This is a genomic window from Bradyrhizobium sp. CCBAU 51745 (assembly GCF_028128715.1).
Lineage (GTDB): Bacteria > Pseudomonadota > Alphaproteobacteria > Rhizobiales > Xanthobacteraceae > Bradyrhizobium > Bradyrhizobium manausense.
In genome coordinates this window covers 1-57,671 of sequence record NZ_LBJP01000089.1, presented here as the reverse complement: position 1 = coordinate 57,671, position 57,671 = coordinate 1, and the positions used below count along the sequence as shown (strand labels likewise).

Genomic DNA, 57,671 nt, shown 5'->3' with positions numbered 1-57,671 from the left:
TTATCGCGCCTCGTCAATCAGCGACGGTTTTGGGGGCGCGTGCGAGGTTGGCGTCCCGGACGGCGTTTTCAGTCGTGCGGGGGCGTTTGCGATGTGCTCGAGTGCTCTGCGGGTGATAAGGACGCGCCATTGTGGTGTTACAACACCGCACGCAGACACTCGACCATCGCTATCTCAGCCCGGTTGAGTTCGATCGCAGGGCGGGATTAGCATAACCGCGTGTCCATCAAACCGGCAGCAGCTCAAAACGACGACGTGGTCGCCACGCCTAAGTCACGCTCTTGAACACGACCCAGAGATCGTAGTCTCTCACTTCCGCCGGCGATCTCAGGGAGGCAACGTCCGCTCACGTTTTCACTCTCCAAGCGCTGGCGGCCTTATCGAGCGAGCGCACACCACGGGGCATTTCTGGACGAGATCGAGCGGCACCGGTGGACAGGTCCGCCAACTGTTCTTCATGAGAGCCAAATCAATCGCTGCAGTAGCGGGCAATGAGAGGCGGCTCGATTGTGACACACAAAGCCGGGCTTTGTTGCGGCCACTGACGATCAAGCAAGTGTTGGTCCGTGGTGTTCTGACTTGCGCCAAAACCGCTATCGGAGCGGCTGCACATTCGGTGCTGTCGTTCCCGCGGTGTCCGGCGCTACCGCGCCTCCACCATCCTCTGCGTTATTCTTGTTGCGGGGCGCGAAGGTACCGTAGCTGGCCAGAGGAATGGCGGCGCGATCGCCATTACTGGTGATGACGGACCGATTTTCCAGCAAGTCGAGCGGATCGTTTGCCATAACTGCCAGATTGCTTTTGGTCGAGCAACCCAGCGTCGGTTCGAACGCATTGTCATTTGCTGCAGGTCCCACAATCAAAAGCGACGGACAGTACGGAAGACGAGCTTCAAAGGTGATCGCCTCGATCCTCGCGCCGGAGGGGGACGGCAAATCGAGGGGAGCAGCGAACAGGCGGATGTTATAAGGAGCAACGCCCATGGCGCGAGCCTCGTGCGCCACTTCGGCAATGAGCCTATGCGAGCCGATGACATCCACATGCAGCGCGTCCCGCCGGCCGCCGCTGACGTTGGCGATAAAGCTACGCAGCTGACGCTTCTCTGAGCCACGGAGGCTCGGCAGGAATAAGGTTTGCTTCCTCTGCTCGACCTGGATTGCCTGTTCAGCCGGCCCGCGATGGATCGAGGCACTATTTGCGCAGCCGCATAATGTCGCACCAATAACAATCAAGGGACACAAATCTCGTAAGGTCATTTGGCGATTCTCATTCGATGATAAAGCCGGCGCTGCCGGTCAATCCTGGTGCACTCGTGCGAGGCGCATCGCGATCTCGCGTCGGCCTAGCCAGCGTGTTCGTCAAAATCCGCCCGGCGTCGGAGGACGGTGAGATGCGGTCGGTTGGCGCACTCATCTCGTTCGGGTTCGATGCGGGCCGCACGATGTAGGGCGTGACAATAATGACCAGCTCGGTTTCACGTTTTTGAAACGACGAAGAGCGAAAAAGCGCACCCAGGATCGGTACATCCCCGAGCCAGGGAAACTCGCCGATATCCGTGTTGAAGTTGCGCCTGATGAGCCCCCCGATTGCAAAGCTCTGGCCGCTGGCGAGCTCGACCACGGTGCTGGCCCGGCGAGTTGAGAGGGCCGGGACCGCCATACCATTGATCTTGACTTCCCCTTCGCTCGACAGTTCGCTGACTTCAGGCTTCACACGCACATTGATCTGATTGTTGCTGAGCACGGTCGGCACGAATTCCAAGCTCACACCGAACTGCCGGAATTGAACTGAAACCTGCCGATTATCCTGCATGACCGGAATCGGAAATTCACCACCCGCCAGGAAACTTGCGGCTTCGCCGGACATCGCCGTCAGATTTGGCTCAGCCAGGATTGAGGCGAGGTGCTCACTCGCAAGAGCGTCGAGAGCAGCGCTGAGGTTGATATTGCCGGCGCTAAATCCGACCCCGATCGTGCCGCCGCCGCCGGCCGCCGCGGACCGGTCCTTTTTGCCCGTGTTAAGAAAGGCGCCGTTTGGACCGGAGGCGTTGAAGTTGATATTGAGATCCTTGACAGCGCTGCGGGAGACTTCCGCCACGCGCACGCTGAGGTTCACCTGCAGTGAGCCGGCGACCTGGATCTTATTGACAACCGGCGCCCCGGCGCCAAGAAATTGTTCAGTGACCTTTCTCGCTGTGTCCACAACGTCGGCATTGGGCGCCGTACCGCTAAGAATAGCACCGCGCGGGGTATAGCTGACCTGAATCGGATAATCCCCGATCTCGGCCTTGAGCGCGGCCCGCAGATCCTCGATAGGTTGGGTGACGACAACACGTAGCTCTGCTAGCGCTTCTCCGTTTTCGTTCAGGGCGAACAGGCTCGTTCGCCCGGACTTTTTGCCGAATACGAAAATTGTACTGCTCGAGGGCGCCTGATAATCGGCAATCGCCGGGTCGGCAACAAAAATGGTCGCCGCCGGCGCGCTCAGATGAACTGTCTTTCCCTGCGACGAGGTAAGGTTGAGCGTGCCCGTGGTGCTGCCAGGTGCCGCACGTGGCATCTCTCCTTTGCCGTCCCGCTTTGTCTCAGCTGAGGCGGCAAGCGGAAACAGCAAAGCAAGCCCGCATAGGAGGTAGCAGAGACCTGGCAGAGCGGCAGAGCGGCGCGGGTTGATGATCGCAGGCGGCTGAATGGCGCCGGCGGCATAGTTGAGGACTTTCAAGCGATTGTTGCCTTCAAGTGAGACTGCTAGGCAGCCGATGCTGTGCCAACGAGTTCAAGAGTGTAACCGACGCCGCGCGCGGTCTTGATCCTGAGCGTCGCACCGGCCTGGTTCAAATGTGCGCGTAAGCGATAAATCCCGACTTCCAGCGCATTGGTCGAAACCTCGTCGTCAAACGCGTACAAGCTATCCTCCAGCGATGTGCGCGGCACAGTGCGGCCGGCGCGATTGAGCAGATGTTCGAGGATGCACACCTCACGCCGGGCAATCCTCAGAATCCGACCACCGACCGAGACTTGTCTGGCGATCGGATCGAAATGCAGATTCCCGAATGTCACGACCGGCGCCGTCATTTGCGTTGACCGTCGCAAAATGGCCCGCATGCGAGCGATGAGTTCGTCGATCGACACAGGCTTGGGCAGGAAATCATCCGCTCCGGCATTGAAGGTCGCAATTCGCCGGCCGAGATCATTAAGACTGCTCATCATCATGGCCGGCATTGATCGTCCATCGCGTCGCAACTGCTTCAACCAGTCCAAGCTATCTCCATCCGGAAGCACGGATTCGAGCAGTACGATGTGGTAGGTCGCGCAATTCAGCGCGGCTGACGCCTCATCCAGTGTGGGCGTCACGTCGACCGCAAACCCGCAATTCACAAGTGTTGCCTTCACAGCGCGGCCAAAGTCTGCATGATGATCAACCAGAAGAATGCGCATTCATCGCCTCTCGTGCGTCCTCGGCAAGCCTTGAGCTTGTTACGTTTGACCATGAGATCCGGCGGAACCCAGATGCTGCCGGTTTGGCGCGAATTGGAGAAGTCGTAAACGATGCACAGGAGCTTGGTGGCGCGCGGCTGACGCGTGCGCGTCCATCGCCAACGGATCAGTGACGGCTTGCGGCGAGTCGCCGCGGCTCAACATATCCGTTACACTGGCAAGAGCTCTGCAGTGCCTCACGGGGTTGACAGTCTTGGCGGTGCGCTGATGTATCCGTGAGCCGCGCATAGCCGCTTCTGCCAGCCCTAGGCGAATGCCTGCAGGAGCAATCGCGCCAAACCGCCGGAGCGACTGGAGCATGCGGGCGTGAGCAGCTTTGGTTGCTTCCGAAAAAGCTTGCGAAAGCGACATTGAAAACTCCCAGTTCGTTGGATCCGCGGTCAGTTTTGCAAGGCTGTCGTCAGGTCGCGACATTGCAAGTTTTCCGCGTTAAGGCACTTCGCGCGCTATGTGTCGGCCAATGGGTCGCACAAAGCCGAGATGCGACGAAACGATCAACGTGTCCTTCGGGACAAACATCTTTTCGCTGCCCGCGCTAGCGAAGCAAGTTATCAACCGTTCCGAAGCGCGGGTCTCTTCCGACACGTTCTCCGCTCCACCCGAGCGAGTATCGCCAATGAAGCAAAAATTGGGTGCGGCGTTGCGGTCGCGCGTTGTCTGAGGCGGTGACGCAGGCTCCATTTCATCAGGCCGGGTGACCGGTACAAGAATTCAGCCTCGCATCGGCATAGGCGTGCCGGTCGCCCGCGTTGTTCTGGCGCGCTGGATCCTGGTCTGGATGCGAAGAGGGCGCTTTGTCCTGCGCTCTCAGAGTGGGTGAACGATGCAAGCTCTGAACAGGAGCAGTTGAGTCGTGTGACAAACCGGATCGGCGGAGCATTGAAGTTTTGAGACGTTCGCAAGTTTTGCTACCTGTCAGGAAGAGTTCACGCGATCGGATCGTGCCGCGAGACTGTCGTAAATCCTACAATCTGACGCGAGGTGAGATTCAAGGCATTTGAAGGCTCTTTGTAGCGGTGCCTTCAAATCGAAATCGTTGTGAGGCAGCGGCGACACAGTGCGGCCATACGGTCGAGCCGCACGCGTCGGTCCGTCTCGCTTTCGCGCAAAGTCGTAAGCATTTGTCCGTCCAATCAAGCGTAAAGCAGATGCGCTTCGAAGCGCCCGAAGAGGTGGCGTTCCCAGCACGCGTCGGTAAGCCACGACGCCCGGATCAGGGCGATCCGATCCGCCTTAGACGTGTCAATTTAGCGGGAAGATCATGGCAAGGGGCGAGCATACACGTGACACACCGGAGGTAATGTTCGAGATGCAGATTGCCCATCGCTCGAGCCAAGATGGTCGGCAAGGGATCGCGGAGAGAATCGATTGCCAGACGTCATCTTGAATGCGGCCTCCATTTATTGCGATTGACTATGAGGCTGTTCGGCGTGCTCCGCAAAATCTATTGTTTTTATGGAACGCATCCAGGCGACGGATCGGCCGTCTTGCAACGGCGCGGCTTCGCTGATGCGATCGCCGCCGAAATGCCTATTGGTTGACCGCGTGGTCCATTTCAGCACAAGTAAATTAAAAGGGGGACGCTGCGCGTTCAGCGGCTTACCTCCACCACAGCCGTCAGCCGCCGCGACTGGCCAACATTCATGTCGTTCGAATGCGCAATGGCTCCAAGGTGCAGCATGCTCCAGCGAGGGGCCACGGGAGATAGGATGGTCGGCGCTCTTTCGACTTAAAGACGCGTCTTGCGTCGGAGCCCTCAATTGCTCTAACGCGCGATCGGCAAGTTGATAGGGCGGTCGGCGGCACCCACTATGCCTAAGCTGTTGTGCATAAGTCGGCGTTGGTGCGCCGTTTCCACTACTTCATTGAGGATGTTTTGGTGCTGGGACGCCCACGAACCCGCCGAATGGGGCCATCTAGAGACCATTACTGATTGCTCTCGCGCTTGTAGGGATTAACTTCGCTGCCGGTGCGGTAGCTTTCCAAGTTTCCGCCCAGGAACAGGCGCTCGGTTTCTTGGGTCGGCGTTCTGCCGAGTGAGCACATCAAATCGACGTCCGCATCGATATTGTCGTAATCCTCAGCATTCATTCTAAGCGCAATGCTGCTCATCACGTCGTCGGGCGTCCAGACAGCGAGCTTCGGCACGGTGTAGGTGTGCAGCTCGTTCGCATTGTTGGCGATCGCTCTCGCCCAATGATCGCGGGAGACGGTGAGTTTCGCCGGATCTTCGACCAACGATACGAAGGGTGATGTGGTTGTCCTGCCGCGCATATGCCAGCCAGCTTGGCGTGCCCGGTCAATAGGATAGCGCTCCGGATGATCTCCAACGGAAGAATGATCCCGAGCCGTGTTGCGAACATGCAATATGGCGCTCGTGTTGTGTTCCGTATGCGGCTTGCAATCACTGTCCTGATGCTGAAAGCGCCGCAGCGTGACATAAGACGACCTCACCACGTCGTCGAATACCCGATCTCGGTCAACGGCAGGTGCGCTCGCCGGTGACCAGCGCGCCGCTTGCTGCCCGGCAAGGGCGATCTCGTTCCGTAGCACTTCAAGATTGGCACCAGTCAGTGTTGCGGCAAGCTGAGCGCGGGCGCTGACAAAGGATGACGCTGGATAGCTACTGGTTTGCGAGGCCGCCTCGCTCGGCGCAGATGAGGAAGTGCCAGCGGCGGAATGTGCCACTGTGCGGACTGAAGTCGATGTTGGATAGACCGAATCTAAGTCGCCTGGATGCAAGTCATTTAGCTGCTGCTCGAAGCTTACTTGATGCTCCGAATTGCGTGTCGGTGCGCTGGTCTGGCCGCCATGCTCATCCTGTTGCCGCTCGACGCGGACGGGCTGCTGTAACGCGTTGCGAATCTCAAAGGGAGTGTCTGCCACGCTTCGTGGATCAACATTCATCTCTCTCTCTCTCTCTCTCTCTCTCTACCTTCGAAGTTCCGGATGCCGGTGTAGATTGTTGCAGGTGCAGCTTTCGAGAAGCTGACAGACCAGGAAGGGCCCATTTCGCTTCTACTTTTTGAGGGAGTCGATGGAGTTAGTCAGCGAGGCGAACAGTCATTTGGACGGAAGCCGCGCAAAGCGTCGAATCAAATCGGTGCGGCCTTGTGCCTTCCGACATTGGTGCTCGATTGGGCCGAGATCGGGTGACCGAGTTTGTTCGGACTGGCGCGTCAGACACGCCCAATAACTTCATTGCGGACGCGTCATCTAAGGCAGACAGCTTGCACAGCAAAATGGACAAGCTGGTGCTTGAGGCGAGGAAAAGGTTCTTTCGTAGATCGTCTGCTTAAGCAGAAGTGTGAGTTGTAGTCTCTCGCTCGAGAAGCCTGGGCCGGACCAGCGCAACGGTTGCTGTTTCCAAGCGGACGACTGCAACAAGTCGTTCTCGTCGACGCGCGGGAAGTCGAGCCACTCCCGCAAATCTGACCTACGAGGTTGTGATGTCGGATTAGCCATCGCAACTACTTGCGCCTTGTCGCGACAGGCTGCCTTGTACAGGCGCGAGCGCGCTTGCTGTCTGGAATCAGCCAAACGCATCTCAATTACGACGTCTTGGAAACCGCAATCGGCGGTACTCATCGAGGGAGAAGATCATATGAAGCTTAATGGCCGAGAACTAACGATCCTGTTGTCCTTGCTTTCGGCGGCGAGCGTGAGCGCGCCGGCGAGAGCCGACGAGCCCTCGCCGAAATACACCGAGGTGCTCAGTGCCCTCCAGGCGGGGAAGAACGTGAAGCTCATACTGGACATGAGCCGCTGTACCAATGCGGAGGGTGGCAAGCCTGCGTCGGGGACGTACGCCGGTCTGGTGATCAATGCCTTCAGGGTGACCGGCCAGAATGGCATCAGCTTCGCCAATGCTCATCAAACGGTCGACAGCTCCGGACATGCCGTGACCGAGTACATCCGCCATAGCCTTAGCCGCGAAGGCAAGCTGACGGTGCGAGCCTCGAAACTTGTCGTCGGGACCACCGAACTCGTGAACCAAGTCGAATTCATCTGCGAAATACCGGATGGCGCAAAGTTCGTCTGGTAACGAAGATCACAGAGCGTGGGTGGCGCTTCGAAGGCTCGATCCTTTAAATGATGTCGACACCTTCGCAGGGCGTGATCGTTAGCACCGTCAGAGTGTTTCTGGCCGTCCTTTCGTCGGGGAAGGATCAAGCTGCCTGAACTTGCTGCTCAGGTCTCATGAGGCGGCCGATCTCCATTTGATCTCAGGCGTTGGAAGATCGGCGGCTCAGGCAATCGTCGTATGGGGTGGAGCTACGGCCTGTCGGTTGAACGCTCCAGGCGATCCCGCTACGTCCGCACGCTGCCTGCGGTCCTTGTGAGAGCATCATCTGATCCGGCCGCAGGCCCGCGTTGATGACTCTCAGCTCCTCCACGGCGGCCAGCCGGACCGGAGTGTTTTAGCGCGAACGCTGCTTTCGACTGCTCCGAGCATCGGAAAGGGGCAAATCACGCTTTCCGAGCCTGAGCCATCAGCCTGTTGCTCCTGACTTTCTGTATGGATTTGGCGCGCTAGCAATCCGATAGTCATCCAGATTCCCGCCCAGAAACAATACCTCACGCTCCTCAGTGGGGGTATCACACACCCATGCCCGATTGGGGTCATCATCCTCAGTCCCGTCCTCGAGAATACTGACAATCTCCTCGGCCGTCCAAGTTGTGACCTTCGGCACAGCGTAGGTGTGCAACTCGTTCGCGTTTTCCGCTATGACTTTGGCGCCAAACTCGTTGTCATCGTCCGGCGAAAGGAGCAGTTGTGAGGCCTGCTCGGACAGTGAGACAAAAGGCGAAGAACTGGTATCACCTCTCATGTGCTCTGCCGCTGCGCGACCCAGATCAAGTCGTTGCCCTCCCCAGATATTCCAGGGGGCCTCGTCATAACGCAATGCCGCCATGGAACGCAAATGGTCCATCGCGCTTTGACGGTCCAACGCATTTGGCTTGCAGTGGCTGGCGTGGTTTTGGAAGCGCTGCAGCTCCACGTATGACGATGCCACCACGTCGTCATAAACGCGGCTATTATCGACGCGATAGGCTGACGATCCAATCGCTGTTGACCATTGTGCTGATCTTTGCGCCGCGAGTTCGATTTCTTCTCGTAGTTCCGCAATGTTCGCGCAGGTCAGCGTTGCGGCAAGCTGAGCGCGCGCTCTCACAAAGGATGCAGGCGTGCACCGTTCATTCTCCGGGATATCTTGCGCTCTCTTATTGCCATCCGTTACCGTCCGGTTCGATCCGGCCCCCGGTGAAGCTGATGCCGCGAGGGTTGGCTGAGACTCTCCAAGCCGATGCTCAAAGTCTGCTTGCGCTGCCTCCTCCTGTTGCGGCTCGAGGTAGTGCAGCCCAGCCTCGGATGGGTTGACGCTGTCAAATGGATCCACTCCGTTCTCCTTTTTTTGGCCTTCAATATCATCGTACAAAGTTGAGCAGATCAGGATGATGACCAAGACGCGGGCAGCGTCTCTAACCAGGTCGGTCTTGTTCTCGAACGGATCGTGAGGCGTACGGGTGGGACTGACCGGCAATCCAGGTCATTTTAGCTTCCAGATTTTGAGCCATCGTGGTGGCCTCCTGTCCGGATAGAGTTGTTGCTACGCTAGAAGGCTTAGCTGTCGAACAGCTGACCAGACTCACTGCTTGAAGAAAACGCGTGGCCACTGCGACTGTGCCGGCGAACTTGTTGTTCATTGCTGAGCGGGGTTTGGTGGATGGGCCACCTCGCTGTCCGTTTTACGGCGGCACCGTATGAAAGGTCCTGGAGAAGCAGCCCGGCGGAAGCTCAGCTACCGGTGAGCTTGGCTGCATGGGAGTAGCCTGCCAGGGCCGGCTGCATCAGTTGGCAATGAATGTCTTTGAAATGCTATTCAAGATGCTGCTGCGATCCTAACAGCTGGGTCAGGCAGCGGCCATTGCGCTCTGACCGGGCACGGGGTGGCGTGACGGGGGTCAGTCGTAAGCAAAGCCAGGGGCCAGCGACTTCGATCGAGGCAGCACGGGCTCTCATAGATGGGCCAGCCGGCGCGCGGACCAGGCCTAGCCGAGCGCGCGCTTCGCTAACCATGAGGCGGGCGATCGGCACGTGCCGAATTGTACGTCATAGATTGCGTGCAGGCGAAGACTGCGACTTTTGCCCTCCTGCAAACGAACTTAGAGCTTTTGCCTTCGCGATGCCCTAGCGATCATAATGCGAGTCCTGACGGCGAGACCGTGTTTGTCAGATTCAGAACATTCTGCGTCAATTTCGATATTATGCCGCCTATTTGGCTCGACAATTCCGACTAATGCGGCTGGCACGGTTGTTGCTGCCGATGACGTAAGACCAGGTCGAGTGCAGCCCTAGATGCAGGATCATCTTTCCGCCCGCAAGCCGCGGCTCCATTCCGAAAAGAAAGCAAGACCTAGAATCTGCACATTCGGGTGGATCGAGACTGATGTGGAGTTCCCAAGAGCTGACGGTTTAAATCGCACTTTCGGCCATAAGGGCGCTGTCAAACGACCGTGCGTTATCAGGGTTGGCGGGTTTGATGGACAATTGCATCGCGTGGCTGTGGAGCGCATGACAAAGAATTCGGCCGACGGGGTCAAGCATCGACCGCGGGAGACACCGACATAATAGGAGTCTCGTTGACCCGTCGCGTCACCAATTCGCAGGCGAGTTCGCCAAAAAGCGCACAGGCTGCGTCCAGGCCAAGCACAAAGAAAGTCAATAGCAGGCCCCTCGTAATCCTGGCAGTACGGAACTCTCGACATGTCGCAAGGGATCGGCGCTGATAGCGGGTGCACTGTGAACGAAGGTGCAGAGCACTGCTCAGATCCGAAAAACAAGCTTTCATCAGATGGCGAGTTCGTTCGGTACTGGAGCCGAGCTGCCGACCGGCTGCTGGCCGTTGCTGCCGTTGGGAGGCGAACCGAGGAGGCGATCAGAAGGACCGGGATTGGTTTGCAGCTATCCTCCGAGAACTTTAGTGGTCACGACCTGTCAGATTTCCCTTTGCGGCGCTGTACCCTCAATCGTGCGCAGCTCTACGGAACAAAGTTGGATCGAGCAGATCTTTCTGAGGCGAACCTTATCTGTCCCGGGCTCGAGCGCGCGAGTTTCCTCGGGGCCAAGCTCGATTTCGCCTATATGCATGCGATAGCAGCGCAAGTCTGCAACTTCGATGATGCCAGTCTGCGCAATGTAATTGATGCAACCGGCAGCCTGTTTCACGGTTGCAGCATGAAAAGAACACGCTTTGACAACGCAATGCTCAGCGGGCTCCTCGTTTATCAGTGCGACGCGAGTGATGCTGTATTTGATGGCGCGGAATTACAGGGTTCAACCATCAATGAATGCTTCCTTCCTTCCGCTTCCTTCCGCCTTGCCAAGCTAAACCAAGTCACCATCACGAAGGCGCATCTGGCGAATTGCTCGTTTCTCCAGTCAAAGGGGGACTGTTTGTCGATCGTGCGTTCCACCTCCATCGATGGTCTTGTCTTGGAAGGCGCTCATCTTCCTTACCTGAGACTTTCAAAGGTGAGCGGGCGGATTCGGGCGAGAACGCTGAGCGCCCCATTTGCTGATCTTCACCTGTCAAATCTTGCCAGGGCTGAGCTGGAGCAGGCAGACTTGACCGAGGCGCGGCTTCTGTCCGTAGGCCTTTCCGACGCGAACCTCGCCGGTGCTGTGTTGAACGGTGCATCTATTCATTCCTGTCAGCTGGACGGAGCGGACCTTTCTCGGGCATCAGGCGAAAGCATTTCGATAAGAGAGAGCACAATGCGAGCCGCCAAATTCACCGGTTTTCGTGGCCGTTGCGCCTTTGTGCGCGACTGCGATCTCGAACATGCGGACTTATCGCAGGCTTATCTCTACAGGTCGATGATCACCGGTGATCCGCCGCAATCAATGGCATTAAATCGGGCGAATCTCGAGGGATCAAATCTCGTTCAGGCATATCTCGCCGCGGACATGACCGACAGCAACCTGGAGGCAACGCGGGCCGCATACGTTCGTATGAACCAATCGTCCCTGCGCGATGCGAACCTGAGTGGGATATCGCCGTTCCAGGCCAGCTTCGTAAAGGTCGACTTTTCGGGCGCTAAGATAACCACTTTCGAGCCACCGTTTTTTGTCGACCGTTGTCGGGGACTGCCCGCAGCTCTGGAGGGGGATGAGCCGCGCGAGCCATCAACCTATCTGGCTGAATTCTCATCGTTGATCAAACGTGGCCGAGAAGGCTCAACCTGACTGCTTCGAAAACCGCAAAGTAGAAGGGACTACAGTGCCCGTGGGCTTAGAACAGGTTTCGTGCGGTGGTCGACGTTGAAGCTCTTTGGAGCTCGTTGGCACGCGCGGCCCCGCGAGAGGCCGGGTGGCGCACGTTTGGGCGATCCGAGCGCTCCATTCTTGTTGGCGTTCAAAAAACTGGAGTAGGAAAATGCATCTGGCTGGTCTTTCCGCAGGCAAGGCGTTCATCCGGGAGGTCGCAAGAACAGGTCAGACTATTGGGACGGTGCATACGCTCGGCGCCCTGCATCCTGGGCATGCAGAACTGATCAGAAGAGCGGCATTGGAGAATGATGTCGCGATTGTCACAGTGTACCCGAACAAGATCCAGCTTAGACCAGGTGGGAGCTACGATTTCAATTTGGACGATGATATTGGGCTTGCCCTACGTTCAGGAGCAACTGCCGTGATTTCCTCGAACGACAACGAAATGTTCCCGACTGGCTATCGAACGTTTGTATCGCAAGGTGACTGTCATTTGCGTCTAGGGGGGGCTGAGGCGTATTTGAAGGAAGCCGTTACTGGGGCAATCCGCTGGATCTGCTATGCGCGGCCAACTCGCAGCTACTTCGGCCTGAAAGATATCGGTCAAGCGATCCTCGTGAAGCGCGCTGTGGCAGACCTCCTTCTCGATTGCGAGATAAGGTTTGTGCCGACCGTTAGATACAAGAACGGAGTTCCGGTTTCATCGCGCTTGAGGCGATTTAGCCGCTCGGAGCTTGATGAGCTGTCGCGTCTCTCCACGTCGCTCAACTATTCAAGAGAAGAGATCGCCCGAGGAGCGTCTAGCGTCAAGGATCTGGTCGCGTCGGCCGCATCTCGGGTCAAATTCCGACGGTTTAAACTCGAGTTTGTTCGGATTGTCGGCGCTGATAACTTTGAAGATTTAGAGCAGGTCAAGCTCCCTTTCATAATTGTTGGAGCGGCAATGGCTAATGGTCTCAGGGTCTTCGATAGTATCTACGTTCCAGATCAGGAGACACTCCTAAATGGTGCTCCGGATCTCTGGATCGATCTGCCTGAGCAGTCGCAGCCAAACCATGATGAATAGCATGATCTTCACGAAACTGGTGCGTTGGTGTGGCGTCGGAACGACATGCAAAAGGAAAGCTGAGCTGATCAGTTGGCTGCCCTGATATTTCCTGCCCGTCACAGGACGTGAAGTCTGACCCGCATGCATTAAAGACTACCACCGGCGCGCTAGGACACTAGGCTGAAGCGGCCGTTACCAAGCACATTTGCTCTACTCGATATTTCTGCGGAGATGACATGTTTTGTCTATCTCCGCAAGCGCGACTTCCTCGTCGCGAGCAGAGTTCTCCGATGCCTGCACTCTACTCTCCAATAGAGGCGCAAGAGCAGAACGAGGGGCCTCAAAGTCAGCCACGAGGTAAAGTCGGCTGTTCAGCGCCAAGGGTATTACATTCACAGCCGCCGCGCCTCGTTGTTTGAGTAGTTACTCATCCTTCTTTGGAGAAGATATCAACGAGTTCGCCGACCTTGCGCCACGTCGCTTGAAGCAGCGGAGTTGAAGGCGCTCCGGCGATAGTGCGGCCAGCGTGGCGGCTAAGAAGGCGCGCCTAGCCGCGCGCCGGCGACAAATTCGGCTGACGTGAGTGGTGCCATCGCCCGGGCTGCGGATGCAAAGGACTTCCGGCGTCGGGATGCGTGGCCCGACGATTCGCGGGATGTTCGGTGGCGATCGCGGCAACGACCTCATTGACGATCAGCATTCCTACGACCGCGCAACAACTGCAGGAGCGCATGCCAGTCTCTACCGTTGCTGGCCAGCGGAGAGCCCTCAATCGAGACCACAGCGCCGGCTGGGCCCTTCGCAAATCGCGGCTGGCCGCTTCACGAACTCGAGACGCGCGGTGCCGCTACCAGAGCGACCGAGATCATCGTCGATCACTACCATCTCGCTCCAGCCCAGCTGGCGCGCACGGTCGGCCAAGCGGTCCGTCCTCGCCGCGCCGACTCTTGTGTGGTCGGCCATCGACTGACGAATGTAGACAGCGGCCTGGCGAGTAAAGTGCTCAGGCGTGATCTTCCTCACTGCTGTGCTCACCGCTCACGCCGGGTGAGAACGGAGTGTCGTTCAAAGGGCCATCGGCTGGGTCGCTATTTCGATCTAAACTTGAAAGAAGAAGACCTCCGCTCATCCCAAGTCGAGTACGGGGCGTTGAGCAACGTAGGTCTCTCGGTCGATCGGCCTCCGACGGCATTTGCAGCATTGCGAGCAAGTCAGACGTCGCGACATCCCAGTAAGCCGAAAGTCAGATGTCAATCATGTTGCAATCCATAGGCCTCGGTCAACTACCAGCGCTAGTAATTGAATTAGCGACAGGAAGGCGGCAAATATCTGCCGGAAGCAGCACCCCGCAGATGCCATCGCAAGGAGTTCGGCATGCAAGCTCGATGATAATCCGCTCTGCCGGCGGCCGTGATCGTTGCGATGACTGCGTGGCCTGCAACGCTTGCATGCTCAGGTCCGCTTCAACCGTCACTGATCCTTCCTCATGGAAGCGAACGAACGGATCGCCCATCTCGATGGCATTTCAAACTTCATGAGCGGCGATCCTCCGCCGAGAAGGTGGGGCGATTTGCTGCAGCAGATTGTGTAGCGCCGGCGTGCGATCTAGATCACTTTCCAAAGTCGATAATCATCTCAGGAGGAAACCATATGCTGGCGCAAAGGATGTCTTACCTCTCAGGTTCTGGCACCGCCGCGGCCCGTGAGGCGGCCGCAGAAGCCGCCGGGGCGGGCCGCCACATCATCGATTTGGCCGCCGGCGAAGTCATGATCGAGCCGCCATCATCCGTGCGTGAAGGCGCGATTGCGGCGATCAATGCTGGAACGAGCCGCTATACGGATTCCATTGGGTTGAAACCGCTTCGGGAGACCATCGCCGAAAAGCTGTCGGCGCAAACAGGCATCGGCTGGAAGACGGATAACATCGCTATCACTGCGGGTGCAAAGCAAGGTCTGCTCGACGCTGCCTTGGCCGTGCTCGATCCGGGTGATGAAGTCATTATCATTCGCCCCTGCTGGCCGACATTCCCGTCCCAAGTTCTTCTTGCCGGCGCAACGCCCGTCTTCGTTGATGCTCGTCCTCCGACATATACTCCCGATATCAGCACGATCTGGGCTACTGTCACACCGCGTACGAAGGCCATCATCATCAATTCGCCGAACAATCCGACCGGCGCGGTGTATGATCGGCCGACCCTTCAAGCTGTTGGCGATCTTGCAATCAGCAAACAGCTCTGGATCATTTCTGACGAATGCTACTCCAGCTTCGTATTCACTGGTGTGCGCCATGAGTCCATCATCACGGCGCATCCCAGCGTACGTTCGCGGACGATTCTGGTCAACGCGTTCTCCAAGGAACTGGCAATTACTGGATGGCGCTTAGGCTATTTCGCGGCGCCGCCGGAGATAGTTTCCGCGGCCAAGAAACTGCAGAGCCTCACGACCTCCAACGCCAACGTGATCGCTCAGCACGCGATCTTGCATCACCTTCAAGCCGGTGACGGCAGCTTTGAACGGGGTATGCATGAGCGTCTGTCTGAGGCTCGCCTCACCGGTCTTCGTATCCTGTCTGGGCTGCACGATGTGACCCCGCCGCCGGCCGATGGTACATTCTTCTTCTATCTCGATTTGAGTAGGCTTATCTCGGCACTGCCGGCCGATGGTCCCATTCGATCAAGCGAAGATATTGCGCGATTGCTTCTGGATGAAACCGATGTGGGCTCCGTTGCTGGCGGCACCTTTGGTGATGTGAACGGCCTGCGTCTGTCCTTCGGCGCTCCACGAGACCTGCTGGAGTCAGGACTGAAGCGCGTTGTCAAGACCCTGAACAGCCTGAAGACTACGCAAGCAGCGGCTTGAATGTCTCCGGAAGGAGAACTCGAAATGCCCAATGATAAACGGGCCCTATTCGTGGCCGCCGGAACGTACTCGAGGCAGTGCCTCCGCTCTCCAAGACCCCTGGTCGAGGTGAACGGAATCCGATGCTGGAGCGGCGAAAGTCGGCATCGTACGGCCGACGGTGAGAGGAGGCCTTGCGCTCCTCGGCGGGACCCGACGCTGCGGCTTTTAGAGGCGGATTACGGCGATACTCTCCGCCTCGAGACGGATAAGAAAGATGATCTGAGTCTGGTGGACGAGCTTTCCGACTCCCGATGGGCCGCGCATTTGCCGCCGCAACGTCCATATCGCTAGCAGCAGAGAGCAAGACGATGATCGGATATCTGCGTGACTATGCAAATGCCATAACCGCTCTTGCCTGTCTGTTTGCCGTCATCGCCTTGTTCCTAGCCCTGAACGGCAACATAGAGCTGGGCGTTGCGGCGATGCTCTGGACCTGGTTTCTGGATCATTGGGACGGGCACGTCGCTCGCAAAACCATCCATCTTCGCCGTCCAGGTGTTGCAAAATTTGGACGAAGCTTCGATGGCTTTGTTGACCTCATTCACGGCGTGGTGTTCCCGGCTGTAATCATCATACTTATCAGTCAAGGCACTATCCTGTCGCTCCTGGCGAGTATACTTCTCACCTTAGCCGGTGCCATAAGGCTCAGTCATTTCGAAAATGTGGGCCTTACAGCCGATGCGCGGTTTGCTGGCATCCCCGTTTCGTATGATACGCCACTCCTTGCGATCCTGCTGCTTACAAGGCCGCAATTCCCCGAGGACGTCTTTCCGGCCGTCGTAGCCATCGCCTTTATCATCCTGGCACTGCTTCATGTGACGACCTCGATCCGAGTTCCGGCTATTCGGGGGGCCGCAGTACCGATCGCCACTGCCTTCGCAATCGCGGGATCCATTGCTTTGGTGATGATCTCAAAATTCGTCCCTCAAGAATAGCATCAGTGGAGCCCAATAGAATTATGACTAGGGCGAGCGACAAGAATGACGTGAGCGAGATTATGCAGCCGCAGTCGCCACCCAAAGCGATGCCGATTGATTTTGGCCGTAATTTTCCGCCTCCCAGCCCCGTGGTCCAACGCGCGTTAACGGAGACGTTCGCAGACCTTAGAGGTATCAACATCGCCGACGCCATTCGCTTTCCGCGCTTCATGGGAACCGCGACCGATCGCGAGGTGGGAGCAATGTGGGTTAGTCAACGCCTAGGTCAAAAGCCGGACCTGGAGCGTATCGTACTCGCGAACGGCTCACAGAGCATCCTGGCGATGTTGATGGCCCGGTTCGTTGGAACCGGCGGATTCCTTCTAACCGAAGAGCTGACCTATCCGGCGATCAAACCACTGTCGGCCTTGTTCGGAATTGAGCTCCGCGGCGTGACAATAGATAGTGAGGGGATTGATCCAACGAGTCTCGATAGAGCATGTGTCGAGTTGGGCGACAATGCTCGGGCGCTCTACTGCATGCCTACACTGCATAACCCGACGTCTGCAACGATGTCTGAGACAAGACGCAAGGACATTGCGATAGTCGCTCGCCGACATGATCTTTGGCTCTTTGAAGACGATATATACGGCGTGCTGCCGGAAGAGGCGCCTCCCCCACTGGCTCTCTACGCGCCCGAGCGCAGCTGGTACATTCTAGGGCTTAGCAAATCTCTAGCTGCGCAGCTTCGGGTAGCGTATGTCATGGCTCCCAATTCCGATATCGCGAAGGATGTTTTTTGGCCTGGAGTGCGGACCACGAACTGGATGGTCGCACCGCTGGTGGCTGAGATCGCGTCGCGTTGGCTCGCAAATGGCGTCGGGTCGGAAGTACTGCGGTCGGTCCGAGCAGAAACTTTGAGGCGCCGCGCCCTCGCTGCTTCGATTCTGCCCGACGTGCAGATATCTCAAAATGGGTTCAACTATCATCTCTGGATCGATGTGCCGGGAGCATGGCAGCTCAACGCCTTTGTCAATGCATCCCTTGATGCTGGAGCGATTGTGGGACGAGGCGATTCATTCGCGGTTGGCAGCACCCGCGGGGATCGCAAATTTCGCATCGGCTTGGGCGTACCGCCGGATCAACACGAGCTCGTTCGTGGGTTGAAGGCAATTGAATCTCTGATAGCTGCTCGCAGCGGATCGGGAGTTAAGCCATGAGCGACCAATCAGCGTCCGCCGCCGCAATAGCCCAGTTCCCGATCGGTGACACCGATCTGCATGTTCGCTTCATTTCCGAAGAAGCGGGCCGTGAGCTTCGGGATGTTGCATTGGCACCGGCACCTCCGAAGCCAGTGCCGGCATATCCTAACGCTAAAGCCGTATTCCACATAGGCGCCTACTGTGGATCGGCCCTAGCATCCGTGGCCACTTTTGTTCTCCAAGACATAGAGACCAATCAAGATCGTCAGTCATCAGGACGCAGCTGGAGAATTCAAGGGATGGCAACTGCCCAAGACTTCCGGCGCCTTGGCTTTGCCAGCGCCGTACTAAATCATGGTCTACGCGAAATCCGTAGGCGTGGGGCGCTTCTGGTATGGTGCACTGGACGAACAACGGCCAGCTCGTTCTACCGCCACCATAGGTTCGAGCAGATCGGCGCCGAGCGGCATGTGCCGGGCATTCCATCACATTACCTCTTCAAGAGAGCTATAGGACAGGCGCATCATTCTTAGGGCATAACGCCCTAGCTTTTGCCGTCTGCTCGCCTCTGGTCGCTTTCGAACGTAGCTCAAGACCGTAACGATCTGCGCTCAAAGCGGCCGGTGTGGAATCATGGATCCCCGGAGATGTCTCATGTCGATACAGAGTTCCGGAAAATCCGTTGGATGGGAGCATTATCAGACCATTGGTGAGCATTACGACAAGGAACGACCAGGATATCCCATCGGCCCCGTTCATGAGATCGCCAAGCGGGCGTCGTCTTTGCACCATTCCTCGCGGCTGGTCGTCGACGTGGGCTGCGGGACAGGCATCTTCACGCGGATGTTGGCCGACGCTCTTGACGGATCGTTTGAAGTCTGCGGGCTGGAGCCAAGTACGATGATGATCCGACGGGCAATTGAATCAACAAACACGGTCCGGCGAATTCGGTTCATCCAATCTCCGGCGGAGCAACTTCCGTTCAGCGATCTAACGGTTGGAGTGATAACAGCCGCTGGCGCCGCGCAGCTCTTCAACCGGATGCGTTTCTATCCAGAAGCGCATCGTGTCCTGGTCGATAACGGTCTCCTCGCAATAGCGCAGAACAAGCGCTGTCATGAGACAGGCTTCTTCCAGGCCTTCGAGCTATTCCTTGAGAATTTCGTTCCCGGCTATCGGACTGGCACCTACGCGGATGCTAGGGGCGCACATTCGGCGGCCAACTTTGAGGCCGAGCTTGCCTCAGACGATCGATTTTCGAATGTCATGGTCCACAGCTGGGAGTGGCCAAGAACGTTTACTACGGAAACTTTTGAGGCATTCGCCATGTCGACCATCCAAGTCAAAATCGCGCTGACAGCGCACGGCAAGGACATCATCATGAAAGAGTTACGGTCAGTCTTGTCGGACCACTGTGATGCTGTTGGCGCCATCAACGTGACCTACAGGACCGAGCTCACAACCGCAGTGCGCACCGGTCGTAATTCACTCTAAGTGAGTTCGGGAACGCCATGCAACCGTCAAGAATCTGGTCGGAAGTCGATTTTGACAAAGAAGGCAAGACGATCGGTTATCTTCGCGTGCCGTTCTCAACCAATGCCTCAGCATACGGATGGATCCCAGTGCCGGTTGCAAGCGTCAAGAATGGATCGGGGCCCCGAGTGCTGTTGATTGCAGGTAGCCATGGCGATGAGTGGGAAGGTCAAATCGTGCTCATAAAGCTGATCCAGTCGCTACAGGCTGAGCACATTCAGGGCCATTTAATTATTCTACCTGCGGCGAATGCGCCTGCGGTTGAGGCTGGTCAAAGAGTCTCTCCCCTGGACGACGGAAACTTGAATCGAAGCTTTCCAGGCGATCCGAATGGGACCCCGACCATGATGATGGCCCATTTCATTGAAACGGTCCTGTTGCCCGGGTGCGATCTCGTTTGTGATTTGCATTCGGGAGGGAGCTCGCTGGAATACCTCCCTTCTAGCGTAATGATCACTCCGAACTCCGCCTCACAGTTCCGCCAAAGTGTAGATCTCCTCCGTGTGTTTGGCTTACCTGTTGGGTTCGCAACCGATGCATCGACCGGTGGAGACCGTAGCTTGACCGGCGCTTGCGATCGCGTGGGGAGCGTTGCTTGTCTTTCGGCCGAATTGGGCGGTGGGGGAACCGTTTCACGCAATTTGCTACGCGTTGCAGAGGATGGTCTTGCGCGCGTTTTGCATCATATCGGTGCCCTGGCCGCTCCTCCGAAGGCACCCGGTCCTGGTTCCATTCAACTCCTCTATCGCGTTCGATCAAACGACTTCGTCTACTCGCCTGCAAACGGCCTGTTCGAGCCGCTTGTGAGCCTTGGAGACACCGTCAATGATGGTCAGGAGGCGGGACGCATCCACTTTACTCAAGAACCTTGGCGGAGGTCGGTTACGGTTAAATTCGGGACGGGGGGCGTCGTTTTGTGCCGGCGTTTTCTGGCGCGAGCAGCCCTTGGTGATTGTCTGTTTAATGTCGGGAGGGCATGGACGCCCGACTAGCATGATCGGGACTGCCGGACAGGAAATGTCATGACGTTCAACCCTCAACCTCTGTCCTTGAGCGATCAGCTTCGGTCTAACGAGAAGCATCGCCGCGGTTGGATTTACGACGCGTTGGGTGTTCAGCCAATTGTCAATTGCGCTGGGACGAGGTCGAGCTTTGGTGGCAGCAATCCGAGGCCAATCGTGGAGTTGGCAATGAGAGCTGCGGGCGAAGCATTCGTCGACGTGGATGAACTCGCCGAAGGAGTTGGCAAATACATTGCGCGGCTCACCGGAGCGGAGTGGGGCGTCGTGACGGCCGGCAGCGTGGCGGCACTAGCACTGGCAACCGCTGCATGCATCGCTGGCAACGAACCGATAGCAATGACGCGGTTGCCAAGATCGTGCGGTTTGAAGAAACGCGTCCTGATACCGCGAACACATCGCTTTGTCTATGACTCTGTCATAGGCACTGTCGGGGCTGAACTTATTCCGTTCGATGATCTCGAAGTCCTCGCTACGTTAGCTGAATCGGCTTGCATGCTCTGCTTCCTTGGGGCGGCCGAGACGGCTGACAGTGAGATGTCCTTGGAGGCGATGCGGGAACGCGTTGGTCATTTGCCGATTGTGGTGGATGGAGCTGGACTGTCTCCCGGCAAGCCTGACCCATGGCTATCCCGGGGCGCAACATTGTCGATCTACTCAGGCGGTAAATATCTGCGCGGCCCACAGTCGACCGCCTTGCTGATCGGATCTGAACAACTGGCGCGGGCGGCGTGGGCGAATGGGCCGCCGCACCTTTCGTTTGGTCGTGCGATGAAGGTCGGTAAAGAAGAGATGGTAGGCGCCGTCGTTGCGTTGGAGGCTTGGCTTACTCCGTCTTTACGTGCGAAAGATGAACAAAAATGGCTTCAGCTATTGGGGACGATAGCGTCAAACCTTTCCCCCGATCTGGTCCGTGTTTCAATCCAGCCCTCAAGCTGGTCGGCGCTCACGCCGCGGCTGAAGGTTTGTTGGGCTGACCAGCGGATTCGCGCGGACGAAATCGTTGCCCGAATGCTTCATGACTTCCGGATTCAACTTCCAGACTTCTACTCGAGCGAGAACATTATCCTAATTGATCCATTCAACATCCTCGATGACGAGCAGGCCCGCCTGGTTGCTGGATCCCTCGAGATATTACTTCGAACGTTGCAATCAGAAGTCGAAAGCGATTCTGAGGCGGCTGCGCCGAAACCCAGGGAGGTGTTCGCGGGACTTTGGGAGAGTACTGTGAAGTTCGCTGGTCGGGTTGAAGAACATGTCATGACGCTAACGCACCAGGGGGATAACATTGCGGGCTTCTACCGAGGGGAGGTGTTTGACGGCACTATAGCTGGATCCGCCATGGGCAATGAGCTTCGCATCGTTGCAAAGCACAAAGCCGACCGAATGGAGATTTATTATTGCTTTGAGGGTCTGCTCCACGAAGGCTGTATTGAAGGAGTGGCTTGGTTAGGAGCCGCGACGCGGGAGTTACGAAGTCCGTCTCTTTGTAAGCAGTTTGGCAGAGCGGCATGGCTTGCAAAACGTAGTGCGCGGCGGTGAGCGAGGTTGCAATCGAACCAATGCGACAGCAGGTAAGGACTTAGGCTAAAGAGATCCTGTGCTTGAATACATGGAATTCACGGGGCTAGTCGAAAGCGGGTGTCCGACGCATGTCGAGAGGGTGTCATAAAGGATGTGTGAGCAGGTTTCTGTGAGTTTACCCTACCAAGGAGACTCACATGACGACGATAACACCTGAACTACTTGATCAACTGCTTGCTAACTATGAGAAGCCGGAGGACCTGACCGGAGACAACGGGTTGTTCAAGCAGCTGAAGAAGGCCTTGATCGAGCGCGCGCTCGGCGCCGAGCTGAGCGAACATCTTGGCTACGAGAAGGGCGACCCGGCCGGTCGTGGGACCGGCAACAGCCGCAATGGCACGAGCAGCAAGACGATCCTGACCGAGGACGGGGAGATCGAGATTGCCGTACCGCGCGACCGCACCGGCAGTTTCGAGCCGCAGCTCATCGCCAAGGGCCAGACGCGGTTCGACGGCTTCGACGACAAGATACTGAGCCTGTATGCCCGCGGCATGACGGTGCGCGAGATCCAGGGCCACCTGGCCGAGCTCTACGGGGCCGAGGTCTCGCCTGATCTCATCAGCCGGGTCACCGACGCCGTGCTCGACGAGGTGCGGGAATGGCAGAGCCGGCCGCTGGAAGCCGTCTATCCCGTGGTTTTCTTCGACGCACTGCGCGTCAAAATCCGCGACGAGGGCCTGGTGAAGAACAAGGCCGTCTACGTGGCGCTTGCGCTCAATGCAGACGGCGAGAAGGACGTGCTCGGGCTGTGGATCGAGCAGACCGAAGGGGCCAAGTTCTGGCTCAAGGTCGTCAACGATCTCAAGGCGCGCGGCGTCAACGACATTCTGATTGCCGTGGTCGACGGGCTCAAGGGCTTTCCGGAGGCCATCACGTCGGCATTTCCGCAGACCGTCGTGCAGACCTGTATCGTGCACCTGATCAGGAACAGCCTGGCCTTCGTGTCCTGGAAGGACCGCAAGGCGATCCTGCCCGCGATCAAGGCGATCTACCGGGCCGAGAACGCCGATGCCGCGATCGTCCGCCTCGAGGAGTTCGAGGCAGAGTGGGGCAAGCGCTACCCGGCGATCGGAGCGGCCTGGCGGCGGGCTTGGGACTATGTCGTGCCGTTCTTCGCCTTCGCGCCAGGCATTCGCAAGATGATCTACACCACCAACGCGGTGGAGGCGTTGCATCGCTCGTTGCGCAAGATCATCAAGACCCGCGGCAGCTTCCCCAATGACGATGCGGCGTTAAAGCTGCTCTATCTCGCGATCAGGAACGCCGGCCTGCGCTGGCGGCGACCGGTCGAATGGACCGCCGCGATGGGCCAGTTCGCTATCCAGTTCGGCGAACGCTTTCCGGGGACGACGCGATGACGAACGGCATCACGGCAGTGGCGATTATGGCTCGGCCCGCCCCTTCGCCGTCAAGTCCTGCGCCTGCGGCGCACCGCTGCGCGGCTTCGGGACTTGACCGCTCGGTGCGGCCAAGCAAACTTGTCAACCATGCCGTCGACGCCTCATTCTTGATGCCAAAATACCAGCTTCACCCTTCACAGAAATCACTTACACAAAATTCCTGACATTCCCCATGTCGACGACTTTACCGCAAGGCTCGACAGGCCCACAACTTTGATTCTATTTCACTGCGTAAGGCGGCTTCCCACGAACTAGCGATCCTCAACGGCCGCTGCGCCGACGTGCGGATCGCAGTGCGCCAGGAAAAGGGCAACCGCTTCTCGATGACGTGCACACTTGGTTGTTAACCGAGCGCAGAACCCTCTCGCCTTCCTCCGAGGTCCTGAAGCCGATCAACTACATGCTCGGGGCGCTGGGATGACTTCGCCCACTTCCTCGACGATGGCAGGATCTGCTTGCCTTCTGTCCGTAGCTAGGCAACTTCTGAAAGTGCAGCGTTCTTACAAAGCCGCACCAGCCATCGACAGAACGCCCGCGCGATTTCCGGGTTATCGGTGCGATCAACTGCATACGCTCGGTACTGCATTCCGCTCGGAGTTCGGGATCCTGGGATCACGTTCAAAGCTCCCGAACGTACCAGGTCACTGACAATGATTTCGGGGGCGACCAGCAGGCACTTTCCTGTCATCACCGCAGGTAACGCGAGGTAATTGTGATCATACCGCGCCCCTGATTTTATATCGTTCGAACTCAGGTTCATTGCCCGCAACCAAGTGGGAAGGATGTCGGGCCGAGAGGTAATGTTGAGGATTGGCGTGCTACGAATGACCGCGAGGCTCCTTCCATCAACTTGATTTGGAGAGCCTACGCAAACAAGTTGTTCGCTGTAAATCTCCCAATCGTCTGCCGGCTCGATAACGGGCAGATCCCGCGTGATCAAAATGTCATAATCGTCGGATGACCTCGGTGGGGACAGTGAACTGATGATGTCCACGATCACCCCACCCATCTCGGCGGAAAACGCCTGCAGGTTTGGTATCAGAAAGGAATAGGCAAACGTTGAGAGCGACGTGCGCACTACAATTCGGTTGGTGTCCGTCCGAGCACGGCGCCGCATCCTCTTTGCGGTGAAACAGACGCTATCGAGCGGTTCGGCGACGGCGTTTGCAAACAATCTTCCGAATTCTGTGATCTGGCTTCGCCGGCCGCGTCGTTGCATGAGCTCCGCACCGAGATAGTTCTGAAGCACTGACAAGTAGCGACTGACCGAGCTTTGTGTCGTGCCCAACGTGTTAGCCGCCCGCGTCACACTCCCTTCGCGTGCAATCATCACAAACACACGAATCGCATTCAGCGGCACCTCATCATCTTCGGTCGCCATCTGTTGCTGCTCCAGCGAATTGCGGGACGGTCAGACTGTCTTCACGCGAGTGATAAACATTGTGTTTCTTGCATCAAATTATTCGATATCAACAGTCGGGATCATGCTTATTAGCCCGCCTTCATGCAGAAAATCCCCATTCGGTCAGATATTAGTGGAAGCTGCACTCGAAATGCACACGGCCTTCGCCTAGTGTGCCGATAGAGCGAGGCGGGAGGTCGGGGTCGGAACGAGCTTGTCAAGATATTCAGAACTTCGAAGCAAGCGACATCCCTTGACATTTGACCGGAACTCGTTAGCGGAGAAACCGTGTCTCTGCTACTTTCACCTCGTCCATCTTCTGCAGCCTGAAAATCTCTTCAACGGGCAGAATGTCTTTGTGAACATTCTGCACGCCACCATCAGCGATGATCCGGCGGAAAATTTCTTGCATAGCCGTAGTCGCGGCCCGGATCCCGTAATTGCCGTAGATCATCATGCGAACGTTCCCAAGCGCCTTGACCCGGGCGGCGTCGAGCTCCGGGTAGGCATTTGGCACAATCACCAGTGGCACCGCCCCGGTCCACGCCCGCGAGAAGCCCTCTATCTCCGAAGGATCCTTCTTTTTGGAGTGAATTAGGATCATGTCCGCGCCGGCCTCCCGATAGGCGTTCGCCCGATGCAACGCTTCGGACTGGCCCAAGCCGGCTATGAGTGCCTCGGTGCGCGCGATGACTAGAAAGGCCGGGTCACCTCTAGTGGCGATTGCAGCCTCAATCTTGCCCTGGAACTCTTCGACCCTTAGTAGCTCCTGGCGGCCGCCGGCGGCTAGGCTGGTGACCTTCGGAAATGTCTTATCCTCGATGACCACGGCGCTAGCGCCCGCTCGCTCATATTCGCGGATCGCATAGACCACGTTAATCGCGTTACCATAGCCTGTATCGATATCAGCAACGATCGGGAGGCTCGTTCTGGCTGCCATCGCTCGCAGCACATCGAGGTGCTGCGTCATCGTAATGAGGCTCATGTCAGCCAAGCCATAGAGCGCTGACAGCTCGAATCCCGACGCCCACAGCCCATCGAATCCTGCCTCTTCGGCTAGGATTGCGGAAAGGGGACTGTGAGCAGCCATGACATGAACGAGACCTGTCTCGGCTATACGGGCACGGAGGCGTTCGGCAGGCGACATCGGGAGGAGCCTTTCAGGACAGGGCGGCGCAAGCGGCGATAATGCGATCGCAGGCCCGGGTAAGATCCTCAGTCGAGGAAGCATACGAAATGCGAATGTAGGGCGACGCCATGAAACCGCTGCCGGGCACCACTGCAACAGAAAAGGTGTCGAGCAGATACATGGCAAAGTCCGCGTCTGTCTCGATCACCCTTCCACCCGGCGTACGCTTTCCAACCACACCGGCGCAGGAGGGGAAGACATAGAATGCACCATCGGGCACGCGGCAGGAAAGTCCCTCGGCCTGCTTGAGTTTTTGGAGAACAAGGTCACGACGCTTCAAAAATGCAGACGCGAACTCTTGCACATGTTGCCGGCCGCCCGATAGAGCTGCCACAGCTGCATGTTGCGAAATCGAACTCGTATGGGAGGACGTCTGCCCCTGAATGATATTCATGGCTTTGATCAGTGCCACAGGGCCGGCGCCATAGCCGACGCGCCATCCGGTCATCGCATCGGCTTTTGAAACACCGTTGACGGTCAGGGTGCGCTCGTAAAGATCGGGTGCGACAGCGGCCATGGTGGCGAATTCGCAGCCATAGGTCAGCTTCTCGTAGATATCATCGGAAAGGACATGGACGTGCGGGTAGCGACGCAGCACTGCCGCCAAGCCAAGCAATTCGTCTCGACTGTAGACTGCTCCCGTGGGATTGGAGGGGGAGTTCAACATCAGCCATTTGGTGCGCGAGGTGATGGCAGCCTCTAAGGCGTCCGGACGGAGTTTGAAGCCTTGCAATTCGCCGCAAGCTACGAGGAGCGGCGTTCCACCGGCGAGTTTGACCATATCGGGATAGGAGACCCAGCAAGGGGTCGGTATTACGACCTCGTCGCTTGGATCGAGGCTGGCAAACAATGCGTTGAAAACGACCTGCTTGGCGCCACACCCGACCGTGATCTGGTCTATGCTGTAGTCAAGCCCGTGGTCGCTGCTCAAGCTGTCGCGGATCGCCTTGCGGAGCTCTTTGATACCTGCAACGGGCGTGTATTTGGTGCGACCACGGCGGATAGCCTGAACGCCAGCCTCGCAAACAGCGCTCGGCGTCTCGAAGTCCGGCTCGCCTGCGCTGAGCGTTATCACGTCCGCCCCTGCCTCACGCAGCTCGGCGGCCCGTGCCGTCATTGCCTTGGTTTCCGATGGGCGGATGACTTTGAGACGTTCTGCAAGGAGGGGCACGGTGAAGGACCTTTTAGACCAGGAGGGACGTTCGGCCTTCCAACTATAGGCTGTTGGGCAATCAACCAATTTGACCAATCGCGTTTTTGATTTGATCCATCGAAAATTGAGATCAGTTCGCCCTCTCTCCATGGACTGCAGCTGCAGCTGCCACATGTCGCCAAACTAGAACGTCGCTCAGCGGGAGAAACGGCGTCCGCGATGCGCCGCGGCGCGGTAAAGATCGACCGATTGCGCGGACACAATTGAATTTGGGCAAATTGACGCTTTTCGTTCATAGCGATCGTTTCTTTGCAACATCCGATCGAAATCTTGAATGATTGTCATGCGAGCGTAGCAATACCGGGTTCTAAGACCAGCCAGACAAACAGCTCCGACGAACGACGGTGGTGGTCCGCACGCTTGTTCGTGACAGTGTAAGGGACGGCTATGGCATCCGTATCGATCAGCGGTATCCACAAAAGCTTTGGCGCGACACCAGTGCTTCGAGGAGTCTCCCTGTCGATCGCCGACGGCGAGTTCCTGACGCTTTTGGGTCCCTCGGGTTGTGGAAAATCGACGCTGCTGCGCATTTTGGCGGGGCTGGAGATACAGGACTCAGGTTCGCTCTCGATTGGCCCAGAGGCTGTCGATGGTCTCCGGCCCAAGCGGCGCGATGTTGCGATGGTGTTCCAGTCCTATGCGCTCTATCCGCATATGACGGTCGCCGCCAACATGGCGCTCCCACTTCGGATGCGCATGTTCTCGGCGGGCCAGAGGCTTCCCTTTTTCGGCCGGCTTATGCCTGGTTCGGCGAAGATCGAGGCCGAAATCGAAGCAGAAGTTACCCGCACGGCAAAGTCGCTCGGCATTGGCCATCTGCTCTCTCGCAAGCCCGGCCAACTCTCCGGCGGCCAACGCCAGCGCGTAGCCGTCGGACGAGCCATGGTGCGCCATCCAGCTGTGTTTCTGATGGATGAGCCGCTGTCCAACCTCGATGCCAAGCTACGGGTGCAGATGCGAGCCGAGATCAAGGAATTGCACCAGAGGCTCGGGGGCACGTTCGTCTACGTGACCCATGACCAGGCGGAAGCCATGACGCTGTCGGATCGAGTGGCGGTGATGCTCGAAGGCGAGCTGCTGCAGGTTGCTCCGCCCCAAGACATCTATGCTGATCCCGATGACCGCCGGATCGCCGAATTCATCGGTTCGCCCAAGATCAACATGCTCGATGGCATCGTGCGCGAGCGAGACCTCATCGACGTGGCAGGGTCTACGCTTGCCACCGAGGTCGATGCACTCCCAGGCACGCCGCTGACCCTTGGAATCAGGCCGGAAAGCTTGCACCTTAGCGATCATGCGGGCCATGGCACGCTCACAGGCTCCGTGCGGATGATCGAGCATATGGGCTCTGATCTGTTCGTCCACCTTGCTCTGGCCGGACTCGATGCTCCGTTCGTTGCAAGATTGCTTGCCGAACGGGCGCCTCACGTTCTGCCGGGGCAGACCCTCCATGTCGGCGTTCGTCCCGATCGTGTGCTGCTCTTTGCGCGCAATGGGCGACGGCTGCGTCGGCAAGCCGAAGCCGGGACTCTGGCATCCGTTACACCCATTCGGGAAAACGTTCGATGAGCGGGGCAGGCGCGATCAGAGGGAGGCCGGAGGCGACGACATCGGCCGGCATCCAACCTGCTCTGCAAACGCTGTCCGCATCGCTGTCGAAGCGTCGTGCCCTTGCTGAAACGACAGCAGGATGGACGCTTGCAGCGCCGGCGGCGCTGCTCTTGCTCGGACTGTTCTTCCTGCCTGTCTTCGGCGTCTTCTTTATAGCGCTCACGGACTGGCAGTTCGGCGCGCGTTCGTTCTCCTTCGTGGGCTTGGCCAATTTTGAGGATGTCTTCGCTGATGCGGGATTTAGAACATCGCTTCTCAATACCCTGATCTACGTTCTGATTGTGGTGCCGGGGACAGTGGTCCTTGGCCTCGCGGTTGCCCTTCTGATTGAAAGCGGAAAGACCTGCCGCGCTTTCTATCGCGCCATTCACTTTTTGCCCTTTATGGCGACGCTCACCGCGATGGCGATCGCGTGGGAGGCGCTACTGCACCCCACAATCGGCCTCGTCAACCAGTCGCTTGCCGCGCTTGGCTTACCGACGGCGAATTGGCTACGCGACGAGACTACGGCACTGCCGGTCCTAGCGATGATCGGCATATGGCAAAACCTTGGCTACGCCATGGTTCTGTTTCTTGCAGGCTTAAAAAGCATTCCGCAGGATTTGTACGATGCGGCGGCCGTCGACGGCGCCGATATGTGGCTGGACCGGCTAAGAACTGTGACCCTGCCGATGCTGGGGCCGGTCTCGATGTTCGTCCTGATCGTGGTGGCGCTGAGGGCATTTGAGACCTTCGATACCGTGAAAGTCCTGACCCAAGGCGGCCCCGGTCACGCCTCGGAGGTGCTGCTTTACACCCTCTATCGTGAGAGCTTCGAATATTTGCGCACCGGTTACGGAGCCGCGGTCGCCGTCGTGTTTCTTGTGATCGTCGTGACGCTAACCTTGGTCCAGACCCGCGTTCTGGATAGAAAGGTGCACTATCAATGAGCCTCGCCAGATCAACGCTGTCGCCGCCAACCGGCGTTTTTCGCCATGCCGTCTTGCTGATGAGCGGAGCGCTTATCCTTGTCCCCTTTGTGTGGATGCTTTCGCTTTCCATCAAGCCGCCCGGCGAGATCTTTCGCGCTTCCTTTTCGCTCTGGCCGGCTCATTTCTATGGTGTCGAAAATTACACAAAGGCGCTCACAGAGGCGCCCCTTCCCCGCTACATGGGCAACGGCCTGCTTGTTTGCGCCCTCATCCTGCTCCTGCAGATCTTGGTTTGCGCGCCGTGCGCCTACGCGCTTGCCAAGCTGAGATTTCCCGGACGCGACTTGCTTTTTGGCATGGTTCTGGTTGGTCTGTTGCTACCACATCAGGTCTTGTCATTGCCGCTGTTTGTTCTGGCAAGCCAGCTCGGCATTCTCAATACCTATGCCGCGCTTGTTTTTCCGTATGTGGTGTCGCCATTCGGCATTTTCCTGTTTCGACAGTTCTTCAAGACGATTCCGGACGATGTCGTTCATGCCGCCCGTCTTGACGGGCTTTCTGAACTTGCCATCGTCTGGAGGATCATGGTTCCCATGGCGCTCCCCGCGCTCATTGCATTCGCCATCTTTTCGGTTGTCGGGCACTGGAACGATCTTTTCTGGCCGCTGATTGCGGTGCGAGACGAGTCTCTTATGCCGCCCCCGCTCGGCATAATGGCCTTCAAGAGCGAGGAGGCCGGCAACGACTACGGGCCGCTGATGGCAGCGGCAACCCTTGTCATTCTCCCCCTGGTCATCGCTTTCCTGGCTGCACAAAAGTGGTTTGTGGAAGGAATGACCGGCGGAGCCGTAAAGTAGGCGCGGAGACCGGAAATGCCTTCCACACGCCGATTGTTCCTGTCGGGCTGAGTTCGTTGATCCTGCCACTGACGCGGCGCCGGCAAGCATCCAAAACAAGCCGCCAAATCACAGCCCGCGCCAAGCTCTCGGGCGGAGAACACTGACGCCTGCATCGAAACCATGACCCACCAGATGCGCCTGCTCGAGACTTGCTAGGCATCCAATCCAAGGGCTCAACTATGATCCTCACCGATAAATCGAACGCGCTTCTCAACATGAGCGGCAATCTACCGCCAAAAGTCCCCCACGCTTTTGACGCCGTTTACAAAGCTGCCGTCCAAAACGTTCTGGAAGCATTCGCACCGAACGAACTCATAGGTGCGCACCAGTTCCGCGGTAGTGAGCGCGACCGCAGCCTTGGCGCGCGTTTTCTTGGTCGGCGACTACCGCAGGTCCCCCCGGCTGACCGGGTCGTGGTTGCGAACGGCACGCAAAGTATTCTCATGATGCTCCTGGCCGGCCTTGTCGGCCGCAACGGTCGGCTCGCGCTTGAGTCCCTCAGCTATCCGACGCTGCTGCCCTTTGCTCGACAGCTCGGCTTTCAGCTTTCACCGGTAGCGATGGACGAGGAGGGCGTTCTGCCGGACCACTTCGAGGCGGTCTGTCGCTCGGAACGACCGGCAGCCTACTATGCCATGCCGACACTGCAGAATCCGACCACAGCAGTGATGAGCATAGAGAGGCGCCAAGCGATCGCCGAGATCTGCCGCCAATATGGCGTGACAATCATCGAAGATGACATCTACAGCCTGCTTCCAAAAAACGTTCCACCTCCATTGTCGACTTTCGCACCGGAGATCTCCTGGTACATCCTTGGGACTGCCAAATCGTTGGCGGCCGCGCTGAAGGTCGCCTATGTTCTCGCGCCGACTGCACGGGCCGCAGAAGAACGGTTTTGGCCCGGCGTGCGTGCCACCTACTGGATGTGCGCACCGATGAACGGAAGCGTTGTCTCCTCACTGATCGAGATGGGCGCCGTCGATGTCGTCATCGATGCGGTTCGAGAAGAGACGCGCGCTCGCCATACCTTGGTCGCCGACCGGCTTGGCAGCGCGAACATGCGTAGCCGGCCGGACTGCTTGCACGTCTGGCTCTCGTTGCCTGCGAACCGACCTGCAATAGAGTTTGTCGCAGGCGTGCGTGCACTCGGGGTGGAGGTCAGCGTGAGCAGTACTTACGCTATGGACAATGCGCCCCCCAACGCAGTTCGGTTCGGAATGGGTACCCCGCCGGACCGCGCTGCTTTCGAGCGCGGACTCGCTGCGATTGCAGATGTTTACCTTTAGTTGAGGGGAGCAGAGCATGGGCCCGCAAACTCAACAGTCGTCCAAGATATGGACAACAATCGACATCGACGCGCCAGGTAAACAGGCTGGCTTTCTCATGCTACCATTGGCTGTGCATGATCGCTCAGGCGATGATGCGGGCTACAATTGCGAGCCGATTCCAATTGTGACGATCCGCAACGGAGAAGGTCCGAGTGTGCTGCTCATGGCTGGCAATCACGGAAATGAGTACGAGGGCCAGATCATTCTCATGAAGTTGATCCGCGCACTGCGCTGCGAAGACGTACGCGGTCGGCTGATTGTACTTCCAGGTGCGAACGCGCCCGCCGTCCGAACCGACCGCCGCAATTCACCGCTCGATGATGGGAATCTGAATCGGCACTTCCCGGGAGGTCCGTCGGGCGGGCCGACCTCAATGATCGCGCATTATATCGAAAGTGAACTCCTGCCTCGCGTCGAATATGTCGTCGATCTCCATTCAGGCAGTCTCACCTTCGAATATTTGCCTTGCGCCGTGGTGGCCCGCCCAACAGGCTCAGATGATCTCAACGAAGCGCTAACACGTCTACGTGTCTTCGGCATGCCAATCGGCATGATCATTGAGCATTCGACAGGCGGCGATGGCGCGTTGATCGGCGCTTGCCGGCGGCAAGGGGTCAAACATCTTTCAACCGAGCTGGGGGGCGGGGGCAGCGTGGCCCCTCGCGCAATCGAGATGGCCGAGCATGGTTTGGCTCGGCTGCTTCACCATGTCGGCGCTACGAGCCGGCCTCTCACCCACTGGCCGCCGCCGGAGTGCCGCCTGCTGAAGCGTGTTTCTAGCAGGGACTATGTCTATGCCGACGCCGCAGAGCGGGGGCTCTTTGAGCCGCTCGTTGGGCTCAACGACACCGTGTGCGAAGGACAGGTCGTGGGGAATATTCACTTTACGAGTACCCCCTGGCGGGATGCCGAACCAGTTATCGCCAAAGCTGATGGCGTGGTGCTCACCCGGCGAATCCCGGCTCGAACCGGGCGCGGTGATTGCGTTTTTGCACTAGGGCGTGATTGGGTGCCGTCGTCTGGAAAGTGATGCCCACATTCCATAGTCGCCTTCAAGGCAACCAAATTTGAGGGACGTCCAACGTCCCAGCGAGAAAGAGAATCTCATGTCTGCGCAGAGCACCGAAGACGGGCGGTCCGTCTCAATCGACTTGATAGATCCCGATATGGCGATCGCCATGGCCAAGGTGGCAGAAATGGTCGCAGCTGATGGCGGAGCGCCTACCACATTCCAAGGGGATCGCGACCAGCAAACAAGGTTTGCTCCGTTCTGGAATGAGGGTTCTCCTGACGTCGAGACGATCCTGCCATTGACGATCCTCGGCCCACAAGGACCGCTTCGCGCCCGCCTGTACAGGAACGGTTGGAAACGTGTTCCACTAACGCTGTTCATGCACGGGGGCGGTTTCGTTCGGGGCTCGCTCGACCATTGCGATTGTATCTGCCGGAGGATGGTTGCCCAGGGCGATCTCGCCGTTATCTCGACTGAATACAGCCTCGCTCCAGAACACCCCTATCCGGCGGCGCTGGAAGATATGGTCTCAGCGCTTGATCAGGTATTCACCCTGGCCGAAGACCATGGGCTGGATCGAAGCCGCATCTCCGTTTGTGGAGGATCGGCAGGTGCAGCGCTTGCCTTGACATCGACGCTCCGGCGCCGCGACGAAGGGAAGGAGCTTCCGGTCGGCATGGCACTCTTTTACGGCGTCTATGACATCATGAACGCCGAAAGGCCCAGTTATCGACTGTTCGGAAGCGGACAATTCGGCATGTCCAAGGCTCGCATGGAGCATTATGTCCGGGCTCTCGTACCAAAAGGCATTTCTCCTTTCGATCCCTACCTTGCCCCCCTACACGCCGACCTCAAGCGATTGCCACCCGTCTGGATGGGTATCGCCGAGCTCGATGTTCTTCGGGATGAGCAGCTCGAAATGGCCGAGCGGCTCCAAGCAGCAGGGGTCTCAGTTGATCTACAGCGCTACGAAGGCCTGATCCACGGCTTTGCCAATCGCGCCCGCCTCATTCCGCGCGCCGATGCCGCTATTCGGAGTGCCGCACGATTCCTGGCGGCGTTGCCCGCCGCCAGGATTTGAAGGCGACGCCCGATAGCTACAGCCTTGCTTTCCTGCAAACCTGGTGCACAAGGTTGAGATCTGAACCTCCGATGATGATCAAAAAATCAATTCTCTTGCTCATCTGTTTGGACGCCGCTCTCATCGGCCAAGCCCACGCCACTAATGTGGACGTTCTAACATTGGGTTCCCTGATACCACCCCAATCTATCGAGACCTTCAAGGCCGACAATCCGAGCATCGACCTGAAGGTGCGTCCGGCTGCCAGCGATTATGACGATCTTACCCAGCGCCTGCTGCGTGACAACGTGGCCGGCACAGTACCTGACGTTATTTTTCAGGGCTATAACCGTTCTGAACTGACGATACGCAGAGGTTTGGCAATTCCGCTCACGCCGTTCCTTAATCAGGATAAAGCCTGGGCCGATACCAGCTACGAAGCCATTTCAAACGAGCTCTGCCGCAGCGGCGATACACCTTACGGACTACCGTACATCGTCTCTGTGCCGATCCTCTATTACAACGCCGATCTCGTCCACAAGGCAGGTGGCGACCCTGACCACTTGCCAAATACCTGGCCAGAGATCACGGCTCTTGCTGCCAAGATCACTACTCTCGGGGACAACCGGATCGGCGGCTACTTCGATTATGCCGCCGCCGGCAACTGGACCTTCATGGCCCTGATCGAATCCCAAGGTGGACGGATGATGTCCGCCGACGATCGCACGATCACCTTCAACGGACAAGAAGGCTTGCGCGCCCTCGAAATTGTACGCGATTTCGGCAAGGCCGGCCAAATAGACATGCCACGTGAACAAGCTTATCAGGCATTCTCAGCCGGAACGGTCGGAATGCTCATGACCTCGAGCGGATTTCTGAAGACGCAGCTCAAACAGGCCAAGTTTGATCTGCGCACGACGCCGATTCCGATCACAGACAATGGTCGCGTGCCGGCGGGCGGCGGCTGTATCATGATGCTCGCTCGCAAGCCCGACCAACAGAAAGCAGCCTGGACTTTCATGAAATTCATGGAGAGCATGCCTGTGCAGCACATGGTCTCAGATGTAACGAGTTATGTGCCGGGTAACCGAAAGGCAACTGCCGAGCTCGAAGCATCGATAGCGCCTCAAGATGCAAGGATGGCCTCAATACGGGCCTCAATGAAGGCAGGGAGATGGTATTCGTTCCCAGGAGACAATTCGCTCAGGATCACGGATCGAATTCGTGTGCTGCTCCAGGAGGTCGTGACACTTCGCCGGTCCCCGGAAGAGGCTCTGGAGGAGATGACTAAATCAGTTCAGCAGTTGCTCCCGAAATGAGATGCCGGCTGAAGAGACTGGCACTCCGGCGGCCGTTGCCCCTGGGTCAGCGAGCGCAGCAATCGAGCATTGGTGAGCCTCGTTGTCTGGATAACCCTTCGTCAGCTCGCCAATCCGCAACAACATCTCCTGTTCCCGTCTACCAAAAGCAATCGCGATGACTAAATTACTCTACATGGTTCGATTTCATGGTGTCGCCGCCTATGAAATCGTGTCAGCTGACGGCAAGCGCATTTTGCTCGACCCGTTCTTTACGGGCAACCCGGCGTGTTCGATCGAGGTGAAAGACTTCGAGCGTGTTGACCTGATCATAGTGACGCATGCGGCTCGCGACCACTTGGGCGACACCCCCGCCATCGCAAAACTTACCGGCGCATCCGTCCTGTGCGGCAACGAAGTCCAGGCTTACCTCAGGACCATGAACGTCCCTGCATCTCAAATTCGGCCGACCGCCTGGGGCATGCGTCTGGAGATCGCTGGCCTTGAGATCCAAACGCTGGAATGCCGCCATTGCTCAGGCGTGAGCATGCCGGACGGATCTTTTGTCTCGGGTATTCCACTCGCCTTCATTATCGAACTCGGAGACGGCATACGCTGGTATCATCCCGGCGATACGTCGTTGTTCTCCGACATGCGCCTGCAGGGTGAGCTCTACAAGCCGACCATCGGTTCTCTCGGGATAGCCAATCCAACCGGTATTGCAGATGAGAGGCCCGGTCGCAAACTCACGACCGACCTTTCACCGCGGGAAGCCGTCCTGGCAGCACAATGGCTTGGTTTGAAGACGGTCTTACCCTGCCACTACACCGACCAAGACGACCCGCTGGTCCACCAATTCGAACGATGCCTCTCGGATGCGAGAGCTCGAGGTGAGCGCGTCCTAGACTCGCTCGTCTTGGCCCCAGGAGAGTGGATCAGCTTAGATTCAGACGGATGTGTTAGGCGACACTGAGTCTGCAAACAACCCCAATCAGCACGCGCAAACCTGCAAGCGCGATCGACTCGAAGCGTAAAGCCTCACGGAACGGAATTGCGGATGTTTGAATCGCCTCGAATTCTCGTCGTCAGCTTCGACGGGCTCCGCCCGGACCTGGTCAGCGCGGAGCTGACCCCCAATCTGTGGCGACTGAAAGGGAGGGGTGTGACACTCGCAAACCACCGCACCGTCTATCCAAGCGAAACCCGTTCTGCTTTCCCAAGCCTCGTCACCGGCGCAACACCGGACCGACACGGAATGGTTGGCAACAAATATGTCGATCGTGCGAGCTCTCCATTTCGCTATATCGATACCTCCGATGCAGTTCTCCTGCGCCAACTCGATCTAGAGAGCGGCGGCAATTTGTATTCGGCGCCCTCACTCGGCGAGCTCCTGGCCAGAAATGGTCGAAGCCTTGCCGTTCTCTCCACCAATACGGCAGGTACGACACGGCTCTTTCACCACAAGGCTGAGGACCTCGGGCATATTCGTCTGTCCGGCCACTTCAAAGAGGCCTGTACGCCTGAGAACGTCCTTGCCGGCATCGAGGCGCAGCTCGGTCCACTGCCCCCAGCGCTTCCAAAGACGGAGCCGGACCGCGCTGGCCAGGATTGGATTACTTCCGCTTTCTTGCATTTCATATGGCCCAGGTGTCGACCCGACGTCACGATTCTCTCGTTTGGAGAACCCGACGTAACGTCTCATTTCCACGGCACGGGTGCGGGAGAGACCAAATCGATCATCGCACATTGCGATCGGCAGTTCGGCCGCGTGCTCGATTGGTGGGACGCCGAGGGCAGGGCAGCCGGCGTACAGATTTTTGCTATATCCGATCATGGTCATATCACCGGTCATACGCGGGTCTCTATTGCTGACGGCCTGCGTCAGGCTGGCTTCAGCCCAGGAGTAGCGCCGGCTAAGGGCGTTGATGTGGTCGTCGTGCCCGGACAAGTCGGTGCACTCTATCTCGTTGAGCCTGATGAGGCGAAACTGAAGAGCCTGGTCGCAATTATTACGACCGAGCCATGGTGTGGCTCGGTCTTCACGCGTGCCAGAGATGCGATCTACGGGATTGCGCCGGGAAGCTTGTCAAGGCACCTCGTCTTTGCAGATCATCCTCGCGCCCCGGACGTTGCGTTTTCCTTCCGGACCGACGACAGCATCGACGAATTCGGTCTTGTTGGGGGCACATTCTATGACAACGATCGGAGGACCGGCCTCGGCCTGCATGGCGGTCTTCATCCAAAGGAACTTGCCGCACTCGGTCTCGCGGCAGGCACCGCATTTCCTGCAGCCGGGACCTCGTCCTCCCTGCCTTCCGGAATTTGCGATGTGGCGCCCACCGTCCTACATCTGCTTGGGCTAGACAGACCTGCGACTATGACAGGCAGGGTGCTACGTGAACTGCTCGAGCCGTCTCATGGCTGCGGCATCACTCGCGAGGAGGCCTTCGAAGCGCATCTCGGATCTTATCGACAATTGCTCAAGCGCGCGCATGTTGGCGAGGCCAGCTACCTTGTCGGTGGCTGGGTTTCATCTTGAGGAAAATCTCTAATTTTTCGAAATGGCCTCAGGTTGAGGCGAGCGGCAATCTAACTCGCAAACTTCCTACATTGCCTTTGCCGTATCACGCCGCTTATTGCAGACTGGCCAGGATCGATCGCAGGGACACATCGGCATGACCGCCGGTTCGTTGTGGCGGGGCCGTTTTTTCGACCCGAGCAGCCGTTGCCCCCGGGTTTCAGGACGCACCTGAATGGCCCAAATGGATCGGCTAGGTGGGGGGCAACATGACGCCAAGGTCGAGCACGGAGGCCTCCCGCTTTAGGCACGCGACAGCTCCTCTGATTTGACTGCCTCCAGCCTGACGCCTCGGCTGAGAGGGCTGGTTTGCGCCGAACCTTCCGCAATATCGATGATGAGACTGAGCGAGGGATCGACCTCCACTTTACAGCCAGGTCCGATGACCGTGGTGGACTCGCGCTCTTCGACGACCGCAGGCCCCTCAAACTTCATTCCTGGGCGTAGCCGGTAACGGTCGAGGACATCAGCCGCCAAAAATCCGTGCTCGCCGAAATAGACCTGTCTGGATGCTTTTCGCGGTTCGCCTACATGGCGCTCGGGGCCCGCGAAGCGCAAGCTCACCTCGGGGGCTGGACCGACCGCCTCAAGGCGCCAAGTCAGCGCTTCGATCGGTACGCCAACGACGCTCCGTCCAAACCGAAGCTCGTAGGCCTTTCTGAACCGGTCGATGAGCGAATCTGCGGTTGCTGCGTCCAGGATACCGTTGGGAACGTCGACCGGGACCTCGAAACCCTGTCCGAGATAGCGCATGTCCACGCTCCGCCGAAAGCTAACGCAATGAGGCGCAATGCCACTGCGTGTGAGAAACCCGCTTGCCTCCTGCTCCATAGCCTCCAGCAAGCCGTTAACGCGCGGCCAATCCAAAGCTAAAACACGTGCGCTGTAGCTGCGGGACAAAGTGATCGCCGGTGCGGACACGAGAAAGCCTAGCGCAGACATGACCCCTGCGCCGAGTGGAACGACCAGACGCTTGATTCCCAACAGGCGAGCCAGCGAATGTGCATGGACCGGACCTGCTCCGCCGAACGCAAGAAGCGCGTATTGGCGAGGATCGCGCCCTTTCTCTGCAATATACATGCGCGTGGCGGCCGCCATTTTTTCATCAACAATCCTGCGGATCCCAACCGCGGCCTCAACGACTTCAAGTCCGAGCGGTTCGGCGATGTGCTTAGTAAGCGCTCGCTCTACCGCGGCCATGTCGAGCGTCATCTCGCCCCCGAGAAAATAATCCGGTGATAGATAACCGAGAACAAGATCAGCGTCTGTCACCGTTGGGAGGCTGCCTCCCCGACCGTAGCAAACCGGTCCCGACTCGGATCCCGCGCTCTCAGGGCCGACCTTGAGCAGACCCATTTGGTCGACCCGCGCAATCGACCCGCCGCCGGCGCCGATCTCGATGAGGTCGATAACCGGAATTTTCAAGGGCAGCCCCGATCCCTTCTGAAAACGGCTGACTCTGGCTGTCTCAAATTCGTTCGAACGCTCAGGTTGGCCACACTCGATCAAACACATTTTGGCGGTCGTGCCGCCCATATCGAAGGAGATCAGATCGGGGATCTGAGTGATCCTGCTGTAGAAGGCGGCCGCGGTCGCCCCGGCAGCCGGACCCGATTCGATCAGCTGAATTGGCTCCGACTCGGCAGCTTCCAGTCCTGTGAGACCTCCACCGGACAACATCAACGAGAGCGAGCCGAAAAAGCCTCTCTTACGAAGACCGCCCTCAAGCCGCCTCACGTAGCGATTCATCATCGGCTGTACATATGCGTTGGCGCACGCCGTATTGCCGCGCTCGTACTCGCGGATCTCTGGCGCAATACCGTGGGAGACAGTTATGGGCACGCCTGGCAATTCCGACGCCAGAATCTGCTTTGCACGCCGCTCGTGAGCCCCGTTGGCATAGCTATGCAGGAAGCAGACTGCGATCGCTTCGACAGAGTCGGCCTTGAACTGCTGGGCTGCGGCTCGGACATCGGCTTCCACGAGCTCCGAGATGACCTCACCCGTAGCATTGATTCGTTCACTTGCCTCCAGCCGTAAACGCCGAGGCACCAGCGGTTCGGGCCGCCGCAAGAATAGATCGTGCCTGTCGTGGCGGATCTCCTTGCCAAGTTCTAGGAAATCGCGGAACCCTCGCGTCGTCAAAAGTCCGATCTTTGCGCCCCGTCGTTCGATGATGGTGTTTGTGACCAGGGTCGTTCCGTGAACGAGGTGACTAACGTGTTCTATTGCGCGGTGGGACTGCTCCAAAAGTCGCTCCAGTCCTTCCAGGATCGCACGGCTTGGGTCCACGTGTGTCGTAAGCTGCTTACCAAGAAAGATCGTCCCGGTCTGCGGGTCGACGAGTACCAAATCTGTAAACGTCCCTCCGACATCGACGCCTATCCTAACGTTATCTCCTGACCGCTGATTCACCTGCAATCTCCTCAAGCCGTACGCCATAGTCCCGCTCTAAACCGGCAATCGTTACATAACCGTCCTTCAGGTCGCGCAGCATCTCGTCATGGGCGCGCTTCGAAGGATCTCCAAAGCCACCAGCTCCGGCATAGCGCAAGATCAATCGCTGTCCTGGCGATAGAACGCTGCGTGATTTCGGATGCGGCTCCGATCCGTCTTGCCGCCGAATCGAAACAGCTGCGCCGCGCCGTCCGCCCATCAGGCCCTCGGGCGGATTTTTCTGACGGTCAGCCATCAAGGAAAGCTGGATGTCTCCGTTGGCAACGACTTCGACTTCGATCTCCTGACCAAGCCCCCCGCGGTACTGGCCAGCTCCGCCAGAATCGGCGATGAGCTCCTTGCGCCAAACGATCAACGGAGCTGCAACTTCAAACGCCTCGATGCTTCCACAACCCGTATTGGTCGGGAACGGCGTACAGGAATGACCGTCAGAACGAGCGCTTGCTCCCATCCCGCCACTGCCGAACAATACTTGCGAGAAGCGGTTTCCAAAACGATCATTGCCGCTGAAAACCGAGCGCAGAGTTGGCGCCGTCCCTGACTCAGCGATGACCTTGTCCGGAATCACCTGGGCCAGGCACTTGTAAATCGCTCCGGCAAGCAGGTGACCGGTGAGCTGCCGCGCGTTGCAAGCCGCCGGGTAGATTGGATTGAGAATGCTGCCCTCAGGAGCAGTCACGATGATCGAACGGTACGATCCTTCGTTGCGAGGCGTTGTAGGGTCAAGCGCACACTTCAAAGGATAGACCGACAACGCGTAAGTGAAGTTCATAACCGAGTTCAAGCCACGCGCGATCTGCTTTGAGCTCCCCGCATAGTCGACATGAAGCTCCGAACCGGTCACCTTTACTGCGCAAGCGATCCGGGTCTCCTCCCCATCGTAGCCGTCTGCGATCAGGACTGAACGATAAGTGCCATCGGGCAGATCGTCGATCGCCGCTCTCATCGCACGGTCGGCGCGATGCTGCAACGCAGCCGATATTGCCGTGAGATCTTCCAGACCAGACACTTCAAAAAAGTCAGAAATCTTACGAGCGCAAACCGCATGCGCGGCAACCTGAGCATAGAAATCTCCGATGACCTGTTCGGGGACCCTCACGTTAGCTCGAATAAGCGAGGCAAGGTCGTGATTTTCCTCGCCTCGTCGCAGGAATTTGGTCGGCGGAATGCGGATTCCCTCCTCAATCACCTCGCGACAATCTGCTGAGAAGAGCGCGCCCCCGATGTCGGGCAGATGGGCCATAGATCCGGAAAACCCAATCAGTCGGCCGTGACGAAAAATGGGAGCAAGCATTGCAAGATCCAGGAGGTGCCCAGCGGTCATCCAGGGATCGTTGGTGACGATGCAATCTCCCTCTTGCCAGTCTTCAATCGGTATTTGGGCCAAGCACTGGCGCAGGGTTTTGGGCAGAATTCCGACAAAGGACGGCGTTCCGATGTTGGTGTCGGCGATACTGTCTCCATCTGCATCCATTAGAACGACTGTGAAATCATTTGATTCCCGCACAACCGTCGAGAACGCCGTCCTAAGGAGCGCAACAGCTGCCTCATCGACGACCGAGAGCAGCCGGCTCCAGAAAATCTCGAGCTCGATCGGGTCGAAATCCGCGCCTGCCTTCATGTATTTCCTATCCGCATTTCGGAACTGCCAAACAGATCCAGAGCGCTCCGTATCTCCTCGTGGAGGTCCTCCAGGTGAGATACGGTGGCACGTGCGCCGTGCGCTCCGACGAAGAAGAAATGCCCGCCGGGTAGGTACCTGGCCAGACGCCTCGGCAGGTCAACGACGCGATCCCGTAGACGCAACCAATCATGCGTGGAGAGCTGGGAAGGCGCCAATTTCGGAACGACGTTGTGCAGAACGCTTTTGATAGTGATGGATCCCCAGACCGCCTCGTCCGCGAGTGCATGGCGATAGTCTCGCGAATCCATCGGAATAATCGCCGCGCATATTGGGTAGTCGACGCCAGAGAAGCTGCACGCCTGCAGAAACGCACCGGGCAAATCGCTGGTCACCTCTTCATTGAAGAAGGGCGCCAGCTCAGGTCCCCACAAGCCTGGCGGTACATTCGTCCGGTAGAAAGGCCCGAACATATCGGGGGCGATGACAGTGTGCCCTTCGGCTTTAGCGATTGCGACGAGCTCTTGCAACCACCGCTCATCTCTGGTCAGGCCGTCTCTCGTTCCAGCCGAGAGGTCCCACAGTCCGTTCGGCGCAAGACGCTCCGGCGGCCCGAAGCTATCGTCAGTGCGGGGGAATGGCGGTGTTGCACATAGAGAAACAAAGCACTCAAGCTCCTGTCCCTGGAGGCGCAGTGCACGGGTCAGCGCAAAGGCGAGCTTGCCGCCCATGCTCCAGCCAGCGGCAATGATCGGACGCCCCTTGTCTTGGCCTACCGTCTCAGCAACAAGAGTTGCAAGCGCCGAAGCCCAGCTCTCCAGGTCTAGATCAGACTTCGGACTTACGAGCGCCGGATGGTCGCCCGGGTAGGTTGCTGCCACCAGACCCCAGCCTTTCCGCTCCAACCAGTAGTCCAGGAAATCGCTCGCGTTCCCACTGGGATGGCCGTACGCAATGCGCGCCATCACGCCGCCCCCGGTTAGAAATATGACCAGAGGCTTGGTGGGGTCTCCTGGTCGACCATAGACCAACATTGGGGTCGCATTGATGCTTGACCGCACTTCACCAGGGAAGAGTTCGGACTGCGACTTGGTACATTGCGTTTGAACCATCGTTTTCGAGCTTCACCTTCAAGCTTGCTGAATGAAGAGACCGGGGTCTAAAGGAGCTTTTTGGTTTGCGCCGCCATCTCAGCCAATGCCTGCTTAGGCTCCGAGCGCTGGGTAACGACCTTGCGCATCTCTTCCGCCATCATGTCGACGATCTTGACAGTGTTGTCGCTTGGAAACGAAAACTGATCGCCCGTAATCGACATCCGCTCAGGGAGTGAGCGGTGGTACGGGTGCTCGGCAAGATAGGCTTCGAGAAACTTCGGATCCTTGAGAGCAATCGTATTGATCGGGAGGTAGCCGGTGTGCTTGGCGAGGATGGCTTGGCCTTCCGGGCCGGCTGCGAAACTGATAAAATCCCACAGCCGCCGTTGGCGCTCGGCATCCTTGGTAAAGATGAAGAAGCCGTGCCCAGCGCCAACAAGCTTTCCGTGTGGGTCGGGCACAGGCAACTGGCCAATCTGCAGCTCGAATTTGCCCGAGGCTGCCTTCGCTACCGAGTTGATGCCGCTTGCTGTTCGGATATGCACCCCGGTCATTCCGGAGTTGAAGGCTTGCCGGGCCTGGTCCTGCGTCATGTCTACATTGTTGGTCAGGCCGAACTGGGCAAGAATCTGCAGCGTCTGCAGTCCTTCGACCGAAGTAAAGGTAATCGCGGTCTGCGCCGGATTCATCATATTGCCGCCTAGTGTTGCGAGAATGTTCTGAAACATCCATGCATTGGTGGACATGTATTCGATATAGCCGCCGTTGACGCTTTCTCCGAGGCTCGCAACGCGCTTTCCAGTCTCAATGATTTCGTCCCAAGTTGTCGGCAGCTCGCCTTTCTTGTATCCGGCCCGTCTCAAGAGCCCCATGTTGTAGTAGACAACCGGGATCGTCGTCCCGAACGGCAAGGAATAGGTCTTTCCTTTGACTTGGGTAGCTTCGATCAATGGTTGCGACAGGCCCATACCAACGAGAGTCTTCGCATCTTCCGTGAATGCATCCATCGGCTGCGCTATGCCGCGCCTGGCGAGGATGCCCGCGTAGGTCAAAGACTGCCAAGTCGCATCCGGCAAATCATTTACCAGAGCCGAACGGAATGTGCTTTGCAGCAGCGGATCCCAGTTGTCGCCCCCCGCAATAAAGTCGACCGCTACGCCAGGATACTTGGCGGAGAATTGCTGCCCGAGCTCGGCCAGCATCTTCAGATAGGGCGGCGCGCCATGGCTGACCGTCAGTCTCGTTGTCGCTGCGTGAACTATGGCTGGACAAGTAACTGACCCAATAGCAAAAGCTCCAGACAAGATGAATTTTCGTCGCGTGATCCGCATTGCTTAATCCTGTGGTTTTGATGAGCCCTGTTTCCAACCAAGATCACACGTACTCAGGCCGTGTGCCGTTCATCTTGGCTCAATTCTGATTGGGACGTGGCGCACGCCCCCCGCTAGCCCGAGCTCCAGTCGATGTTGGTGCCCGACTGACTTAAGACCGCCTTGTCACGTCGTCACCTCACCCGCTTTTATAAGAGCTGTGGCCGAGGAAACAGCCGGCGCTGTGTAAGGCTAGCGGTTGCAGATAGGCGGGGCTTCGGTTGGTCGCGCCTGAGAGGCTGTCACTTCTCTCGGCTTAAGACTTTCGAAATTGCATCTTGATCTCTTCCTCGGCACCGGCGCGTCGGTCTTCCAATAATAAGAAGCGGGATTTGCTACGCGTGAATGACGCTCATCTAATTTTGCGATGTATTTGCTTCATTATGCGATGCACGCCACGTCTTTGAACGAAGCCAAAGAGCCTAGTTGCGCGGAAACGAAGCTCCAGGCTTGTTAGGCGCCATCCACGGAAGTCCCGCAGCCGGCACGCCCAATGGCACGAGGCTTTGTAAGCTCTATGCCGCGATTGGCGCCCGCCGTTCGCCTCTTGGTGGTCTCGTACGGGCCACGATATGAGTTGCGGCTGAGCGGAGAGCTTTGGCGATCAATCCAAATATCTGCGACCAGTCAGTGTTCTTGTGTCCTCGCGCGGCGGTGTGACAACAGCAACAGTCGCACTGATTTGACTGAACTTAAGGCAACGTGTTCTTAAGATGAGCAGAACACGTTCTTTGGTCGATCGGCTTTGCATGTACCGTCATGCGGGATCGCGTCCGGCCCGAGTTCTCATCGAGTTATTCGATGAACGTCATCCCAGTGTTGCGGTACCAATGCGATTGGAACGCCCATCACAGGTCTCAAAAAGCTGCTTGGGGGCGTTATGCGCGTGAATAGAAGTTATTCGGAACTGATTGCTATGCAGGTTGACGGCGATAAGCGAGATAAGACACCTCGCCGGATGCCGATACTGATTTCAAAGAAGGGCAGAAACGTCGTTGCTTTGTCATTGGCAGCCAGCTTGATCAGCAATGTGGCCACGGCAGAGAACACCGAGACCACAAGTGGAAAGAGCCACGCGCCCGATACGGCGCTCAAGAGCAAGCTCACCAAGAAGAACAGCCATGCCGCAAAGCCCGAGGAGCGGCCGCGGCCAGGAGCGGAGGGCCTCCGCGGCGCCTCCGCCTTGGCCCAAGGCGCCATCGCTCCTAAGCTCGCGCGCCGCGATATCGTGGCACAACCGGCTCAGGATGAAGCAAGCAAGTTTGCCAGATTCGACAAGCTTCGTGAGAGGGGTCTGGAGATCAACATCCCGGCGCCCATAGATACGGTAGACCAGGATAAGACTGGTTTGCGATCGGCCTTGGCCGATGTCGGTGTCGGCTACGTTGCCTGGACGGTGAACAGTTATGTGCAAAACGTGCTACCAAACGCGGCCAGAAGCACCATCGCCAATCAGCTCTACAACGGGCAGAATCCGACCTTGAACACCGTGAACTATGTGATGGTCACTTATGATCTGACCCGATACGGCATCCCCGACGGCCAGATCATTGCGGGCATGGAGCAGCAATCGTGGACGTGGCAGCCTGGTGGTCCGGACAGGCTCGGCATCAATACGCTGGCCTACTACCAAACCTTCTTCGACCGGGCGCTCGAGCTCAAGTTCGGCTACCTCAGAAACTCACATGAGTTTGCTGGCACATTGGTCGGCGGCAACGCAGGCGCAAGCATCTTTGGACCTTCGTCTAACGTGCTGTACCAGGGCGGAATGAGCAGCAACGCAACACCCACGCCAGCGGTCAACCTTCGATATAATTTCGACAGAAACTTCTACACCAAGCTTTCGGTGCAGCGCTCTATCAGCCCGGATGGCGTTGCGACAGAAGTCAATCAAAATCCTGAAGGCTTGTACTGGCGCACACCCAATACCGGTGTTCTCGCCCTTGACGAGACGGGTTATCAGACCAAGGCAGCTCCGGGTGTGTTTGATACCTGGCTCCGCGCGGGCATTGGTTACAATACCAGCCACTACGCCAACATCCCGTTTCCAAAGAACCCGAGAGGTGACGAGAACACTTTCTATTATGTCGCCGCCGACCGGCAGTTCTCGCAAATCGCCCCTCAGGGTGCGGCATCCCGCGGTATCTATGGCGGGTTTTCGGTCATGGGCGCGCCGCCTGACCAGAACAAGGTCACGCAGTACTATGAGGTTCGCCTTTATGCCAAGGGCCTGTTCGACAGTCGTCCCACTGATCAGATCTCAATAGTCGCCACAGATACGGTTTGGAGCAATTTCGCCGTGCAGAACGCATTGGCCGCAAAAAATCTCGCCCACAGTGATAGCAAGGCGATATCAGGAACATATACCGCGCACCTGGGCCCCGGCGTGTATCTCAATCTCGGCCTGACTTACATCAACAATCCGACGACGATCACCTACACACCGCAAACAGGGCATGCCCTGAATTTCTCGGCGTCGACCTCCATATTCTTCTAGCGTAGGCTAATCAGAAAGCCGCCGAGCCGGGTCATACCGGCTCGGCTCGCGCTATGGAAATCTTGGAACGGCTGATCTGTGGTCGCACAAGTATCTTTTGGATCAACAGTTTGGGCCATTGCACCCATCAATCCTGGCGTTGAACCGCACCGTTCACAGGAATTGAGGTTAACAACGAGCGACACTATCCGCTCATCTGTTCGCTCTAACCGCCTCTAACCAAAGCCAGAGATCGTCAGTGATTCCGAGTTCGCTGCATCGACGCTCGACATAATTGCAGCCTTCCTTTACGAAAACCTCCGAGCCGTGCGCGGCCTTAAATCGGTCGATTTTCGGAAGATCGAAGGTGAGTGACCACCGTCCTGACTTGGACCAAATTGCTATTCCGAGTTCGGTCATTTCGGCTCCAACAATAGCGCAGGCGCTCTGAAATCTCAGTCCCCTGCGGCGGATGCTAGCAAGAAGATACCTCGATCCTCCGCTGTCTCCAAGCCCGACCGAAGGGCCGTATCGCCTTCTGGTCAATTCTGAATCTGAGAGCGGTCAAGGGAGTGCGGCAGCCCAATTTGTTGCGATGGACGAACAGACGACAGCGAGCGTCGCGTGAAGCGGCCTTAAGAGTATATTGCCCACCTCGAGCAGCGCGCTGCCAAAGCAGCAAGTATTTTTTCGCTGTTCGATCTTACAGCATACGAGGGAGGAATACTTGTTGATCATTCCTGCCTTTTTCTATCCCCGTTGCTGATCGCTTGCTGCGATTGGGTGGGGGCGGTGGACGATCGTCGGGGGGCGCTTCAATGATTGGGAAGCGTTCTGGCGTGGCCCGCATATGATGCACACCCCTGCTCGGTCCCGCGATCGCGGCCTTCCTCGAAGACCCCGCGATGGTCGAGGTGAGGCTCAACCGCGACGGTCGGCTCTTGATCGGCCGGCTGTCTTGCAATCTGGGGGATAGCGGACGAAGATGTCCGCGGCCGACGGCGAACGGATCGTGCGCCTGGTTGCGAACCAGGCCGGCGCGGGGGCGGATGCGAAAAAGCCGCGACGCCTCCGCCGAGCTTCCTAACACGGGGAAGACGTTTCAGAAGCTTCTGCGCCCGTCGTTGCGGCGCGGCCCTTGCGATCCACAAGCCCGCCGTTACAGTCTTCACCTGGATGACTACGCGGCAGCGCATCGTGACCTTGGGTTCAGCGGGCGTGCTCTGCGAAGCCGTCGCTGCCCGCAAGAACATCCTGGTCGCCGGGGGCACATCGACCACGATGATCACCCTGACAGATGCACTGCTGCCCGAGATCGCCGGCACCACCGATTGCGTCGTCCTCACCGAGGATACGCGAAGAGCACAGACCTCGTTCAGGCCGTGGTGACAGCCCTCAGCGATTGATTGAGTGGATCGAGTCGGAAAGTCAATGCGATCCTTACTGCCCGACATGGTAGGGCTAGGCTACCTGCACTGTGAGGTAGTCTGATCGAGCGGCCCGTCGCAGCCAAGCGTAGCGGCAGCTCGAAGCCCTGAATGGCGCTGCTAGGCCGTAAGCTCTCGAGAGCAGAATCTGCAGAGATGATCATGACAAGGCGATTCAAAGATTATAGAGCTGACGATTCGTGTGCTATCCCACTCAACAAGCTGGACGTAAGTGAGAGCAAGCGCTTTCAGGACGACAGCATATGGGCTTGCTTCGAGCGGTTGCGGAAGGAAGATCCCGTTCACTACTGTCAGGACAGCGCTTCTGGTCCATATTGGTCCGTAACGAAATACCGGGATATCGTAGCGGTAGATACAAACCACCACGCGTTCTCGTCAGAGCAAGGTGTCACTATTGTCGACGTGCCTGGTGAGCACTGGACCCAGAGTTTCATCAAGATGGGGCCTCCCAAGCACACCGAGCAGCGCAATAGTGTGAGCCCGATTGTCGGACCGGAAAGCCTGACGAAGCTCGAGACCTTGATCCGCTCTCGTGTTAGGTCGATTCTCGATGGCCTGCCGCGTAATGAAGACTTCAATTGGGTGAACGAGGTCTCCATAGAGTTGACGACGCAAACACTCGCCACGCTGTTCGACTTCCCATTCGAGGATCGGCGACTCCTGACCTATTGGTCAGACGTAGCTGTTGCCGCTCCTAAAGCAGGCGATGCGATCGATAGCTGGGACAAGCGAAGCACCATCTTGTCCGAGTGCCTGGACTATTTCACCGGGCTTTGGAACGAGCGGATCGATGCCGAGCCGCGCCTCGACCTGATTTCGTTGATGGCGCATTCGCCCGCCACACGCCATATGGAGCCAAGTGAGTTTCTCGGAAACCTGATTTTGCTGATCGTTGGCGGCAATGATACGACGCGCAACTCGATTACCGGCGGCCTCCAGTTCATGAGCCAGTACCCATCCGAACTGCGAAAACTAATTGACAGTCCCAAGCTGGTCTCGAGCGCCGTGTCCGAGATCATCCGATACCAGACGCCGATCGCACATATGCGCCGCACTGCCGCAGTTGACAGCATCGTAGGCGGAAAACAGATCCGGAAAGGCGACAAGGTCATCATGTGGTACATCTCCGGCAATAGAGACGAAGAGGTCATTGAGAACGCCAACAGTTTCGTGATCGACCGGAAGAATGTGCGGCAGCACCTCTCGTTTGGATTCGGAATCCATCGCTGTCTTGGTCGACATCTTGCGGAACTGCAGTTGAGAGTCCTCTGGGAAGAGATTTTGGACGCGAGATTAGAGGTCAAGGTGGTCGGCGAACCCGAGCGAATTGCGTCCAACTTCGTGCACGGCTATTCCGCTCTGCCCGTGCGGATCATAGCCTAGGCCCTGATCGCGCCCGTTCGGACCGCGCGCGGTCGGGCTGCATTGATTTGAACTATCCTGTTCAAGCTGCGCAGATCGCCCGATGGACCGAAACAATTGCTGTGGCCAGCTACTCATGAACCGGAGAGACGTTTGGAGCGCCTGTGACAAGCGACATGTTTCTCCTGATATCCTTCGGTGGCCTCTTCCTCATTTTCCGATAAGCGCTGGGCGACGTGCATCTGAAGAACATCGGGATCATTGCCCCGAAACAGGGAGCTATTCTGGTAGTGGAGCCCATACTCATCTTTCTGCTCTTCAGAGTCGTGCCGTCAGGCGGTTCGCTGATCAGGGTGACGCTCGGTGTGCTCAGTACGCTTGCTGTCATATTTCTATGAGGGTAATTTAACCGGCCTAGGCGCGGCCCAGGTTTGGCGAGATGTAGTTGAATGCTGCGCAACGTCGAGTCTGCTCAGTTCGGACGGTGAGAATGTTGTTGCTGATAGCCTCAGGCGTCTCGCCATAGCCGTGTATGGCTGGTGAGTTGGTAAGCTCTTCGTCGAAGTCTATATGCTGGATAGCGGGACGCGTGTTGCCAGCGCAGTTCTGCGATCGACATACGCTGGCCATTTCTGCTTGGCCAAAATTGCCGTCCAGAAGGCCTTTGGAGTTGACTTGTCCCAGTTTGCGCGCACAGAGGCACCGCATTGGAGCGGGATTATCTGGCGGGCGGGGCAGGTCGGGCCCCGGTCACGTCTCAGCTGATCACACGGCACTGATGCGGCTAGTTCAGCAACGCGAGGGGCTGCGATCAAAGTGGAACTCAAGGCGAGATCTTCTTTCTTGTGCATCCGGATGAATGCTCTTGGTCAGCTGGTCGTCAGCAAGGCGGCCTATCCAGACAGGCTGTGCACTCTCGACTGTTCGGAGATGAAGTATGAAAGGTATTGGCCGAGCTGATCCCTCACCGGGTGAGGCGGCGGGAGCCGACAACACGGGGGAATTGAGCCGTTCGAGCCTGGAGCGTGGTCTCTTCCCTGGGGAACGTGGTCCATCCTTCGATGCCGTCCTGGAGCGGATGCGCTCTGGGCAAGGCAGAACAGCGGCTTCAGAATTGGTGGCGCCGAGGCGCCACGAGATCAATGCAGCAAAGCGAAACATCGATGGCCTGCTTGAGAAGTTTGAAACTTGCCGTCGAGCGGCTATGCAACCCTGCAACTTGCAACAGGCGCAAGAGCTGATCGATCAAGTCGTCGAAGCAGGCTCAACAGCTCTTGAATATTACGCGAATCTGCCTCCGAATTTGGCCCGTCGTATCCTGCCCGACGATCAGGCTCGCCGGCTCCGCGACGACACGCTGGATGCGGGCAACCAATGTAACGAAGTGGCCACCCAGATTCTGTACCCACTTGAGAACAGGAGAAGGCAAGCAGAAGCCCTGCTCGACAAGATCAAAGACACCGCTCCGCCCGAACAGCTGACCCGCGTCATTGCGGGCGTCGCGAACCAGTATGCTGCCTGCATGGACTCGTGGGGAAAGAAGGCGTTGCGCTTCGAGCGGATGCAGTCAGTCTGTGCGGCGACTGCCCACTTGCCAAGCAGCACGCCCGAGATGCGCAAGGCCGAAGAGGCCCAACTCAGGCTCAATACGGGCTGGGCGCTCAATACCAGGTGCATGTATCTGCAATCGCGGATCGCTCTCGCGCAGCTCTTGATTGAGTCGCGAGCGAGCACGTTAGCACCAGACGTGCGAGCCGCCCTCACGGACGAGAACGGGCGGGTACGTCTGCTCGGGACCTTTATTAGAGATGTTTTTCCGGCATTTGTTTCGACGGCCGACGCCGTTCTCGGAGGAGCGGTGCTCGATGCCGAGCACCACGCCGTTCTGGAAGGAGTTATGGAGCGGCTTTCGGAGTTTGCTTCCCAACTGAGGGGCATGCTTGACCCCCTGAGGGAGGCTGGAACGGAGGCCGACCTTCCTTTGCAGTTACTGGGCGAGATCGTGGACGGTGCGTGGGTGACGGCCAACGAGGTCATGCGGCTGCTCGCATTGCAGCCAAAGACGGAAGTGACGATTGAGCCGCCGGCTTGGGCTGCGCTGACAGAAAACACTGCCCCGGTGGGTGGAGGCACTCCAGTAGGCAGAAAGGGCAAAGCAAGGCGCGCGGCAGCCGCAGGCGAGGGGAGTTCGACGGCCAGCCCACCGGCGCCGCAACTCGCCAGGCCCGATGCCGCTACGGCCCCCACGGGCAAGATCATAGTGCTCTCGGATCTCGGTACAAAGAAACTCGCCACGGCGGAGGAGGCAGCCGCGTCATCCTCTGCGACCGATCACCTCCAGATGTGGCAGGCTCCACCCTCTATCAAAGCACTGCCGCGATTGCTTGAACGATTGGACGAGCTGTTGCAGTTCGATCTGCCGGCTCAGCAAAGCGCCGCCTCGCAAGCGCGTCATATGAAGCCGGAGGACGCCGAATACGTCTTGGATCGCGTGATCAAGCGCTTGCAGACGCAGTCTGCCGAGATTGAGGCCTGTGTAGCCGCGCTGGAGGAGCCTCGCCGAGGGGGCCTGCTCACGGCTGCGCAACTGCCCGAAGTTCACGAAAAGAGAGCCCGGCTGCAAAGGATGTGGTCCGAGGTTCAGGGGCAGGCAAACTCATTGAACGCGCGAAAGGCAGCAATCACCAGCGATTGCAGGAAGACATATGCATTTCCGTCGCAGAAATACCTTGTACAGTTACGGGAAGCGGGGGAACTGGCGTCAGTGGATCCACCTCGCGCCTTGAAGGGAGAGCCAGGGACGCTGTTCGAAATCAAGCTGCAGCCCATGGCGCTGAGCAGTGGTGCAACGCCAAGGCCGATGTGGGTGCACATCCATACCAAGCGGCCGGTACAAGCCTGGCAATTGGCAACCCTGAACGATCGTGAATTCGCCGCTTGCCACGTGAAGTCCGACGAGCAGCGCGGGCACAATCAGCACTGGCAGAACGCTCGCGCCGCCGAGGGGCACGAGAACGTCGTGATCCATCGCGGCAAGCTCACTCCTGCGTTCTGTAGGTCCTTGTTGAGCACCGCCGCTGGCCTGCCGTGGCAGCCCCTTCCGGATCCGGAGCACGCTTCAGCTCAGATGGCTCGACTGGGGATCTAATGAGCTGGTTGTGTCGCGGCGGTGAGCCATTCGGCGGCAGAGTTCATGCCTGCGGATCGGCTCGGCGGACTGCCTGAGCTGCGCCGAGTCCCGTGGGGATCCAGCTTCCACAAGGATGGAGCCTGGCAGAAAACACTGCTGACGGGAGGGTTATCGGCTGGCCATCCGGAGGATTGTCGGTCGTCGCACAAGCATGCTGCCATTCTCTGCTGTGGCGAACATCGGCGCTCGGGCGAGAAACTCGACCGCTGCTATTAGAGGCGCGAAAGGCATACCTCATTCTGCCGGCGATCCGCACGGATGTCACAGTGCTTTCACCTGCCTGCCCGCGGCGGACTGGCGCGCAAACTCTTCCGGCGAGCTTGAACGGATCGCGGATGGTCCGGATGTACGGGAGCTGAGCGTCCCGGCCGCTTTGACGAATCAAACCGGGCGGTGCACAATAACGCAGCCTATTTGCTACTCTTGCATTAGGCTACGACGACCCCAGCATCGCGCCTTCTTGGCCCCCAAAAGATGCTGGGGCTTGTCGTTCTTCATTGAGCGTTCAAGTAGGCGGCAGCTTTTTCGTTTCAACTGCAATGGCGCCGAGCGGCGCGGTGGCAATTTCAGCACACCGGCTTATGGTCAGTCATTTCCCTGCTTTTTCAGTCGCCTACGAGCTTAGCAACGCTGGCATCGGCGCAAGAGCAGGCTCCGTCGCTCGATCAGCTTTGGGGAATTGAGTGATGGCCGCGAGCTCACGACCGCAATCCGTATGACGGATCTGACCAATCTCTTACAGCTCGATGCCGTGCTCCCTAAGCACCCGGTGCATCACCTCGCTTTTGATCTCGCGGGCGATCTCGTTGACGATTTGAGGTCCGATAATCCGCTCGGCGTCGGCATCGCCCGCAAGACCCGCTTCGGTGAGCCGTTGGTTCAGCCGAATTTGAAACTCCTCGCCCATCGCATCGATGAGCCGATCATCCATTGCTGCGTGCTCGTCGGGGGCAATGCGCCTCAGAACCGTTTCCCAAGGTTGCCAGCGCGTCGCTAGATAGTCCGCAAAACCTATCGTTTCCTGCTGCCGCACCGTTACCATCGCCCTCTCAACGTCGTCGCGGGTGACGCCAGAGACGGTCAAAAAGCGCATGTCGGGGGCGACGTGTCGCAGCTCCAGTGGATCGCGCAATTGCGTCTGGTAGGCGAGATAGACTTCGGTCTCGTCGACCGGTCGGGAGTGACGAAGGACATCGACCGTCTGGCGCGCTATTCCGTCCAGCGCCTCCAACCGGAACATGACGCGGGCATGCTGGAGCAACTCGGGGAGCCGATCGTCGTACAGGCCATCCTCGATGTCGGCGTTCAGACGCGCGGTCTGCATCCCGTTCCAGGCCAAAGTGATCCGATCTTGACAGCTCGCGCATGCATCGGAGGCCAACTGGAAAAACAACTCGCGCAGTCGAGGCCTCGCCGATGCCTGCCGCAGATCCTCGACCACGGCCTGCCGGAATGCGCTATTGCCGTAGTTCACGGTGCCGGCAAGCCGGTCGAGAAAACGAGCGTAGTCCTGCACACCAGGCTCATCGGCGAAGCTTTGCCATGTTGCGATCATGGCTAGGTCCTGCCCAAACCAGTCTGCGACAACCTCGTGCAGCGGCCGGGGCGTAGGTTCCATTGCGTCTTCGCTCAACGAGAAAAGGATTTGCGGGCCGGCATAGTCCGCAGCACTCCTTGCTCTTAATAGATTTCTCTGAACCGGCTCTCGCAGCGGATTGTCCGTCAAATCGATGGCCGCATCGCTAGCTAGCTGCAGCAGGCTCGCCGGTACGTCCGTCAGCCGATTATTGCTAAGATCAAGTATTTCGAGGGCAGCGGGGAGTTCTGGCAGCCGGACCAGTTGATTGTCGCTGGCCGCTAACAATTCGATCGCCGAGGGAAGCGGATCGGGCAGTTCGGTCAGCTGATTGTCATCGAGAACCAGGCTTTCAATGCTGCCTGGAAGATCGGGCAGGCTGGTAAGCTGGTTGCTTGGCGCGACAAGATCCCGAAGCGTTGCCGGAAGCGCCGGCAGACTGGCCAGTTGATTGCCGCCGGCGTCCAGGTTCTGAAGCCCGGCTGGAAGGTCAGGCAAGCTGGTCAGCTGGTTGCTTGCAGCATGGAGCTCCTCAAGCGTTGCTGGAAGAGCGGGCAGACTGGTCAGTTGATTGTTATCGGCGACCAGACTCCGCAGCCCGGCTGGAAGGTCAGGCAAACTGGTCAGGTGGTTGCTTGCAGCGTAGAGCTCCTCAAGCGTTGTTGGAAGAGCGGGCAGACTGATCAATTGATTATTCTCGACGACCAGGCTCCGCAGCCCGGCTGGAAGGTTCAGGCAAGCTGGTCAGGTGGTTGCTGTAAGCGCTGAGTTCCTGAAGGGTTGCCGGAAGGGCGGGCAGACTTGTCAGTGAATTTTCGCCGATGATCAGGGACCGGAGCCGGGATGGCAGGTCGGCCGGCAGGCTGGTCAGCAGATTGCGCGCTGCATTGAGCACGCGGAGCCCGTCAGGAAGTACGGGCAAGCTCGCCAATTGATTGTCTCTCGCGTCAAAGACCTGAAGCTCGGGCGGGAGGGCAGCGGGCAATGCGGTCAGGGAGAGGGAGGAGAGATTTAGCGCCACACTCCCATTCTCCGGCAAAGCTCTCGTTTGAGTAATGGCGGTTTGGCGGTTCTCGTCTTCGTCCTGCCCCTCATCAGCCGTCCGCGCGTCCACAACGTGGTCCTGCGGCCCTGCCGCAGTGGGAGCGGACGGCCCCGCGTCCGTCAAAGCCTCGTCCCAATGCGCCGCAACGGGAGTGCCGGGTTCTGAGGCCTCGGATTGGGACGCTTCGGAGCCGGAAACTGAGAAAAAGCCGTCACCGTCAAGCTGCGTCCGATCTGTATTCATTGTTGTCGCCTCGCATGGCAAAATGGAGCAAATGCGCCGGAGCGCCGCTTCCGCAAAGCCGGTCTCTCATTGTGACGACGATCCATCAAGAAGATGAAGCGGACGATCATGGTGCGCAGCCCAACTTGGAAGGGCCGAACGCGCTGGCTGATCCGGCGCACCAGATATCGCGAGATGCCCGCACGGATCTGATTGTCGAAAGGCTCGCTATCTTGAGGGGGATCGGGCTGCTCCCTCTTCCAGATTGAGCTGATCAGGTCGAGCCTCTTGTCTGGTTCGAGGTGTTCTCAACCTAGGACGCTGAGCTGTCGAGAAGCTGACTAGTCTTGTCGCTAGAGAAAGTCCGGGCGTTGCAGCTATGCTAAACGCCTCTTGTCAATACCTGAGAAGAGTTCAGCCGAGATGAGGTCATGGTCACTCTCGCGTCTTCGCTCCTCGGCTGACTAGTCTTACAGGATCGGGAAATGGCTGCGCCAGACAACCATATCGCGGCGCTGGCAAGTTCTGGTGGAATGCAGTCACGCTAGACTGCAAGCATGCCGCCGCGGTCTTCTGCGTCGAAGCCTTGCCCTATGGCCCGCAGCGCAGCCGAACGAGAGAATCGGTAAGCGGTTTTCGCGGTCATCTCACTTGGTGATGAACAATTGCGCGACCAATTGTGACGCAAGTGCGTTCGGACACATGTGTCGACACATGCAACCGCTGTGGCCTGCTCCGGACGATACGTGTCAGATTCAACAACACTCTCTTGTCGGTCGCTCCGAGAAATGCATCGACGCAGGCGCGTCGCGCGTTCGATCATAAAGCAGGTCTGCAGGTGCCGAGCGGGTAGACAGAGCGATAAGGTGATGCCCGAACTCATCCATCCGGTCGATAGGTCTGATCGAGAAAATCAATTTTACCGCTTGCAACGTCGTCATATAGACCGTCACCCCGGCTGGGGCTAACTTAGGGAAGCGATTTCTCAAATGAAAAAGTCTGTTTTGGTGACTGCGAGCGCCCTCGCGCTTGCAACCGCCGCGGTACCTCCTTTTGCTGCGGATGCTGCCGCGCAACCGCTCACCGCCAGCGTGGAGGTAGCCGATACATCATATCCTCAGTGCGCGGACGATCCATTGAATGGTCTCTGCGATCTGTTTTTTTGCTTGACTGATCCCTCGTGCGTCCTGCACTGACGGGAAAACAATCAAGCAGAAAATGAGGATCGAGCCTCGTGCGGTCGCTGCCTCGTCGGCGGCCGCATCCTTATGCCGTGCGGTTATGCTGGTGGATGGTACAAGCGGCGCTTGTTCTCTAACGTTGATCAGAGTCACTGCCCACCGACAGCCGCCGGTCACTGCCGCCAATCGCCCAAGTGCCGCATCGGCGAACGTTGGATAAACCGCAAAGTCCTTTCAGACCGCGATGCTACCAGTCCGGCAGGACCCTGCTCGATGTCAAGCTGGCCCAATATTTTAGGATCGATTGCCTTTCATGCTACGCTCTTAGCGTCTTCCTGCGCGATATTTCGCACTTCGGACGTCATAGATGTCATCCTAGCCTGTTTGGCTACGCCTAGGGCAGCGGTCCTGGCGTTACAGACGTTCGTCTATGGCTGGGCACCAAATTGAGTGGGGCCGTCTCCGGCATCATCAGCATGGCAAAGAGCCCGGCCGCGCTAGCGAAAAGCATGTACCAAGCGGGCGCGAGTACGCTCCCGGTGAGATAGATCAGCGAAGTGACGACCAGTTGAGCTGTGCCTCCGAAAATCGCAATCGCAAAAGCGTAGATCGTCGCGAAGGCGCCACCACGAATGTTCCTGGGCAAACTTTCGGCCATGCTCACGTATGCGGATTCCGACGAAGTCGCCCGGGTGTACCGATATGAAGTCGCCCGGGGATTCCGAGACGATGTCGCCCACCTTTCCGATTTG

At 58.0% G+C, this 57,671-nt stretch carries 37 protein-coding genes and 3 pseudogenes; 25 read left to right on the top strand and 15 right to left on the bottom strand.

The genetic code is table 11. The annotated features are described in order from the left end of the window. Positions 1-593: 593 nt before the first annotated feature. The 4 genes from XH98_RS30580 to XH98_RS30565 form a co-directional block, all read right to left on the bottom strand. Positions 594-1,256 carry a CpaD family pilus assembly lipoprotein gene (locus XH98_RS30580; protein WP_271620825.1) on the bottom strand — a complete coding sequence of 221 codons (663 nt, stop codon included), beginning with the start codon at positions 1,254-1,256 and terminating at the stop codon, positions 594-596. A 10-nt stretch (positions 1,257-1,266) separates the two neighbouring features. Beyond that, positions 1,267-2,721, bottom strand: a complete 1,455-nt coding sequence (locus tag XH98_RS30575; protein ID WP_271620824.1) for a type II and III secretion system protein family protein — start codon at positions 2,719-2,721, stop codon at positions 1,267-1,269. A 26-nt stretch (positions 2,722-2,747) separates the two neighbouring features. After that, on the bottom strand, positions 2,748-3,437 hold the full coding sequence (locus XH98_RS30570) for a winged helix-turn-helix domain-containing protein (RefSeq protein ID WP_271600104.1): 690 nt from the start codon (positions 3,435-3,437) through the stop codon (positions 2,748-2,750). Positions 3,438-5,423: 1,986 nt separating this feature from the next. After that, a complete protein-coding gene (locus XH98_RS30565; protein ID WP_271620823.1) occupies positions 5,424-6,404 on the bottom strand; it encodes a hypothetical protein in 981 nt (326 codons plus the stop codon). Positions 6,405-7,101: 697 nt separating this feature from the next. Here XH98_RS30565 and XH98_RS30560 point away from each other — a divergent pair. Beyond that, positions 7,102-7,542: a VirK family protein gene (locus XH98_RS30560; RefSeq protein ID WP_271600106.1), complete on the top strand. Its 441-nt coding sequence runs from the start codon at positions 7,102-7,104 to the stop codon at positions 7,540-7,542. Positions 7,543-7,990: 448 nt separating this feature from the next. Here the strand turns inward: XH98_RS30560 and XH98_RS30555 are convergent, their stop codons facing one another. Beyond that, on the bottom strand, positions 7,991-9,043 hold the full coding sequence (locus XH98_RS30555) for a hypothetical protein (RefSeq protein WP_271620822.1): 1,053 nt from the start codon (positions 9,041-9,043) through the stop codon (positions 7,991-7,993). A 1,223-nt stretch (positions 9,044-10,266) separates the two neighbouring features. Here XH98_RS30555 and XH98_RS30550 point away from each other — a divergent pair. From XH98_RS30550 to XH98_RS30505, 11 genes and pseudogenes are all read left to right on the top strand, one after another. After that, entirely contained in the window at positions 10,267-11,748 is a 1,482-nt protein-coding gene (locus XH98_RS30550) for a pentapeptide repeat-containing protein (RefSeq protein WP_271600108.1), read from the top strand. A gap of 190 nt (positions 11,749-11,938) precedes the next feature. Further along, positions 11,939-12,838 (top strand): pantoate--beta-alanine ligase, encoded by a 900-nt coding sequence (locus tag XH98_RS30545; protein WP_271620821.1) that lies wholly within the window; start codon positions 11,939-11,941, stop codon positions 12,836-12,838. 1,632 nt (positions 12,839-14,470) lie between these two features. Next, on the top strand, positions 14,471-15,679 hold the full coding sequence (locus tag XH98_RS30540) for a pyridoxal phosphate-dependent aminotransferase (RefSeq protein ID WP_271620820.1): 1,209 nt from the start codon (positions 14,471-14,473) through the stop codon (positions 15,677-15,679). 350 nt (positions 15,680-16,029) lie between these two features. Next, positions 16,030-16,656: a CDP-alcohol phosphatidyltransferase family protein gene (locus XH98_RS30535; protein WP_271600111.1), complete on the top strand. Its 627-nt coding sequence runs from the start codon at positions 16,030-16,032 to the stop codon at positions 16,654-16,656. Between the two features lie 50 nt (positions 16,657-16,706). Continuing rightward, a complete protein-coding gene (locus tag XH98_RS30530) occupies positions 16,707-17,858 on the top strand; it encodes an aminotransferase-like domain-containing protein (RefSeq protein ID WP_271600112.1) in 1,152 nt (383 codons plus the stop codon). Beyond that, entirely contained in the window at positions 17,855-18,373 is a 519-nt protein-coding gene (locus tag XH98_RS41265; protein WP_442868653.1) for a GNAT family N-acetyltransferase, read from the top strand. The genes XH98_RS30530 and XH98_RS41265 overlap by 4 nt, the downstream gene beginning before the upstream one ends. A gap of 121 nt (positions 18,374-18,494) precedes the next feature. Further along, positions 18,495-19,334: a class I SAM-dependent methyltransferase gene (locus tag XH98_RS30525; RefSeq protein WP_271600113.1), complete on the top strand. Its 840-nt coding sequence runs from the start codon at positions 18,495-18,497 to the stop codon at positions 19,332-19,334. 17 nt (positions 19,335-19,351) lie between these two features. Further along, positions 19,352-20,365 carry a succinylglutamate desuccinylase/aspartoacylase family protein gene (locus tag XH98_RS30520; protein ID WP_271620819.1) on the top strand — a complete coding sequence of 338 codons (1,014 nt, stop codon included), beginning with the start codon at positions 19,352-19,354 and terminating at the stop codon, positions 20,363-20,365. A 30-nt stretch (positions 20,366-20,395) separates the two neighbouring features. Beyond that, complete coding sequence (locus tag XH98_RS30515; protein WP_271620818.1) at positions 20,396-21,934, top strand: hypothetical protein; 1,539 nt, start codon at positions 20,396-20,398, stop codon at positions 21,932-21,934. 179 nt (positions 21,935-22,113) lie between these two features. Continuing rightward, on the top strand, positions 22,114-23,334 hold the full coding sequence (locus tag XH98_RS30510) for an IS256 family transposase (protein ID WP_271620817.1): 1,221 nt from the start codon (positions 22,114-22,116) through the stop codon (positions 23,332-23,334). Positions 23,335-23,657: 323 nt separating this feature from the next. Further along, a pseudogene (locus XH98_RS30505) lies at positions 23,658-23,834 on the top strand (IS66 family transposase); the annotation flags it as partial. A 14-nt stretch (positions 23,835-23,848) separates the two neighbouring features. On the opposite strand, the gene XH98_RS30500 reads toward XH98_RS30505, so the two are convergent. The 3 genes from XH98_RS30500 to XH98_RS30490 all read right to left on the bottom strand — a co-directional run bounded on the left by XH98_RS30500 (position 23,849) and on the right by XH98_RS30490 (position 27,084). Beyond that, on the bottom strand, positions 23,849-24,757 hold the full coding sequence (locus XH98_RS30500; protein WP_271600116.1) for a LysR family transcriptional regulator: 909 nt from the start codon (positions 24,755-24,757) through the stop codon (positions 23,849-23,851). A gap of 295 nt (positions 24,758-25,052) precedes the next feature. After that, on the bottom strand, positions 25,053-25,925 hold the full coding sequence (locus XH98_RS30495) for an isocitrate lyase/phosphoenolpyruvate mutase family protein (protein WP_271620816.1): 873 nt from the start codon (positions 25,923-25,925) through the stop codon (positions 25,053-25,055). 13 nt (positions 25,926-25,938) lie between these two features. Beyond that, the gene (locus XH98_RS30490; protein ID WP_442868658.1) at positions 25,939-27,084 is read right to left on the bottom strand and encodes a pyridoxal phosphate-dependent aminotransferase; all 1,146 of its coding nucleotides are present in this window, start codon (positions 27,082-27,084) and stop codon (positions 25,939-25,941) included. Positions 27,085-27,567: 483 nt separating this feature from the next. Between XH98_RS30490 and XH98_RS30485 the strand changes: the two genes are divergently transcribed. The 9 genes from XH98_RS30485 to XH98_RS30445 all read left to right on the top strand — a co-directional run bounded on the left by XH98_RS30485 (position 27,568) and on the right by XH98_RS30445 (position 37,838). Next, a complete protein-coding gene (locus XH98_RS30485) occupies positions 27,568-28,749 on the top strand; it encodes an ABC transporter ATP-binding protein (protein WP_271620815.1) in 1,182 nt (393 codons plus the stop codon). After that, complete coding sequence (locus tag XH98_RS30480) at positions 28,746-29,720, top strand: carbohydrate ABC transporter permease (protein WP_271620814.1); 975 nt, start codon at positions 28,746-28,748, stop codon at positions 29,718-29,720. The genes XH98_RS30485 and XH98_RS30480 overlap by 4 nt, the downstream gene beginning before the upstream one ends. Next, positions 29,717-30,559, top strand: coding sequence for a carbohydrate ABC transporter permease (locus tag XH98_RS30475; RefSeq protein ID WP_271620813.1), 843 nt, complete (start codon positions 29,717-29,719; stop codon positions 30,557-30,559). Before XH98_RS30480 ends, XH98_RS30475 begins: the two co-directional genes overlap by 4 nt. Before the next feature lie 221 nt (positions 30,560-30,780). Then, a complete protein-coding gene (locus XH98_RS30470) occupies positions 30,781-31,887 on the top strand; it encodes an aminotransferase-like domain-containing protein (protein WP_271620812.1) in 1,107 nt (368 codons plus the stop codon). 16 nt (positions 31,888-31,903) lie between these two features. Further along, positions 31,904-32,959, top strand: coding sequence for a succinylglutamate desuccinylase/aspartoacylase family protein (locus XH98_RS30465; RefSeq protein WP_271620811.1), 1,056 nt, complete (start codon positions 31,904-31,906; stop codon positions 32,957-32,959). Between the two features lie 76 nt (positions 32,960-33,035). Further along, the gene (locus tag XH98_RS30460) at positions 33,036-34,022 is read left to right on the top strand and encodes an alpha/beta hydrolase (RefSeq protein ID WP_271620810.1); all 987 of its coding nucleotides are present in this window, start codon (positions 33,036-33,038) and stop codon (positions 34,020-34,022) included. 71 nt (positions 34,023-34,093) lie between these two features. Next, positions 34,094-35,320, top strand: coding sequence for an ABC transporter substrate-binding protein (locus XH98_RS30455; RefSeq protein ID WP_271620809.1), 1,227 nt, complete (start codon positions 34,094-34,096; stop codon positions 35,318-35,320). A 157-nt stretch (positions 35,321-35,477) separates the two neighbouring features. Beyond that, positions 35,478-36,272, top strand: a complete 795-nt coding sequence (locus tag XH98_RS30450) for an MBL fold metallo-hydrolase (RefSeq protein ID WP_271620808.1) — start codon at positions 35,478-35,480, stop codon at positions 36,270-36,272. An 84-nt stretch (positions 36,273-36,356) separates the two neighbouring features. Next, positions 36,357-37,838 carry an alkaline phosphatase family protein gene (locus XH98_RS30445; protein WP_271620807.1) on the top strand — a complete coding sequence of 494 codons (1,482 nt, stop codon included), beginning with the start codon at positions 36,357-36,359 and terminating at the stop codon, positions 37,836-37,838. 282 nt (positions 37,839-38,120) lie between these two features. On the opposite strand, the gene XH98_RS30440 is transcribed toward XH98_RS30445, so the two are convergent. The 4 genes from XH98_RS30440 to XH98_RS30425 all read right to left on the bottom strand — a co-directional run bounded on the left by XH98_RS30440 (position 38,121) and on the right by XH98_RS30425 (position 44,380). Then, positions 38,121-40,319 carry a hydantoinase/oxoprolinase family protein gene (locus tag XH98_RS30440; RefSeq protein WP_271620806.1) on the bottom strand — a complete coding sequence of 733 codons (2,199 nt, stop codon included), beginning with the start codon at positions 40,317-40,319 and terminating at the stop codon, positions 38,121-38,123. Continuing rightward, positions 40,270-41,955, bottom strand: a complete 1,686-nt coding sequence (locus XH98_RS30435; RefSeq protein WP_271620805.1) for a hydantoinase B/oxoprolinase family protein — start codon at positions 41,953-41,955, stop codon at positions 40,270-40,272. Before XH98_RS30435 ends, XH98_RS30440 begins: the two co-directional genes overlap by 50 nt. Continuing rightward, positions 41,952-42,920: a thioesterase domain-containing protein gene (locus XH98_RS30430; RefSeq protein WP_271600129.1), complete on the bottom strand. Its 969-nt coding sequence runs from the start codon at positions 42,918-42,920 to the stop codon at positions 41,952-41,954. Before XH98_RS30430 ends, XH98_RS30435 begins: the two co-directional genes overlap by 4 nt. A 194-nt stretch (positions 42,921-43,114) precedes the next feature. After that, positions 43,115-44,380 carry an extracellular solute-binding protein gene (locus XH98_RS30425; RefSeq protein WP_271600130.1) on the bottom strand — a complete coding sequence of 422 codons (1,266 nt, stop codon included), beginning with the start codon at positions 44,378-44,380 and terminating at the stop codon, positions 43,115-43,117. Positions 44,381-45,305: 925 nt separating this feature from the next. Here XH98_RS30425 and XH98_RS30420 point away from each other — a divergent pair. The 4 genes and pseudogenes from XH98_RS30420 to XH98_RS30405 all read left to right on the top strand — a co-directional run bounded on the left by XH98_RS30420 (position 45,306) and on the right by XH98_RS30405 (position 52,853). Further along, on the top strand, positions 45,306-46,916 hold the full coding sequence (locus XH98_RS30420; RefSeq protein ID WP_271620804.1) for a carbohydrate porin: 1,611 nt from the start codon (positions 45,306-45,308) through the stop codon (positions 46,914-46,916). Between the two features lie 832 nt (positions 46,917-47,748). Continuing rightward, a pseudogene (locus XH98_RS41260) lies at positions 47,749-48,263 on the top strand (P-type conjugative transfer ATPase TrbB); the annotation flags it as partial. A 215-nt stretch (positions 48,264-48,478) separates the two neighbouring features. After that, entirely contained in the window at positions 48,479-49,726 is a 1,248-nt protein-coding gene (locus XH98_RS30410; protein ID WP_442868652.1) for a cytochrome P450, read from the top strand. A gap of 916 nt (positions 49,727-50,642) precedes the next feature. Then, the gene (locus tag XH98_RS30405; RefSeq protein WP_271620802.1) at positions 50,643-52,853 is read left to right on the top strand and encodes a hypothetical protein; all 2,211 of its coding nucleotides are present in this window, start codon (positions 50,643-50,645) and stop codon (positions 52,851-52,853) included. Between the two features lie 778 nt (positions 52,854-53,631). Here the strand turns inward: XH98_RS30405 and XH98_RS30400 are convergent. From XH98_RS30400 to XH98_RS30390, 3 genes and pseudogenes are all read right to left on the bottom strand, one after another. Next, positions 53,632-55,158, bottom strand: coding sequence for an NEL-type E3 ubiquitin ligase domain-containing protein (locus XH98_RS30400; protein WP_271620801.1), 1,527 nt, complete (start codon positions 55,156-55,158; stop codon positions 53,632-53,634). Positions 55,159-55,162: 4 nt separating this feature from the next. Beyond that, a complete protein-coding gene (locus XH98_RS30395) occupies positions 55,163-55,759 on the bottom strand; it encodes a hypothetical protein (protein ID WP_271620800.1) in 597 nt (198 codons plus the stop codon). 1,554 nt (positions 55,760-57,313) lie between these two features. Beyond that, a pseudogene (locus XH98_RS30390) lies at positions 57,314-57,586 on the bottom strand (MFS transporter); the annotation flags it as partial. Positions 57,587-57,671 lie beyond the last annotated feature (85 nt).

Coding starts and splice junctions, on each gene's coding strand:
- XH98_RS30525 (WP_271600113.1), top strand. CDS start 18,495: ATGTCGATACAGAGTTCCGGAAAATCCGTTGGATGGGAGCATTATCAG.
- XH98_RS41265 (WP_442868653.1), top strand. CDS start 17,855: ATGAGCGACCAATCAGCGTCCGCCGCCGCAATAGCCCAGTTCCCGATC.
- XH98_RS30500 (WP_271600116.1), bottom strand. CDS start 24,757: ATGGCGACCGAAGATGATGAGGTGCCGCTGAATGCGATTCGTGTGTTT.
- XH98_RS30450 (WP_271620808.1), top strand. CDS start 35,478: ATGACTAAATTACTCTACATGGTTCGATTTCATGGTGTCGCCGCCTAT.
- XH98_RS30560 (WP_271600106.1), top strand. CDS start 7,102: ATGAAGCTTAATGGCCGAGAACTAACGATCCTGTTGTCCTTGCTTTCG.
- XH98_RS30480 (WP_271620814.1), top strand. CDS start 28,746: ATGAGCGGGGCAGGCGCGATCAGAGGGAGGCCGGAGGCGACGACATCG.
- XH98_RS30405 (WP_271620802.1), top strand. CDS start 50,643: ATGAAAGGTATTGGCCGAGCTGATCCCTCACCGGGTGAGGCGGCGGGA.
- XH98_RS30445 (WP_271620807.1), top strand. CDS start 36,357: ATGTTTGAATCGCCTCGAATTCTCGTCGTCAGCTTCGACGGGCTCCGC.
- XH98_RS30540 (WP_271620820.1), top strand. CDS start 14,471: ATGCTGGCGCAAAGGATGTCTTACCTCTCAGGTTCTGGCACCGCCGCG.
- XH98_RS30550 (WP_271600108.1), top strand. CDS start 10,267: ATGTCGCAAGGGATCGGCGCTGATAGCGGGTGCACTGTGAACGAAGGT.
- XH98_RS30435 (WP_271620805.1), bottom strand. CDS start 41,955: ATGAAGGCAGGCGCGGATTTCGACCCGATCGAGCTCGAGATTTTCTGG.
- XH98_RS30455 (WP_271620809.1), top strand. CDS start 34,094: ATGATGATCAAAAAATCAATTCTCTTGCTCATCTGTTTGGACGCCGCT.
- XH98_RS30495 (WP_271620816.1), bottom strand. CDS start 25,925: ATGTCGCCTGCCGAACGCCTCCGTGCCCGTATAGCCGAGACAGGTCTC.
- XH98_RS30460 (WP_271620810.1), top strand. CDS start 33,036: ATGTCTGCGCAGAGCACCGAAGACGGGCGGTCCGTCTCAATCGACTTG.
- XH98_RS30410 (WP_442868652.1), top strand. CDS start 48,479: ATGATCATGACAAGGCGATTCAAAGATTATAGAGCTGACGATTCGTGT.
- XH98_RS30565 (WP_271620823.1), bottom strand. CDS start 6,404: ATGAATGTTGATCCACGAAGCGTGGCAGACACTCCCTTTGAGATTCGC.
- XH98_RS30570 (WP_271600104.1), bottom strand. CDS start 3,437: ATGCGCATTCTTCTGGTTGATCATCATGCAGACTTTGGCCGCGCTGTG.
- XH98_RS30515 (WP_271620818.1), top strand. CDS start 20,396: ATGACGTTCAACCCTCAACCTCTGTCCTTGAGCGATCAGCTTCGGTCT.
- XH98_RS30520 (WP_271620819.1), top strand. CDS start 19,352: ATGCAACCGTCAAGAATCTGGTCGGAAGTCGATTTTGACAAAGAAGGC.
- XH98_RS30425 (WP_271600130.1), bottom strand. CDS start 44,380: ATGCGGATCACGCGACGAAAATTCATCTTGTCTGGAGCTTTTGCTATT.
- XH98_RS30485 (WP_271620815.1), top strand. CDS start 27,568: ATGGCATCCGTATCGATCAGCGGTATCCACAAAAGCTTTGGCGCGACA.
- XH98_RS30430 (WP_271600129.1), bottom strand. CDS start 42,920: ATGGCGCGCATTGCGTACGGCCATCCCAGTGGGAACGCGAGCGATTTC.
- XH98_RS30580 (WP_271620825.1), bottom strand. CDS start 1,256: ATGACCTTACGAGATTTGTGTCCCTTGATTGTTATTGGTGCGACATTA.
- XH98_RS30545 (WP_271620821.1), top strand. CDS start 11,939: ATGCATCTGGCTGGTCTTTCCGCAGGCAAGGCGTTCATCCGGGAGGTC.
- XH98_RS30475 (WP_271620813.1), top strand. CDS start 29,717: ATGAGCCTCGCCAGATCAACGCTGTCGCCGCCAACCGGCGTTTTTCGC.
- XH98_RS30395 (WP_271620800.1), bottom strand. CDS start 55,759: ATGAATACAGATCGGACGCAGCTTGACGGTGACGGCTTTTTCTCAGTT.
- XH98_RS30510 (WP_271620817.1), top strand. CDS start 22,114: ATGACGACGATAACACCTGAACTACTTGATCAACTGCTTGCTAACTAT.
- XH98_RS30440 (WP_271620806.1), bottom strand. CDS start 40,319: ATGGCGTACGGCTTGAGGAGATTGCAGGTGAATCAGCGGTCAGGAGAT.
- XH98_RS30470 (WP_271620812.1), top strand. CDS start 30,781: ATGATCCTCACCGATAAATCGAACGCGCTTCTCAACATGAGCGGCAAT.
- XH98_RS30535 (WP_271600111.1), top strand. CDS start 16,030: ATGATCGGATATCTGCGTGACTATGCAAATGCCATAACCGCTCTTGCC.
- XH98_RS30490 (WP_442868658.1), bottom strand. CDS start 27,084: ATGACGGCACGGGCCGCCGAGCTGCGTGAGGCAGGGGCGGACGTGATA.
- XH98_RS30465 (WP_271620811.1), top strand. CDS start 31,904: ATGGGCCCGCAAACTCAACAGTCGTCCAAGATATGGACAACAATCGAC.